The organism is Pedobacter sp. 22163 (assembly GCF_052045595.1).
In the GTDB taxonomy this organism is placed as follows: domain Bacteria; phylum Bacteroidota; class Bacteroidia; order Sphingobacteriales; family Sphingobacteriaceae; genus Pedobacter.
The window spans coordinates 1-57671 of sequence record NZ_JBQEPM010000015.1; the positions used below are offsets into that span (position 1 = coordinate 1).

The 57671-nt window shown below is 42.9% G+C and carries 47 protein-coding genes (1 of these 47 running past the window's edge); 18 read left to right on the plus strand and 29 right to left on the minus strand.

The genetic code is table 11. From position 1 onward, the window contains the following. The 3 genes from ACTJKN_RS26015 to ACTJKN_RS26025 all read right to left on the minus strand — a co-directional run. Positions 1-6631 (minus strand): beta strand repeat-containing protein (locus ACTJKN_RS26015; protein ID WP_440828536.1); only part of this gene is annotated, 6631 nt, incomplete at its 3' end. A gap of 254 nt (positions 6632-6885) precedes the next feature. Beyond that, positions 6886-7962: a helix-turn-helix transcriptional regulator gene (locus ACTJKN_RS26020; protein ID WP_440828537.1), complete on the minus strand. Its 1077-nt coding sequence runs from the start codon at positions 7960-7962 to the stop codon at positions 6886-6888. A gap of 4 nt (positions 7963-7966) precedes the next feature. After that, complete coding sequence (locus ACTJKN_RS26025) at positions 7967-8767, minus strand: helix-turn-helix domain-containing protein (RefSeq protein WP_440828538.1); 801 nt, start codon at positions 8765-8767, stop codon at positions 7967-7969. A 120-nt stretch (positions 8768-8887) separates the two neighbouring features. On the opposite strand from ACTJKN_RS26025, the gene ACTJKN_RS26030 reads away from it, so the two are divergent. Then, a complete protein-coding gene (locus tag ACTJKN_RS26030; RefSeq protein ID WP_440828539.1) occupies positions 8888-9064 on the plus strand; it encodes a hypothetical protein in 177 nt (58 codons plus the stop codon). Between the two features lie 255 nt (positions 9065-9319). Here ACTJKN_RS26030 and ACTJKN_RS26035 read toward each other — a convergent pair whose 3' ends face one another. After that, positions 9320-10696: a serine hydrolase gene (locus tag ACTJKN_RS26035; RefSeq protein ID WP_440828540.1), complete on the minus strand. Its 1377-nt coding sequence runs from the start codon at positions 10694-10696 to the stop codon at positions 9320-9322. Positions 10697-11013: 317 nt separating this feature from the next. On the opposite strand from ACTJKN_RS26035, the gene ACTJKN_RS26040 reads away from it, so the two are divergent. Then, on the plus strand, positions 11014-12495 hold the full coding sequence (locus ACTJKN_RS26040; RefSeq protein ID WP_440828541.1) for a histidine kinase: 1482 nt from the start codon (positions 11014-11016) through the stop codon (positions 12493-12495). After that, on the plus strand, positions 12492-13193 hold the full coding sequence (locus ACTJKN_RS26045; RefSeq protein ID WP_440828542.1) for a LytR/AlgR family response regulator transcription factor: 702 nt from the start codon (positions 12492-12494) through the stop codon (positions 13191-13193). The genes ACTJKN_RS26040 and ACTJKN_RS26045 overlap by 4 nt, the downstream gene beginning before the upstream one ends. Positions 13194-13343: 150 nt before the next feature. Here ACTJKN_RS26045 and ACTJKN_RS26050 read toward each other — a convergent pair whose 3' ends face one another. Both ACTJKN_RS26050 and ACTJKN_RS26055 read right to left on the minus strand, forming a co-directional pair. Beyond that, positions 13344-14036, minus strand: coding sequence for a response regulator transcription factor (locus tag ACTJKN_RS26050; RefSeq protein ID WP_440828543.1), 693 nt, complete (start codon positions 14034-14036; stop codon positions 13344-13346). Beyond that, a complete protein-coding gene (locus ACTJKN_RS26055; protein WP_440828544.1) occupies positions 14023-15477 on the minus strand; it encodes a sensor histidine kinase in 1455 nt (484 codons plus the stop codon). Before ACTJKN_RS26055 ends, ACTJKN_RS26050 begins: the two co-directional genes overlap by 14 nt. Positions 15478-15586: 109 nt before the next feature. On the opposite strand from ACTJKN_RS26055, the gene ACTJKN_RS26060 reads away from it, so the two are divergent. From ACTJKN_RS26060 to ACTJKN_RS26070, 3 genes are all read left to right on the plus strand, one after another. Continuing rightward, on the plus strand, positions 15587-17971 hold the full coding sequence (locus tag ACTJKN_RS26060; protein ID WP_440828545.1) for an outer membrane beta-barrel protein: 2385 nt from the start codon (positions 15587-15589) through the stop codon (positions 17969-17971). 724 nt (positions 17972-18695) lie between these two features. After that, a complete protein-coding gene (locus ACTJKN_RS26065; RefSeq protein ID WP_440828546.1) occupies positions 18696-19232 on the plus strand; it encodes a hypothetical protein in 537 nt (178 codons plus the stop codon). Positions 19233-19446: 214 nt separating this feature from the next. Further along, the gene (locus tag ACTJKN_RS26070; protein ID WP_440828547.1) at positions 19447-20085 is read left to right on the plus strand and encodes a hypothetical protein; all 639 of its coding nucleotides are present in this window, start codon (positions 19447-19449) and stop codon (positions 20083-20085) included. 237 nt (positions 20086-20322) lie between these two features. On the opposite strand, the gene ACTJKN_RS26075 is transcribed toward ACTJKN_RS26070, so the two are convergent. Beyond that, a complete protein-coding gene (locus ACTJKN_RS26075; RefSeq protein WP_440828548.1) occupies positions 20323-20595 on the minus strand; it encodes a hypothetical protein in 273 nt (90 codons plus the stop codon). A 282-nt stretch (positions 20596-20877) separates the two neighbouring features. Between ACTJKN_RS26075 and ACTJKN_RS26080 the strand changes: the two genes are divergently transcribed. Both ACTJKN_RS26080 and ACTJKN_RS26085 read left to right on the plus strand, forming a co-directional pair. Continuing rightward, complete coding sequence (locus ACTJKN_RS26080; protein WP_440828549.1) at positions 20878-21390, plus strand: alpha-ketoglutarate-dependent dioxygenase AlkB; 513 nt, start codon at positions 20878-20880, stop codon at positions 21388-21390. 31 nt (positions 21391-21421) lie between these two features. After that, positions 21422-21901, plus strand: coding sequence for a hypothetical protein (locus ACTJKN_RS26085; protein WP_440828550.1), 480 nt, complete (start codon positions 21422-21424; stop codon positions 21899-21901). 201 nt (positions 21902-22102) lie between these two features. Here ACTJKN_RS26085 and ACTJKN_RS26090 read toward each other — a convergent pair whose 3' ends face one another. From ACTJKN_RS26090 to ACTJKN_RS26105, 4 genes are all read right to left on the minus strand, one after another. Continuing rightward, a complete protein-coding gene (locus ACTJKN_RS26090) occupies positions 22103-22915 on the minus strand; it encodes a helix-turn-helix domain-containing protein (RefSeq protein ID WP_440828551.1) in 813 nt (270 codons plus the stop codon). After that, a complete protein-coding gene (locus ACTJKN_RS26095) occupies positions 22916-23887 on the minus strand; it encodes an aldo/keto reductase (RefSeq protein WP_440828552.1) in 972 nt (323 codons plus the stop codon). Between the two features lie 162 nt (positions 23888-24049). Continuing rightward, a complete protein-coding gene (locus ACTJKN_RS26100) occupies positions 24050-24892 on the minus strand; it encodes a helix-turn-helix domain-containing protein (protein WP_440828553.1) in 843 nt (280 codons plus the stop codon). A 117-nt stretch (positions 24893-25009) separates the two neighbouring features. Next, positions 25010-25498, minus strand: coding sequence for a hypothetical protein (locus ACTJKN_RS26105; protein ID WP_440828554.1), 489 nt, complete (start codon positions 25496-25498; stop codon positions 25010-25012). Between the two features lie 294 nt (positions 25499-25792). Here ACTJKN_RS26105 and ACTJKN_RS26110 point away from each other — a divergent pair, with 294 nt between their 5' ends. Then, positions 25793-26380, plus strand: coding sequence for a Crp/Fnr family transcriptional regulator (locus ACTJKN_RS26110; protein WP_440828555.1), 588 nt, complete (start codon positions 25793-25795; stop codon positions 26378-26380). Between the two features lie 90 nt (positions 26381-26470). Beyond that, positions 26471-27223, plus strand: a complete 753-nt coding sequence (locus tag ACTJKN_RS26115; protein ID WP_440828556.1) for an SDR family NAD(P)-dependent oxidoreductase — start codon at positions 26471-26473, stop codon at positions 27221-27223. Positions 27224-27423: 200 nt separating this feature from the next. Here the strand turns inward: ACTJKN_RS26115 and ACTJKN_RS26120 are convergent, their stop codons facing one another. The 16 genes from ACTJKN_RS26120 to ACTJKN_RS26195 form a co-directional block, all read right to left on the minus strand. Next, complete coding sequence (locus ACTJKN_RS26120; RefSeq protein WP_440828557.1) at positions 27424-27897, minus strand: hypothetical protein; 474 nt, start codon at positions 27895-27897, stop codon at positions 27424-27426. Between the two features lie 67 nt (positions 27898-27964). Further along, the gene (locus tag ACTJKN_RS26125; protein WP_440828558.1) at positions 27965-29149 is read right to left on the minus strand and encodes a chromate transporter; all 1185 of its coding nucleotides are present in this window, start codon (positions 29147-29149) and stop codon (positions 27965-27967) included. 285 nt (positions 29150-29434) lie between these two features. Continuing rightward, the gene (locus ACTJKN_RS26130) at positions 29435-30286 is read right to left on the minus strand and encodes a chromate resistance protein ChrB domain-containing protein (protein WP_440828559.1); all 852 of its coding nucleotides are present in this window, start codon (positions 30284-30286) and stop codon (positions 29435-29437) included. Positions 30287-30522: 236 nt separating this feature from the next. Further along, complete coding sequence (locus ACTJKN_RS26135; protein ID WP_440828560.1) at positions 30523-31641, minus strand: Gfo/Idh/MocA family protein; 1119 nt, start codon at positions 31639-31641, stop codon at positions 30523-30525. A 187-nt stretch (positions 31642-31828) separates the two neighbouring features. Beyond that, the gene (locus ACTJKN_RS26140) at positions 31829-33085 is read right to left on the minus strand and encodes a serine hydrolase domain-containing protein (RefSeq protein ID WP_440828561.1); all 1257 of its coding nucleotides are present in this window, start codon (positions 33083-33085) and stop codon (positions 31829-31831) included. Positions 33086-33122: 37 nt separating this feature from the next. Then, positions 33123-36002 carry a TonB-dependent receptor gene (locus ACTJKN_RS26145; protein ID WP_440828562.1) on the minus strand — a complete coding sequence of 960 codons (2880 nt, stop codon included), beginning with the start codon at positions 36000-36002 and terminating at the stop codon, positions 33123-33125. A 15-nt stretch (positions 36003-36017) separates the two neighbouring features. Beyond that, positions 36018-37046 carry an alpha/beta hydrolase fold domain-containing protein gene (locus ACTJKN_RS26150; protein WP_440828563.1) on the minus strand — a complete coding sequence of 343 codons (1029 nt, stop codon included), beginning with the start codon at positions 37044-37046 and terminating at the stop codon, positions 36018-36020. A 4-nt stretch (positions 37047-37050) separates the two neighbouring features. Then, on the minus strand, positions 37051-37902 hold the full coding sequence (locus tag ACTJKN_RS26155; RefSeq protein WP_440828564.1) for an alpha/beta hydrolase fold domain-containing protein: 852 nt from the start codon (positions 37900-37902) through the stop codon (positions 37051-37053). Then, positions 37902-39443, minus strand: a complete 1542-nt coding sequence (locus tag ACTJKN_RS26160; RefSeq protein WP_440828565.1) for a long-chain-fatty-acid--CoA ligase — start codon at positions 39441-39443, stop codon at positions 37902-37904. The genes ACTJKN_RS26155 and ACTJKN_RS26160 overlap by 1 nt, the downstream gene beginning before the upstream one ends. A gap of 106 nt (positions 39444-39549) precedes the next feature. After that, on the minus strand, positions 39550-40422 hold the full coding sequence (locus tag ACTJKN_RS26165; RefSeq protein WP_440828566.1) for a helix-turn-helix domain-containing protein: 873 nt from the start codon (positions 40420-40422) through the stop codon (positions 39550-39552). Between the two features lie 339 nt (positions 40423-40761). Then, positions 40762-43227 carry a TonB-dependent receptor domain-containing protein gene (locus ACTJKN_RS26170; protein WP_440828567.1) on the minus strand — a complete coding sequence of 822 codons (2466 nt, stop codon included), beginning with the start codon at positions 43225-43227 and terminating at the stop codon, positions 40762-40764. Between the two features lie 110 nt (positions 43228-43337). Then, complete coding sequence (locus ACTJKN_RS26175) at positions 43338-44159, minus strand: AraC family transcriptional regulator (RefSeq protein WP_440828568.1); 822 nt, start codon at positions 44157-44159, stop codon at positions 43338-43340. 226 nt (positions 44160-44385) lie between these two features. Beyond that, positions 44386-44601: a sugar phosphate isomerase/epimerase family protein gene (locus tag ACTJKN_RS26180; protein ID WP_440828569.1), complete on the minus strand. Its 216-nt coding sequence runs from the start codon at positions 44599-44601 to the stop codon at positions 44386-44388. A gap of 1 nt (position 44602) precedes the next feature. After that, the gene (locus ACTJKN_RS26185; RefSeq protein WP_440828570.1) at positions 44603-45229 is read right to left on the minus strand and encodes a sugar phosphate isomerase/epimerase family protein; all 627 of its coding nucleotides are present in this window, start codon (positions 45227-45229) and stop codon (positions 44603-44605) included. A gap of 125 nt (positions 45230-45354) precedes the next feature. Continuing rightward, a complete protein-coding gene (locus ACTJKN_RS26190) occupies positions 45355-46527 on the minus strand; it encodes an efflux RND transporter periplasmic adaptor subunit (protein ID WP_440828571.1) in 1173 nt (390 codons plus the stop codon). Positions 46528-46538: 11 nt separating this feature from the next. Continuing rightward, the gene (locus ACTJKN_RS26195; RefSeq protein ID WP_440828572.1) at positions 46539-50915 is read right to left on the minus strand and encodes a CusA/CzcA family heavy metal efflux RND transporter; all 4377 of its coding nucleotides are present in this window, start codon (positions 50913-50915) and stop codon (positions 46539-46541) included. 770 nt (positions 50916-51685) lie between these two features. On the opposite strand from ACTJKN_RS26195, the gene ACTJKN_RS26200 reads away from it, so the two are divergent. The 4 genes from ACTJKN_RS26200 (at position 51686) to ACTJKN_RS26215 (ending at position 54176) form a co-directional block, all read left to right on the plus strand. Further along, complete coding sequence (locus ACTJKN_RS26200; RefSeq protein WP_440828573.1) at positions 51686-52801, plus strand: acyltransferase family protein; 1116 nt, start codon at positions 51686-51688, stop codon at positions 52799-52801. Between the two features lie 313 nt (positions 52802-53114). Then, the gene (locus ACTJKN_RS26205) at positions 53115-53366 is read left to right on the plus strand and encodes a hypothetical protein (protein ID WP_440828574.1); all 252 of its coding nucleotides are present in this window, start codon (positions 53115-53117) and stop codon (positions 53364-53366) included. Positions 53367-53450: 84 nt separating this feature from the next. Continuing rightward, positions 53451-53942, plus strand: coding sequence for a cupin domain-containing protein (locus ACTJKN_RS26210; protein WP_440828575.1), 492 nt, complete (start codon positions 53451-53453; stop codon positions 53940-53942). 63 nt (positions 53943-54005) lie between these two features. Next, complete coding sequence (locus tag ACTJKN_RS26215) at positions 54006-54176, plus strand: hypothetical protein (RefSeq protein WP_167346147.1); 171 nt, start codon at positions 54006-54008, stop codon at positions 54174-54176. 51 nt (positions 54177-54227) lie between these two features. On the opposite strand, the gene ACTJKN_RS26220 is transcribed toward ACTJKN_RS26215, so the two are convergent. Then, complete coding sequence (locus tag ACTJKN_RS26220; protein WP_440828576.1) at positions 54228-54734, minus strand: hypothetical protein; 507 nt, start codon at positions 54732-54734, stop codon at positions 54228-54230. Positions 54735-54764: 30 nt separating this feature from the next. Next, positions 54765-55562, minus strand: a complete 798-nt coding sequence (locus ACTJKN_RS26225) for a DUF4382 domain-containing protein (protein WP_440828577.1) — start codon at positions 55560-55562, stop codon at positions 54765-54767. A 194-nt stretch (positions 55563-55756) separates the two neighbouring features. Between ACTJKN_RS26225 and ACTJKN_RS26230 the strand changes: the two genes are divergently transcribed. The 4 genes in view from ACTJKN_RS26230 to ACTJKN_RS26245 are tightly spaced (at most 5 nt apart) and all read left to right on the plus strand, a layout consistent with a single transcriptional unit that may run on beyond the window. Next, positions 55757-56041 (plus strand): hypothetical protein, encoded by a 285-nt coding sequence (locus ACTJKN_RS26230; protein ID WP_440828578.1) that lies wholly within the window; start codon positions 55757-55759, stop codon positions 56039-56041. A gap of 4 nt (positions 56042-56045) precedes the next feature. Then, complete coding sequence (locus ACTJKN_RS26235; RefSeq protein WP_440828579.1) at positions 56046-56897, plus strand: hypothetical protein; 852 nt, start codon at positions 56046-56048, stop codon at positions 56895-56897. A gap of 5 nt (positions 56898-56902) precedes the next feature. Further along, entirely contained in the window at positions 56903-57577 is a 675-nt protein-coding gene (locus ACTJKN_RS26240) for a response regulator transcription factor (protein WP_440828580.1), read from the plus strand. Beyond that, positions 57513-57671, plus strand: partial view of a sensor histidine kinase gene (locus ACTJKN_RS26245; protein ID WP_440828581.1) — the start only. Its footprint extends 1218 nt past the window's final position; only the first 159 of its 1377 coding nucleotides appear in the window; the start codon lies at positions 57513-57515; its stop codon lies off the right edge, out of view. The genes ACTJKN_RS26240 and ACTJKN_RS26245 overlap by 65 nt, the downstream gene beginning before the upstream one ends.

Below are 57671 nucleotides of genomic sequence, written 5' to 3' on the forward strand. Positions count from 1 at the left end.
CGTTTGCATCGGTAACCGTCACATTTGTTAAGGTTACGTTGCCTGTATTGGTCACCACGAAAGTGTAGTTGATACGGTCGCCCGCATCTACCTTACCGTTCGTGTTGAAGTCGTTATAGGTTCCGTCTTTGGCCAGGGTCATTGCACCTGTGTGTACGATCGGTGTAACCGTACAGCTTGGGCATGCAGGTGTTGGCGGTGTAACCGGATAGTTGGGATCGGTAGGCGACAATGGTGTCGGATCTACCGAAGTGGTCGTGATATTGTTATTTTTAGGGTCTTTTCCGGTCGCAGTGGCCACGTTGAACACACCTCCGTTATCAATCTCCGCCTGTGTAAGTGTATGGAAACCGGTAAAAGTGCTGTTGTCTGAAGCACCTACCGCAAGTGAAGCGATCGGACCGCCGGAAATCGTAGCGTTTGCATCGGTAACCGTCACATTTGTTAAGGTTACGTTGCCCGTATTGGTCACCACGAAAGTGTAGTTGATACGGTCGCCCGCATCTACTTTGCCATTTCCATTAAAGTCGTTGTAATGACCTTCTTTCGCTAATGAAATTTTTGGATTGTAAACAGTAATGTTAACAGTAATAGGATCAGATTTTACGCCATCTGGAGTTTCTAAAATATAAGTATAGGTATCATTACCCACATACCCATTGTTTGGGGTGTAGGTAATAGATTTGTCTGGATTAATGGTGATAGTTCCGTTGCCCGGGCTTGTACCTCCAGGGATAACGGAAGTGCCTACACCGCTCGGACCGTCGTTCGCAGTTACAATTGTAGTTGTAGCTGTATTAACCGGAGTAGTATCGGTATCAGTTGTACCAACAGGCTTAATGCTGATCACAAAGGTTTGTGTAGCAGATTGATCTACCCCGCCATTCGTTGTACCTCCGTTGTCTTGCACGTACACCGTAACTGTGGTTTTACCATACTGGCCGGCAGCTGGGGTGTAGGTTAAAACACCAGTTGAGCTTATTGCCGGCTGCGTAGTAAATAGACTGTTTTTATCATTGGTAACTACAAAACTCAAGGTTTGTGCACTCTCATCCGTTGGCCCGCTGCTAATCGCAGTAGCCCATGGTGTTATGGTTTGAGCTGGAGAATTGATCGCAATTGTTTGGTCAGCTCCCTTGGTAAATGAAGGAATGTCGTTCACTGGAGTTACGGTAATGGCAAGTGTGCTCGCAGCATTACCACCATTTCCATCACTAATGTTATAAGTAATTAAAGGAACAGTTCCGTTATAATTGGCTGCTGGTTGGAAGGCATAACTTCCGTTAGCATTGATGGTTATTGTGCCCACGCCGGTGATGACAACCGGAGTACCAATAGTCTGTGTACCTGTTACACCGAATATGCTGTAATTCGTTACAGTTAGGGTATTTCCTTCAACATCTGTATCATTTATTAAGATATCTCCTGTAACTCCTGTCGCACCGTCTGAAACATTTAAGTTAGTATCTTCTAGCGTCGTATTGGTATTGGCTACGGCAACCGGAACATCGTTTACCGGGGTAACCGTGATGTTTACAGGTGCGTTCGAAACAGCATATGCCGTACCGTCGCTACCGTTCCAGTTGAAACTGGTCGAACCGTTCCAGTCTGCATTGGGAACAAAAGTAATCTTGTCCAGATCCGCTGCGATGATCTCCTGGCCCGCTGTGATGGCAACACCGTTAAGCTGCAGGGTACCGTTCAACGGAAGATCAACAATACGGATCTTGGTTAACGGGTTGTTATCCTTGTCTGTGAATTTCGAGGTAAAATCTACAGCGGCAAAAGGTATCGGGGTATCTTCCGCTCCGCTTTTGCTGATCGCTGCAACAACTGGAACATCGTTTACCGGAGTAACCGTGATGTTTACAGGTGCGTTCGAAACAGCATATGCCGTACCATCGCTACCGTTCCAGTTGAAACTGGTCGAACCGTTCCAGTCTGCATTGGGAACAAAAGTAATCTTATCAAGATCCGCTGCGATGATCTCCTGACCCGCTGTGATGGCAACGCCGTTAAGCTGCAGGGTACCGTTCAACGGAAGATCAACAATACGGATCTTGGTTAACGGGTTGTTATCCTTGTCTGTGAATTTCGAGTTAAAGTCTACAGCGGCAAAAGGTATCGGGGTATCTTCAACACCGCTTTTGCTGATCGCTGCAACAACCGGAACATCGTTTACCGGAGTAACCGTGATATTCACTGGTGCGTTCGAAACAGCATATGCCGTACCGTCGCTACCGTTCCAGTTGAAACTGGTCGAGCCGTTCCAGTCTGCATTGGGAACAAAAGTAATCTTGTCCAGATCCGCTGCGATGATCTCCTGGCCTACCGTAATGGCAACGCCGTTAAGCTGCAGGGTACCGTTCAACGGAAGATCGACAATACGGATCTTTGTTAATGGGTTGTTATCCTTGTCTGTAAATTTCGAGGTAAAGTCTATAGCGGCAAAAGGTATCGGGATATCTTCCGCGCCGCTTTTGCTGATCGCTGCAACAACCGGAACATCGTTAACCGGGGTAACCGTGATGTTTACAGGTGCGTTCGAAACTGCATAAGCCGTACCGTCGCTGCCGTTCCAGTTGAAACTGGTCGAACCGTTCCAGTCTGCATTGGGAATAAAAGTGATCTTGTCCAGATCCGCTGCAATAATCTCCTGGCCCGCTGTGATGGCAACACCGTTAAGCTGCAGGGTACCGTTCAACGGAAGATCGACAATACGGATCTTTGTTAATGGGTTGTTATCCTTGTCTGTAAATTTCGAGGTAAAGTCTACAGCGGCAAAAGGTATCGGGGTATCTTCAACACCGCTTTTGCTGATTGCAGCAACAACCGGAACATCGTTTACCGGGGTAACCGTGATGTTTACAGGTGCGTTCGAAACTGCATACGCCGTACCGTCGCTGCCGTTCCAGTTGAAACTGGTCGAGCCGTTCCAGTCTGCATTGGGAACAAAAGTGATTTTATCCAGATCCGCTGCAATAATCTCCTGACCTACCGTAATGGCAACGCCGTTGAGCTGCAGGATACCGTTCAACGGAAGATCGACAATACGGATCTTGGTTAACGGGTTGTTGTCCTTATCTGTAAATTTCGAGGTAAAGTCTACAGCGGCAAAAGGTATCGGGGTATCTTCCGCTCCGCTTTTGCTGATCGCTGCAACAACAGGAACATCGTTTACAGGAGTAACCGTGATGTTTACAGGTGCGTTCGAAACTGCATAAGCCGTACCGTCGCTGCCGTTCCAGTTGAAACTGGTCGAACCGTTCCAGTCTGCATTGGGAACAAAAGTAATCTTGTCCAGATCCGCTGCAATAATCTCCTGACCTACCGTAATGGCAACGCCGTTGGCCTGCAGGGTACCGTTCAACGGAAGATCGACTATGCGGATCTTGGTTAACGGGTTGTTATCCTTGTCGATAAATTTCGAGGTAAAGTCTACAGCGGCAAAAGGTATCGGGGTATCTTCCGCTCCGCTCTTGCTGATCGCAGCAACAACAGGAACATCGTTTACAGGAGTAACCGTGATGTTTACAGGTGCGTTCGAAACTGCATATGCCGTACCGTCGCTGCCGTTCCAGTTGAAACTGGTCGAACCGTTCCAGTCTGCATTGGGAACAAAAGTGATCTTGTCCAGATCCGCTGCAATAATCTCCTGGCCTACCGTAATGGCAACACCGTTGAGCTGCAGGGTACCGTTCAACGGAAGATCAACAATACGGATCTTGGTTAAAGGGTTGTTATCCTTGTCTGTGAATTTCGAGGTAAAGTCTACAGCGGCAAAAGGTATCGGGGTATCTTCCGCTCCGCTCTTGCTGATCGCGGCAATAACCGGAACATCGTTTACCGGAGTAACCGTGATGTTTACAGGTGCGTTCGAAACTGCATACGCCGTACCGTCGCTGCCGTTCCAGTTGAAGCTGGTCGAACCGTTCCAGTCTGCATTGGGAACAAAAGTGATCTTGTCCAGATCCGCTGCAATAATCTCCTGGCCCACTGTGATGGCAACCCCGTTAAGCTGCAGGGTACCGTTCAACGGAAGATCGACAATACGGATCTTGGTTAACGGGTTGTTATCCTTGTCGGTAAATTTCGAGGTAAAGTCTACAGCGGCAAAAGGTATCGGGGTATCTTCCGCTCCGCTTTTGCTGATCGCTGCAACAACAGGTACATCGTTAACCGGGGTAACCGTGATTGAAAGGGTACTTGTGCTAATGCCACCATTACCATCAGTAATGCTGTAACTGATTACAGGCACTGCACCATTAAAGTCAGCTACTGGCTGAAAAATGTAGCTACCATTTCCATTTATAGTTATCGTTCCAACTCCAGGAATAACCGTAGCAGTATTTAACGGATAATCTGTAGCACCAATGGTGAACTTGGTGACTGCGAGGGTATTGCCATCAATATCAGTATCGTTTGACAGCAGTCCGCTTGCAGCAGGGACATTGAGCGTACCATCCTCAATAACAGTTCCCTGATCGGGAGATGCTACCGGAGGAGTATTAACTACCTGAACTGTAGTATTAGCTTTGATATTGTTACAAGCTCCGCCCTTTCCGTTATTGCTACATTCAAACTGCGGATCAGTTGGAGGTACATTGGCGAGCGTATTGGTCGCATCAGGGTCCGTTACGTCGTTCGGACGCAGAATCGTTGCACCGACATTCAGCACCGAGCCTGCAGCTACCGATGGTATGGCCTTCACCGTGACTACGTAACTGATCGAGCAGCCGTTTGCCAAGGTAAGGTTTGAGTTATATTTTAGTTTGTCGGCAGAAATCGTATTGGAAGATTCGGTTGCGCAAGCGCTTGACGGAACAACTCCTGTGATTTCATAGCCCGTAGGGACATTAAATGCGAACGGTGCACCGGTTACATCACTCGGCCCGTTGTTCCTGGCAACAACCGTATAATTGATCGTTCCATTAGCTGCAATGGTAGATGCAGATGGTGTGATGCCAACTACTTCAAGATCAGCAGTTTTTACCTCTACCTGAAGGTCGAGGGTTTCTTCAGCACCCAAAACGAACGTCCAGGTGTCCATTGACATATTGTCTCCAAATGTATTTGAAGTAGGGCTATTAACAGCGCCCCATTTATGGCCGTTGGTTGTACTGGAGGTTCCTGATGGAATAGCCGTTTGGCTGGCATTTATCGGATTCGAAGCAACATCCTTTACTGGAATATCGGCATCGTTCCAATAAACAATATTTGATTGAACTGATGAATTATCTGTCGCAAGCAAGTCTAAGATCAATCCATTAGGATTAACCTCCATATCAAAATAGGGGAAGTGAACTTCAGCTCCCTGTAACTGGACGGTCAGGGTTGCAGGAATTGAGCCATTGGGGAGTGCTACTCCAGCCCCATCCTTTCCATCCCATTCCACTGAGTTAGCGCCAGCTAATGCCGTCCCTGTCAGCGTTCTTGTAGGGAAGTACAAAGGATCTCCCACAGACTTTTTACTGATGATTTTAATACTGTACCGACCAGCAAGATTAGCGGTAAAAACCACTTTTCCACCTTTATTACTCACCTGTCCTACTGTTCCGTCTGTACCAATAATGTCCAGATCAGTTACCTCTGGATTTAGCCTTGCATTTTTCAGCCATGTCGATCCACCGGGCACCGCTCCTGGTGCAGAAACCGGAAGGTCGTTGGAAGGTAATTTATAGAACATCTTGTGGGTAATCGAAGATTGCGTGTCAGCAGTACGGGGATCCTGTATCTGGGATGCAATTCCGGTCGTTGTATTTACACTTTTATACTTAGGCTGATCGGAAGCATCTACCAAGCCTTTATTATTAACAAAAAATGTAAAACTAATGCCATTATTCCCGTTATTATTGGTTCGATAAGTGTAACCATCCTTGGTAAGAACATACATCACACCGAAAAAATTACGATTGGTGGGGAACGAATTTTCTACATTGATATCCAGGGTGAGAATATTGGCATACACCCTGCCAGGTATATAGGACGCTGTTGCACTATTAGATGAAAAAACGGATACGTCCCATGCCGAAATGAGGGGCGTATTCGTGCCATTATTTGCCCAAGCTGCAGTTGCTGCGATGTCTTGCCTCCCATTGGTAGTGCTGTTATTTACACCACCCCCAGCAATAAATTCTACTTTATAAACTCCTGTCCCACCATTTGGAACGGCGTAGTAAACAGGTGTATAAAAATTTCCTCCGGCCACTCCAGGCAACCTGGGCCCTGCAAGTTCAGCAGTCCTATTGGCAATTAGCCCGTTTGTATTGCCGGTAAAATTGCTTACTGTCCCATCAGGCGCGGTTAACCTGATCGCTGCACTTCCTGTACCCATCTCACTACTGGCCATGGTAATCAGTTCCCCTGCTTTCGCGTAGGTAAAATGAGCATTGAGTCCAGGAAATGGATAGGAAGCCGAAGACACCGTACTGGACCGCAGCTTTGCCCTACCTCCAGAAGCGTTTGAAGGATAAAGGTCTCTACTACCGTCTGCAAAAGTGTTTGAAATTGAAAAAGCGAACAGTATCAGGAGCATGGCCGTTTTCATCAGCGCCGAACGTTTAAAGTACGGCACAAAAAAGCATACCCAATCAATAGCTGCCGCTATCCTTTTTGGTAAATGTGTATTCATATAAGTAATATTTCGTTTGTCCGAACGGACAATAATGGAGGCCTTGAAAGCGTTAATTTTCAGAGAACATCATGATTGCCGCTCACTTTCATGGAACATCCTGATAAAAAAACGTTTTTCAGTATGTACCCGTAAGTGGCCGCAAATATGCGCTGAGATCACAGAAATCAAGTATCAATTCATTGGGATGTACTAGATTTATGAATTATGTATACTTAATACTACATTAAATCAACTTAAAGGTTTATCTCCTTTTAATTGTTCCGAAATTGAGAGGGGGTACAGCCTTTCAGATTTTTAAAGACGCGGTTGAAAGTTGCTTTCGATCCAAAACCACACTCGAATATAATCTCGTCAATGCTCTTTTGTTCATCATGCGTCAGTAAAAAACAGGCATGGTCGATGCGTAACTTATTAATATAATTGATAAAACTTTCGTTATGAATTCTGCTAAACAGCTGGCTGGTATAGTGGGCGGAAATTCCCAATAAGCCCGCTACTTTTTCGATCGAAAGCGAACTATCAAGGTGGATGTGGTTTTTGGAGATTAGGTTTTGTAACCGCAGGTTGTATTCGGCCAATAATTCTGTCGGAATGCCAGATTTTTCGTAAGCTGGTTCAGATTTCTGTAAAGCTATCTGCTCTGCTGAGTTGCCCTCAGCTTTTGCAATTCGTTTCATTCTTTTGTAAAGATACCTCGCAACTGACAGCTGAGCACTAAGCAAAAAGCCATATATAATGTAAAGGCCGATGGTGGGAGGCATAGACCTATGCGGTAGTACGCGCGAAAACATCACAACAACACCAAAAGAAGCCATAAACAGAATCAGTACAGAGGCAACATTGATCATCCTGCTCCTATCGCCTAATTGGGAAACTATTTTTTTAGAACCTGTCAAATAAATGGCCCAACCGCCATAACCCAAGAGGGAGACGCCCTGGCATATCCCAAGAACTAAATAGTATTTCCACCGAAACTGCTCCCTTAACAAGGGGTCAGACAACAATACAATGAATGCAATCCAGAAGATAGGGATAGGTATGACATGAAAAAGGATGCGGTTTCGCATTTCTTTATCCATCTCCTTTATAGAGGTGATAATCCCATGATAAAGCAACGGGCCGTAGCCCAGGGCAAATGGTGCACCCGCATCTACAAAACGGATATCGCCGAAAAAATTAATGGCTATCGCCGTATAGCAGACATGACCAATAGAGTAAAAATGGTAAGCTTGCATCACTTTTAGAAAACTCTCCTTTACACCCAACCTGTGGATCAGGATTAATGAAGCAACCGCAAGCAAAAATATAAGCAATAAAAGAATATTCATAATTTCAGCAGATGGCTACAGGCACATTTTGTTTAACCGAACTCCTATATTCTTTTGGGGTTAATCCTACAATCTCCTTAAAATATTTGTTAAATGCACTTTTCGACTTAAACCCGCATTCATAGCTGAGTGCTTCTATCTTTAAATCCAAATCTGCTTCTAGCTTTACTTTGGCATGTTGAATACGGAGCTCTGCCAATAACTGATAAAAATTCTTATCATAAAAAACCTTCAATGCATTGGTCAGCTGAAACCGAGCAATGCCAGTTTTAGCAGCCAATACAGCAAGTGAAAACTCTGGGTCACAAAAGAAATCGGCATTGGATAACACAGCATCAACTTTTTCAAAGTAGACATTCTTCCCACCGGTTTCATTACCGATAAGGTCAACCGGCGCAACCGTTTCGTGCAGTTTCAAATTCAAACCTCCATCCCTGATGTGCGTCCTGATGAAGTTGCCGATCATCAGCCAACCCATGAAAAGCAACAAATTGATAAGCAGATTTACATCAAATCCATTCAAAATCTTTGGAAATACAAACTGGCGGATTAAAATGAAAACAATCAATACTGATATAAAAATGCTGAAATAGAAGAAATTCATCAAAAACATCTCATCTCTGGCAACATTCTCCTTTTTCGTTAGCGTAATCAGGGGGAAAATACTATGCGCAGCCATCGAGATAATCATCGCCAAGAAATAAAACAGGTAATAATAATCGATATAATCTCTTTTCAGATTCAACATCGCCCATGGTGTCTTCAGATAAAGATATGTTAAACTCAATAGCGCAAAAAACACCATGTTTAACGCAAAAAAGACGGTGAATGTAGGCCTTTTTTGTAAACTGAGATAGGCTGAAAATGCCAACGGGCCATATAAAACCGCTATTGGTAGTCCCGAATCGAGTTGAATTAATACCAGATGAACAAGTACCACCAGGAAAATGGATATAACAAAATAGATAAATTTATCATTGGAAGTTTCCAGCCAATGGATTTTTTGCTTATTCCTTATAAACCACGGATCAGGGCTTTTATCAACGGACACAGTAAGTTAGAAATATTAGGAGACGACGATTATATAAGACTAAATTACTGACATTTATATATATTAACAATATTTAATTTAAAACAGGTAAAAATATGACAACAATAACGCTTTTATAATATGTGGTTTTGCTGAATATTCCCTGGTTTATAGCCATAAATTTTGACCTGGCGAACTTCAAATTCTTAAATACACCGTCGATCTTGATCTGACCATGTAAGGCTTCAGCTCCATCCATTTTAAGGCACTGGTTAATAATGTGCAGCAAGGAATCTACTATTGCTTAGCAATGCCACATCTATCTGGCTAAAGTGACGAAACCATGCCTTTCGCGTTAAGGTTATCGGGATCTATCTTTATTGCCTTTTGAAAACATTTGATGGCCTCAACCTTATCGCCCTTACCCAGATAACTGTTTCCCATCTGCTCATAGCCATAGGCAATATCGGCAGGTTTCCCATCGAGCTTGACAGCCAGTTCAAACATATAGATGGCATCCTCATAGTGTTTCCTGCGATGGAGGTACTTCCCGGTGCTAATCAGATCACCGATCTCGAATGAAAAATCATAGGTATCGCTGCGATCAGCCCGCAGTTGGTTGTAATAGGCGATCCCTTTGGTCCGGCTGGCCAATATTCTTTCCCTCACCTCAAGATACACCGATTTTTTGGGTACCTGAACAGGGTGGTTTTGTAGAACGCCCAATATGGCAGACTTAAGGCCATGAACCTTCATCTGCTGGTTATTGGTCATCATTACAATTAAAATATCCTGTTGCGGCAGGCTGTAGATGAGCGCCTCATAATTACTGTTGGAACCCTGATGCTGGTGGAAGTTTAATTCCCCGTTTACAAAGCCAGTAGACCCGAGACTACTCTCTCCACCAGGGAAATTCTCAGAAAGGCTCTTATACGAACTTTTCGAAATAATCCGATAATGGTCAAGCGCCTCTACCCATTTACCCAGGTCCTCTGCCGTCAACCGCACCCAACCGCTCATGCCCTGGGCATATGCTGCAGGCCTGAATTCATTATCGAAAGCCTTTGCCATCCTTGCCCCGTCAGTTGGGCTGTCCACGATTGAACCGTTCATTCCCAGGGGAACGAATATATTCTTCTCCAAGAAATCGGCATAACTTATCCCACTTACCTCCTCGATTATCCGCATCTGCAGGAATACATTATAGTGATTGTAAAGATAGGCACTGCCAGGCTCGAATTCAACATCCTTTAGGTTGCGCAGGTTCTCCCAAATGGTCTCATCTTTTTCTTCCGCCAATGGGTCGAACAACGGGATCCCGCTGGTATAGTTAATCAGGTGCTTTAGCTGTACCCGATCTGCCCATTTGCCCAAGCCCCGGATGTATTTTGACAGCGGATCTTTAAGGTTCAAGAGCCCTTTTTCCTGTAGCATCAGGATGCTTACACCATTAAATTCCTTGCTGACCGAACCGATATCGAACAGCAGATCCCTGCTGAGCATTGATTTTTTACCAGCCCCGGCATATCCCATGGATGCTTCGTACAGAATCTTGCCACCCTTTTTGATCAGGATGTTCCCATTAAAGATGCCCCTTTTATGGGCAAGAGAAAATACCGAGTCTATTCTCACTGCCATAGGTTGCTGGGCAATAGCACAGGTCGCCTGGATGATAAGGAACAAAAGGCAGTACATTTTTTTCATTGAAAGTATCATGGCTTCTTTTTCGCAATGATAGCAGCTTTCATTTGAAGCCAGACAAAAATCCCCGTGAACAGCATCAGAGACTCGTGAACGACACTCCATGATGTGCTGAAACTATCTATCTTTGGATAATGCTGAGATGTCGTATTCTTTTTTTTATTGCCACGGCATTTATACTGGGTGGATGCACAACCGGACCGACCCGGCCCAAGGAAGTTCGCCTTAAAATCGGAAGCGATCCAAAGTGGCTAACCCGCGGCTATAATGATACAGGCTGGAATACATCCAATGGGACCACCCATAAGGGCATATACACAATGCGCTTCCATTTCCAAGTGACGGACAGGGAAAAATCCGTTTCCCCTTTTGTTGTTCAGGTTATCGCCCTGGGATCTTATGATGCCTATTGGGATGGAAGATATATTGGTTCGAGTGGAAAGGTGGCAGGAACAAAGGATCTGGAGGTTCCAGGCTACCACCACTTAACGCTCAGCATCGGAGATACCATTTCCAAGCCAGGCCACCATGTTCTTGCCCTGAGGATCTCTAACTTTCACCACCAGCGAAAGTATACGTTCTTCAATGTGCATGCCGGCACCTATGAAGACCTGAACCGTATGCCACAGCTGATGCTTGTTCTGATGTCCATGCTGGGCGGAATATTCCTTATCGGAGCTATTTACTATCTCTTTCTCTACCGTGCACATCTATCCGAACCGCTGTTTCTGGTATTTGCCATTCTATGCCTGTTATTCCTTGTTCTGCTGGCCGCCGAATATATGCCAGCAACCAGCAACTATGCCTATCCGTTCCAGTTTATCCGTTTGGAAGCGATTGGTATACTTACCCTGGTCATCTCCATCCTCATTCCGTATTTCCTGAACCGGCAGTTCGGCACCTTCGGTCCTTATTTATTTAATTCGGGCTACATTCTTATCCTACTGACCGCATTTATTTTTTACCATGGGAGATACGACCTTAGCGCCAAGGTACTTGGGCTGCTTACAGGCATCGCCTGTCTGGTCGTGGTATTGAGGGCAGCACAGCTGAGGATCCAGGGATACCTGGGTGTACTGGCAGCGCTCTCAGCCAGCCTGATGACCGCTTTTTTCCTGAGTTTCGATTATAGTCTTTATATTAGCTTTGGCCTCCTCCTGGTCAGCATGCTCTATCTTTTAAGCAAGCGCTCTGAAAAAATGATGGGCGATATCCAGCAGAACATGCTATTGTCGGAACGCTTAAAGACCGAGTTGTTAAAAAAAAGCATCCAACCCCATTTTTTGATGAACAGCCTGACCGCATTGACCGAACTGGTTGAACAATCGCCCAATGAGGGTATATCCATGATTACCGCACTCGCAGGTGAATTTGAACTCCTTTCTGAAATGGCCGAAAAAAAATTGGTCCCGATTGAAGACGAAATAGCCCTCTGCAACTTCCACCTGGACATTATGCGGTACCGTAAGGACATCAACTATCTGTTCACCGTTGAGGGAATTGACCCGACTGAATCTATCCCTCCAGCCATCATCCATACCGCCCTTGAAAACGGGGTTACGCACAGCCGGCCACTTGAGGACGGGACCGTAAGACTCCACCTATGCTATTCGTCCGGTCACACGGCAAGGTCCTATACCCTTCGGGTTAGGGCAAATAATTCCAGATTAAAGGCACAGGGAACCGGGACGGGCTTCAAATATATCCGGGCGAGGCTGAATGAAAGCTATGGGAACAACTGGCATTTCGAATCACACGCCGTCGAAGATGGATGGGTTACCAAAGTTACCATTAACAGATGAAGATATTGATCGTCGAGGATGAAATCCTCATCGCCCGCCGGATCGGGCGCATGTGCAGCACAATCCTAGCTGGTTTGGCCGAAATCACACTTATTGGTGATCTGGCCGACGCAAACGCGTACCTTGAAACCAATAAGATTGACCTCATGATCCTGGACCTGAACCTAAATGGAGAAGATGGCCTACAAATCCTGCAGCGGTTTGCTGCAGAATCCTTTCATACCATCATCGTATCGGCACAGCGCGATAAGGCCATAGATGCCTTTGATTTTGGGGTCGTGGATTTTGTTTCCAAGCCCTTCGAAAAGGAAAGGTTAGCACTTGCCCTAGACCGGGCACGTGCAAGGATTACCATGGGAACACGGCAGCTCAAATTTCTCTCCGTTAAGTTTAAGGGTACACTGAAGATTGTTCCCATAGCTGATGTAGTTTTTTTCAAGGGCTCAGATATCTATTCTGAAATCCATCTTGAAAGCGGTGAACTTTTCCTTCACGATAAGAGTTTGGAGCAGTTGTCTCAGCTCTTGAGCCATTCCTTTCTCCGGATACATAAGTCATACCTGGTATCACAGTCGCAATTCGAGGCCTTGTTGCGAAAAGCCGGGGGCCGACACTTCTTAAGGCTAAAGAATGGAACTGAATTGCCAGTTGGAAGAACCAGGTATCCGGAACTCAAGGAAAAACTAAATTGGAAATAGGTTGCAGAGAACCATGTGATATTTATTTATTGACTAATTTGGACATCGCATATTATAATATGTTATTAACCTTATTTTTTTGTTATAAATTGATTTGCCTGGGTATAGTGAGACGCTACGACCAGAATGATAACTTTAATTAACACGTCATCAACAAATGAGCTTATACCCTACTCCACGCAAACTGATGATCTGTATTTCAGGTTCACTTTTTAAGAGTTTTCGCAGATGTGCCATAAACACATCCATACTGCGGCCATTGTAAAAACTGTCTTCTCCCCATATTTTGATCAGCGCATCCTCACGTTCCAAAATGTTATTGCGGTTTTTCAGTAATAATTCGAGCAGGATAGCTTCTTTATAAGAAAGTGAATATTCACCTATAGAAGTTTTTAGTTTTTGAGCTACAGGATCGAGTTCACAGTTCCTGAACCGGTATTTTCTATCGGTATCGTTTTCCCCGTTGTTCGCAGGGCCAAACCGCTTTAAAAGTGATTCCATCCGCACCAGCAGCTCATCAATACTAAAAGGCTTTTTAAGATAGTCGTTTCCACCGCTTTTAAATCCCATCACCACATCGTCGGTAAGGGCTTTTGCGCTCAAAAAGATGATCGGAATATTGGGATCTGATTTTCTAATTTCGGCCGCCAACGTATAACCATCCTTTTGAGGCATCATGATGTCGAGTATACAGATATCAGGCTTTTCTTCTTCAAATTGCGCCCAGGCAAGTGCGCCATTTAAAGCCAGGTTTACCTCGTAACCACTGCTGGTTAAGCCATCAAGTACGATGCGCGCCAAAAAAGGCTCATCTTCTGCATATAAAACCTTAGTTTTCTTCATACAATGGCAAAATGATCATAAAATTACTTCCTTTACCTATTTTACTCTGCAGCGCAACACGTCCGCCGTGGAGTTCTACCACCTGTTTTACATAATGAAGCCCCAGGCCGGATCCCTTCACATTGTGGATATTATCCTGACTAAAAATCCTGAAAAAGCGTTCGAAAACCTGCTGCTGATAGATTTCTTTAATCCCCGGACCGTTATCCTTAAAGCTAATGGTTAACTCATGATCAGCAATGCTGCAGGAGACCTCAATTTTGGAGTGCGCCGGCGAATATTTCAATGCATTATCAATAAGGTTATAACATACGTTAGCAATATGCATGGCTTCACCTTTGATAAAATAGGGCTCATCAGAAGGCACAAGTATAAGCTGCGTATTCTTCTCGCGTACCTGAATATCCATTGAAAAAATCACCTGTTTGAGTACGGATTGAATATCGAAGAGGGTAAATTGCAATTTTGTTTTTCCAAGGTCCATTTGTTCCTGCTTAAGCACCTTTTCGATCATCGCTTGCAAACGCTGTAATTCGTGACGGCTTATATTAATGTAATTCTGCAACTTTTCTGGCTCATCGATCAAATGATATTTACTGATCGATTCAAGGGCCACAGCAATCGTTGAGATTGGTGTTTGGAGTTCATGCGTCATGTTACTGGTAAAGCTCATTCTCGCCTGGGCATAAAGCTGTTGATTTTTCATCAGCCTGATGAGCAGGTAGAACGCGGCTGCTGTAAGCGCTAGCATAAGGAACGATGAAATGAGGTAATACCTCATCTGATAAATGATCAACCAGGTAATACTTGGCACCACTAGCTGATACTGTTTCTGAAACTTAAGGTTATAGGTATATTTCCCACTGATGAAAGAAGATGCATCTTTAGAAACCACTTTCCCTTTCACCAACTTCCCATCTGAATAGTTGTAAAGGGCATAGCTCCTATCGATAGCCACACCCAAGCCATCAAGCCGACGGTTTACCAAACTATCCATCTCCTTTAGGTCCCGCTGATCTTCCAGCGAAACTTCCCGTTGCGATTTGCCATCGATTACGGCTGTTGATTTGTTATCGGTCTGCTTTTTAGGATTGTTCGGGAACGACATTTTCATTTCTACCACCGAACTATCATTGGTAATTCCATAATGGAACCGGCTGCGCAGGTTATCCACTTTTAAATCATCAAAAGCATGCTTCAGCACCAGCCATTCTGGTGAGAGAAAAAACTGCTGAAAACGGATACTTTTCTCGTGCCCCTTCACGATAGTCTGATAGCTTATCTGCCTCGAAGCATCGCTAACAATAGATTCGAGTACTGCAACAACAGATTTCTTTTGCGCCAGATACAACTGCCGTATCCATGCACATTGCAGGCACAGGCTAATAATCAGTGTAATAACCGCCAGCGGAAGAACATATCTGGAGCGAAGCCATTTCATTCTCCTAAATTGAACAATTCATTTTATCAATGGAAGTCTGGGGTCAAGATTTAACCATATTTAACCGAGATTAACTCTGCTTAACATGCAAAGCATTTAGTTTTGAAACATGAAAAAGTTAACCCTACTCCTTATTTTCTGCTTCCCCTTGATCACTTTAGCGCAATTACGTAAAGGTTTGGTAACCGATAAAACCGGTGAACCGATTGACGGGGCAACTATTGGCTTGCGCCGTGGAGACTCGACCCTAGCCATTCAGACTTCAAAAAACGGATTGTTCAGCTTCCCGCAGCTTTTTAAAGGCAGTTACATGTTAAAGGTTAATGCTGTTGGATATAAAAATACGGTTCAGGCATTGAATCTTCCGATGGATTCGGTTGTGATCGTGATGATCGGTGACGATAGAACCCTGGAGCAGATAACGGTATCTGCTTCAAAACCACTTATTGTGAGAAAAATCGACAGGGTGATATTCAATGTCGAAAATAGCATTGTAGCAAGTGGTGCAACGGTTTGGGATGCATTGGGCAAAGCACCGGGCGTACAGACACGTTTTGACGGTGGGGTAACGGCGAATAACAAAGGTGTGGTGATTTACATGGATGATAAGCCCATCAGGTTATCGGGCGAAGATCTGGCTGCATATCTCCGGAGCCTTCCTTCGGATAATATTGCCAAAATAGAAATCATCGCCAATCCAACGGCCAGGTATGATGCCCAGGGCGGTGCAGTAATCAATATTATATCCAAAAAACCAAAAGGCGACGGCTTTAACATCGTACTTTCCAGCGGTTATACCCAATCAACCTATAGCAGCTATAACCCTAGTATGGTGTTCAATTATCGGAAAGACAAATTGAATGTATATGGCAGTTATGGCTACAGCAGACGTAAAAAGGACCATACAGAAAGTGAGTACATCATTTTCGATTCGCCAGGAAACTATGCCGACTGGAAGAATGATAAATCGGGAATACGTTCGGGAAAGGCCAATAGTTATAAAATCGGCGCAGACTACAACCTGACCGACAAACAGGTAATCGGGATTTTGGTAAATGGCTACAATGGTGTGAACAGCAGACCTAATAATACATTAACCACTATTGTTAACAACCACTCGGCAGTACCAGATTCTATTCTTCATACCCAAAACGTTTCTAATGGAAAAGCCTATCAATATAGTTTCAATGTCAACTACAAGATCAAACTGGATACCAATGGCCGGAATATTAATGTTGATTTAGATTATGTTACTTACCAGAACAAAAACAGCCAGCAGGTAGATACTTATGGCACATTGGCCAACGGCAATCTGCTTCCCGACAATTACCACATCTTTACCCCATCTGACCAGAATATCGATATCTATTCGGGAAAACTGGATTATTCGGATAAGTTATGGAAGAAATGGACGTTTGAATCGGGTGTAAAATATAGCAGTATCCGCACACGCAACAGTTTTGATTTTTATAATAATCCGGCAACCGGCCCTGAATTGGTACCTAACCGCAGCGACCGCTTTGAATATGCAGAAAACATATCGGCTATTTATGCCAGTATTAGCGGAGATGCCGGCAAATGGAGCTTTGAAGGCGGTCTACGTGGCGAATATACCCGGACAAACGGGAAATCGCTGGTATTAAATACCAACAACCGGAACCACTATTTTAAACTTTTCCCAACCCTTTTTGTAGCGTATAAAATGAATAAAGACAACGAAATAAAACTCGTTTACAATTCAAGGATCAACAGGCCTGAATACTGGAGGTTAAACCCTTTTAAATCTTATACCAGCCCTTACACTTACCTGGAAGGAAACCCTGCACTGCAACCTGCTTTTATTTACAATGGCGAACTGGGTTATACCTATAAACAGCAATATAACATTTCATTTTACCTACGCCGAGTGGTTGATTATTTTAGTAATATCTCGGTACAGGATAACACCTCAAAACTCTTTTATGATACCCAAAGGAACCTCGATTTAAGTCAGGAAATGGGTTTCTCGGCTTCCTTTCCTATTAAGGCAGCTACCTGGTGGGAAATCAACAATTATGCACAGGGCTCCTACCGCCAGGAAAAGTCGGGATATTTACAGGCCCGTTATGATTATCATGTTTGGGGTATTTACCTCAGCACCAATCATGCTTTTACATTGAACAAAACACAGGGATTGAAAGCGGAAATCAGTGCATGGTACTCTTCTCCTACCATACAGGGCATTTATAAACTTGCACAGCTTTATGATGTGAGCGCAGGTGTGAGCAAGAGTTTGTTAAAGGGCAAAGGTACTTTAAGGTTGGCTGTAAACGATATATTTTATGGAAATGCCTACCGTATTGATGTTGATTACGAGAATCAACATAATGGTTTTTATGAGAAGAACGATACACGCAGTGCTACTTTAAGCTTCTCGTACCGGTTGGGCGGTAATCCAACAGCTGCCAGGAAAAGAACCTCGGCCAGTGAGGAGGAAAAGAAACGTACGCAGTAAATTTTAACCACAGATGCATACAGATAAACACAGATTTTCATATCTGTGTGCATCCTTTTTATCTCCCGAAAATCGGGACAAGTCGTGGTTAAATTATTTTTGCTGCCTGGGTCATAGCGAGATGCTACAATCAGAATGGGGGATGCTATGTCGTTAAGTTAAGGGGATAAATCGCGAAAAGATGTTACCCTGAGCGTAGTCAAAGGGCATTTATTTGCGTTTCATCAATCTCAAGAAGTCTTCGACTACGCTACCATTAACAGAATCAAAAGAAAGGTCGTCATCTCGACCGAAGCAACGCGAAGTGGAGAGATCTTTGAACTATGTTACCGAAAAATTTAAAGATTTTGCTTCGCAAAGCCTTCGGGTTCTCCTCCAAAGGAGTTCCTCTGGAACATTACGCTACCGATGAAACCTGTGAAACAAGCAAGCATACCATCAGTAAATAAAAACAAATGCTTAAATCGGTAAGCTTCAGTCGAAATGACGATATTATCTCTCTTAAATCCGACTGTCATTTATATTGATTTTTCTAAAATAAATTATCCCTCAGGGTAACTACCTTAGTGCTTAACTTAAACATTGAGCGAGGGGCTAAAATCGCGCTTCAAATACGATTTACAATTTATTTACAAAATTTACATTTTTATTTACAATCAAAATCACTCCATCCAAAAAATATCAAACTAGATTCGCTGAATCAATTTGAAAGGATATAAAACATATGAAAAAAACCATTTATGTGCTGATCTTACCACTGGTTGTGGTAAGCGGATTAGTATTTGCCAATCGTGAAGTTAAGCCATCCCCAAAGCCCTTGTCTACCGCTGAGCGGAAAGCCCGAATGGTGAATGACAGAAAAAAATGGGAGGCCTCTCCTGATGGTATAAAGTTCAAAGAATGGGAGCTTTCTCCTGAAGGTAAAAAGGTACATGCCAGTCATGATAAAATAAGGAAGTACTTAAAGGATTTCAGCAATATGGAGGCTGTGGTCACCTCAGTTACTTTTCAGCGCGCAAATGCGAAATCAGGACCAAAATGGCTTATCGTCAGGATTGATGGCGAAGCATACATGATGCAATTCACGCTTAAGGAATTTCAGCAGTTTAATGACCTGAAAGTTAACGACAAAATAACAGTAAGAAGCCACAGCGCCGGCTATTCGCCCAATCACCCCTATTTGATTGTATCAGGTGATTATATTGAGCAGAATAATAAGGTACTCTTTAAACGTGACTTTAGTAAAAATAACGGTTGCTGACAAAAAGCTCGGTATTCTGCACTTTCCCGCTAAGATTAAAAGCGCATCGAAAGATGGGCTTTTTTTGTTTAGATCTATTTATAATTAGTTTGGCTTGGGTCTTAGCGAGACGCTAAGACTGGGGGCTCATCCGACATTTTTAGGCCTGTTTTTTGGGATTTGTTAAATACTCTGTATTTTCGGCCGACAATTTTCGCTCACCAAACATTTCTTTATGAAAACCAAATTTTTGCTCCAAGCCTTATTCCTGTTAATTATCAGTTCAAGCCTGTTCGCCCAAAAGCCCATTACCCCTGATGTTGACAGACTTAAACTGCATTTGAGCGATTATAAGGACTTTGATGCGCGTATTAAAGAGCTGCAGTATTTAGGTTACACCAAGATAGACTGGCCGATTGCTAAAAGTGATGACTGGTTGCAGAATACCACATATGAGTTAACCCGCGATACGATCCAGACCGTACTGGAAATCATCCATGGGAAAAACAAAGAAGTGTTTAAGGTAAACATGTACCAGGGATCTTCGCCGAAGAAATGGGCAACATTGACCGCTGCAAGGAAAATAGAGACTGTCGACCTCATTTTCTTTAATGTCTGGAGAATGATCAACAAACAATTTGAAGCAACCCAAAAACACCAGCGCATAGTTTTCGGAACTTACAAGGTAACAGATTACGATATTCCCGAAACCTTTCTAAAGGGGCTGGATGAAGGAAAGTTAGGCTATTTCTGCTACTGGGGTCCATTTATGAAACAGCCTATCGAGCTGCACAATCATAACGCCAGGCTGGTCAAAGTAACCGTTTCTGATCCGGAAGCAGCAACGGCATATTACAAGGCGACAAAAAAATAAATCCAGCATCGGCTGGCCTAACTATGGCCTGATCAACGCTAGCGCATCGAAAGATGGGCTTTTTTTTAAAATTGATTTTGCTTGGCTCTTAGCTAGACACTACGACCAAAATTAGCAAACCTTAGTTAGTTCAATTATTTTATAAATGCATAAGCCATCCAGGCTATGACCGTAGATAAGTAATGCCCTTAAGGTCAGCAGCTCAATCCTGCGCTATACTAAAAGAATCGGAGACGGCTATTCGTCAGGCAATATTAATTCTACTAGCTGACCTTTAACAAAATCACCAGCTTGCATCGGTTTTATGGGCCTAAATACGAATACATCTAAACGTGGTTCACCATTATTGTCAAGCATTCTTGGCATTTCAACATAGTTATAAATAGGTATACCACCGAATACTGCATCTTTAATTTCAAAATCTAACTTGCTATCTAATAGCTGAGCAAAGATAAATTGGCCGCGGTTATGATGATAAGATACGTATATAATTGCAAAGGTTAACATCATATTAAGTTGATTCCCGCTACAAAATAGTAAAAATTATCCCATAATCTAGCGCAAGTCTTGGCGCCGTGGCCTCAAAAAAGGCCAGACTTGTGCTTTCGTTGTGGATTATTTTTACTTATGCCGAATGGCTTAGCTTAATGACATTGAGAGCAGGCATGCCGCTTGCAAAAATTCTTCATATCGTCTAAGCAAAGGCTTGACTTGCTTTTTATTATCAAATACATTAATTTAAACCTTGCTACACCTAAATGTATTTAATAAACAATATATTTAGACTTATAAATGGACGGCATAACCTATATTGAAAATTTTATCGACAATCCCAGCCGATTACTTAACCTTTTAATATCAACGGTTAAATGGGATGAACGAATGACTGCCCGCAAAACTGCGAGTTTTGGTAAGGCTTATAATTATTCTCAAATCGAATATCCTTATCAAGAGTTTTTACCAGAACTTGAGGTCATCAATAAAAAACTGAAAACGGTAATTGGTTTCGAACCTAACAACTGTTTGATTAATTATTATTTAGACGGCAAATCTAAAATGGGCTACCATTCAGATCAAACCGACATCTTAGCTACTGGTACCGGCATTGCGATTGTTTCTGTCGGAGAAACAAGAACTTTAAAATTCAGGAACATCGAAAATCCAGATTTGTTTATAAATTATGAACTAACATCAGGTAGCTTGGTATATATGACACAAGAAATTCAAGTCCTCTGGCAGCATTCAATACCCAAATCAGACACCAAAAATGGCAGGATCAGCTTAACTTTCAGACAAATATTCTAAAAAAGAGAATTGACAAGAAATCTAAATTAGCATGCTTAAACTGTACAAATTAATAAATAATCAGCTTCATTATTGGGAGACTTCGGATGACGAAAAAACAGCAACAATACATTTGGGTATTGTTGGAGAACCTGGCGAGCAAAATAAAGTTACAGGTGGGCTTTTTTCAAATTTCCGCAAGAAAGTACAAAAGGAAATTGATGCTAAACTGAAAGAAGGTTATGCCGAATTTGATGATGATAAAATGGCTTTCCTGGAAGTTGAATATTTTATCGACGGCTTCGGTACAGATGAAGACCTTGATAAACGCCATAGACTTGAAAACCACTTAGACGAACTTTTAGGTTCAACTGGGCTTGGCTATGCTGATGGTGGTAGTATTGGAAGCGGAACAATGGAAGCCGGTTGTATAGTTGTGGACTTTGACATCGCAAAAAAAGTAATCGAAGAAAATTTGAAAAACACAGAATTTGGAGACTATTCGCGAATATTTAAAATGGGTGACGAATAGTAGTGACCATATTAAGACATACACCTACTAACGCTACGCTGAGCAAAGCAGAAGTGAATAACACATGTTTTTCATTTTCAATTATAGAAAGGTCTTCGACAAGCTCAGACTGACAACGGCATAATACTTAACTTAGTGAAATTAGTCTCAGTGCCCCAGCCCAAAACAACAACCAGAATATCCTTTCCTTAAATCCGCACCTTACGCATTTACCGCAGTAGGTGCCATACCAAACTTCTTTTTAAAAGCATGTGAGAAATGCGACAGGCTTTCGAAGCCCAGGTCGAGATAAATGGCAGAAGGTTTCTGGTGTTTGCTTTCGATCAGGTGTTTGGCTTCTGTTAGGCGTTTATCCTGCAGCCAATGGCGGGGTGGCGCACCAAATGTTTTCAGGAAATCGCGTTTAAAACCGGCCAGACTGCGCCCAGTAAGCTGCGCGAATTTTTCGATGGGCACATTAAAATGAAAATTGCTCAACATAAACTTTTCCAGGTCTATTTTATGGGGTTCTGAAAAGTCGAATAAAAAGTTACGCAGTGCCGGTAGGGCAAGTAATAGTAATTTAATCCCTTCTTTCACTTTCAAAATGCCCATTTCATTGGTCATGGTGGCACCCGAGCTTCGGGCATAGGGAACAATAGACTGGAAATATCCTTTGAGGAATTCGTTGGATGGAATCAGGACATTTGGCGGACCAATGTATTTATGGTCTGCGGTTAACTTTTCTTCCAATACGATCTTGCGCAAAAGCTCTTCCTGAAGGGATATGACGATGGTTTCATAGTTTCCTCCCGGTAGCGGTGTTTTGGTGAGCGTACCCAACTGGTTTTTGCCAATCAACAGCAGTTCTCCTCCGGTCATTGATATACTTTGCCCAGCGGTTTCTAAAGTGAACTGCCCTGAAACCTGCAATACCAGGGTATGGTGGTTCCAGAAACACACTTTCTCTTTCCGCTGGGCAGAGAGGTAAGAATAAAAGATCAGGCCTGGGAGGATTTCTGCTGGATTGGTCATTTAACGTTGTAAATAAGTACCGCCACGTATGGCACCTACTGCAAAAGTAGTATTTAAAGTGTTCATTTCTTGCGGTGTAAATACAATATCAAGCGCTTTAATATTTTCGGGCAAGCGCGATCTGCGGCTCATGCTTACTAAAGGCATAATATGATCGCCTTGCTCCTTTACCCAGGCAATAGCAAGCTGCGTTGGAGTACAGCCTTTGTTTTGCGCCAATTGTTTCAATACTTCAACTTTTTCGAGGTTATGAACCAGGTTTTCACCCTGGAAACGGGAGAAATGGTTATGGTAATCATTTTCTCCAAGTGGCGCTTTCATGTCGCCGGTTAATAAACCCTCTGCGGTGTTGGCGAAGGCCACTACGGCAATGCCCAATTCTTTTGCTGCAGGCAGCAGTTCGTTTTCGATCTGACGATCGGCCAGCGAATAGCCAATTTCCAGCGCACTTATGGGGTGGGTTTCATTTGCCTGACGGAGCTGATCAGCCGTAATTTCAGACACTCCAATGTGACGTACTTTACCTTCTTTAATCAGGTCGGCAACCGTTCCGATGATATCTGCTACCGGCACGCTGTCGTCCATTCGGCAAGGCTGGTAGAGGTCGATGGTTTCGATGCCTAAACGCGTTAGCGAGTAATTGATAAAGTTTTTGATCGCAATGGGCCGCAGGTCTAATCCGAGCCATTGGCCGTTGTGAAAGATGGCACCGAATTTTACGCTGATAAAAGCATCATCTCGCCTGCCTTTAATCGCTTTGCCAATTAACATTTCGTTATGACCGGCGCCGTAAAAGTCGCCTGTGTTTAAAAAATTAATGCCATTATCTAATGCTTCCTGAATGGTAGCAATACTTTCTGTTTCGCTGGGTGTTGCACTACCCCATACAGAAGACATGCGCATACAACCTAAACCAAGTTTAGATACGAATGGGCCATTTTGACCCAACTGAATTTTTGTGATGTTGTTCATGAAACAAAGATCAACATTCGGAACACCCAAGGCTTTCTTCTACGGCTCAAATATTTTGCCTGTACGGCTCAGCTGCAGGATTTAGTTATATATTATCCGGACGCCTTAATTGGTGATACATATTGATATGTCAGCCGTAATTTTTACGGATAGCTACCGCTTCTAACGTTCCCGAAAATCACTAGGTGTACACTTATACCTATCGCGAAAGCTTTTGGTAAAATTGGCCAAATCATTATAGCCACAATTAAAAGCAATGTCTTTAATCCTTTCGTTTGAAATTAACAGCATTTCGGCAGCTTTTTCGAGCCTTTTGGTTTTGATATAATTGGCCGGTGTATCGTTGTAATGTCTGGCAAATTCGCGTTTAAAAGACGATAAACTCAAATTATTCAATTGTGCCAGGGCTTCGATACTGAGCTGTTCAAACAGGTTGGCCTCAATAATTTGCTTAAAGGTATAGGTAGTAGGCGAAAAAAGCTGTGCAAATATGGTCTGTATGGCCCTGGCATTAGCAGTTTGGGCCAGCAACAGGATAATTTCTTTTAACTTTAAAACCAGCATATCTTCGTTAACCAGCGCCGGATGCTGAAAATAAAACAGCAAACCTTCGATATATTTTTCGATTAAAAAACTGTTGTTTAAAACTTCAATACTTTTGTTCGAAACCATCCGATCGGGTGCCTGAAGTATAACCGGCATCTCCCGGTCGTAGATCCGCTTTAAAATATCGGGATGAAAATTAACGACCATAATTTCGTTAATCCCCTCTTCATTTAAGTTACTGATGGTTTTGCTGCCCTGAATGCAATTTAAAAACAAGGCATGTTTATGCGGAATATTTACCCGGTCTTCGTCGCGGTGATATTGCATTTCACCCTGTAACATGTACAAAAAGCAGGCATTATCGGTAATGGGAAAATCGAAGGTAAAAGGCGCCTTTATCCTGATGTTCTGGATAGTGGATTTACCAAACAAATCGTATTTTTTATGGTCAATGATCATGTTAAAAAACCTTCAGCTATAAAAATAGAAAAACTAATGCATGGTTTGGCTTTTCTGCGTCCATACATTAGTCTATCCGGTATAAAAAGATCCTTTATCCCAAAATCGCATTTTGGTTTACCGTATTCTAAGCGCGTTACGTTGTTTAATGTACTGGTAAATGGCACCGGCAACAAATGCGATTAAGAGCACGAGCAAGGTTTGGGCAATTATAGGATCGGTAGGATTTTTAGCCAGTGGATGCCCCAGCGGAACCCGGGTAAAGGTTTCGTTAACGGTGGGAATGAGCGACAGAAAGAAGCTGAAAGAGAGTAAAAAATTCTCTATATAGCGGGCCTTATTATTGGTACTTCGCTTTACCGAAAGCCAAAAAGCCACCACCACTAAAATAAAAATGAATACCGAAAAAATATGCCCGGCATTAAAGCCTCCATGTTTGGAGATTCCTAATGCAGTTAAAGCCGTAACAGCAGTAGTATAAAAGTATATTTTCCCACTAAGCTGCGTTAAATCAATTTTGCCAAAGCGTATAAATGAAATGATTGCCGCTCCAATGGCAACGATACCAATGATGGTATGAAAAATTCCTAAACCTGATAGTCCCATAGTCTTTTTTGTTGTTATGTAATTGTTGTTTACAAAAGTGGCTATAGTAAGGTCAAGGCATTTTGCATATTCGTTCAATTAATTGGCAATCTCGTTCAAAAATGATCAGGTGTGCTGCTTCCAGCCTAATTAATGGACGGGGTTGTAATTTTCGTTATGCAGGCAGGCATTATTCGACGATTGGATGAAAGTACCTTTTCCTGCAACTGAGCAGAACAGGTTTGAATAATTAAAAAGGCTGCATAAAATAGGCTGAAAGTTTTATTTTTGAAGATTCTCCTTAAGAAACTAAAGATGGATAATTTTCAAGCGCTGTTCGATTACGTTCAAAAACTTTCTGGCAAAACGCTTTCAGCGGAAGAAAAGCAAATATTTATCGCACATTTCAAACCCAAAAAAATCCGTAAGCGACAGTACTTTTTACAGGAAGGGGATGTATGTAAATATACCGGTTTCATTGTAAAAGGGGCTGCCAAGACGTTTACGGTGGATGAAAAAGGACATGAACATATACTAAAATTAAGTATTGAAAACTGGTGGTTAGCCGATTTTGAAAGTTTTTACAAGCTGACACCAAGCCGCTTTAATATAGAAGCGCTGGAAGATATGGAGATCTTACAAATCACCCATAACCTGGTAGAAGAATTCATAAAGCCTATTCCTGCCTTTTCAGCGATGCAGAACGTGCTGAGTCAAAACAACACCATAGCTACCCAAAAAAGAATGCAGTCTTCCATCAGTCAAACTGGCGAAGAACGGTTTCAAGAACTCGTTAACGATTATCCTCACTTTATACAGCGGTTCCCGCAAAATTTAATTGCTTCCTACCTGGGTTTAACACCAGAAACCTTAAGCCGGATCAGGAAGAACGCCTTAAAATAGCTTGATCTTTATCAAGCCTATTTAATGACTTTTGATAAGATTCAGCTCGTTGCAGAGGTGCATCTTTGAATCAACATTAAATAGTAAATCATGAGTAAATTAAAAAACAAAGTAGCCGTAGTTACGGGCGGGAATAGCGGTATTGGATTTGGTATTGCTGAAGCATTTAAAAGTGAAGGCGCTGCCGGAGCTATTGTAGGTAGGAATCACCTAACTTTAGAACTTGCTGCGGCTCAACTGGGCAATGATTTTATAGCCATCAATGCGGATGTAACTAACCTTGCCGATTTAGAGCGGGTTTTTAAAGATACAGCCGAAAAATTCGGCAAAATAGATGTACTGGTAGCCAACGCAGGTGCAGGAACAACCGGAACAGTGGCAGATGTGAGCGAAGCGGATTATAACAAAACCATGGACCTTAACCTGAAAAGCGTTTATTTCACAGTACAAAAAGCCTTACCATATATGAATGATGGTGGGTCTATAATTCTTATCGGGTCAAATGCCGCACATCGGGCATACCCCTCATTCGGGCTTTACGGTGCTGCAAAAGCTGCAGTGATCTTTTTGGCGAAAAGCTTTTCGAACGACTTGTTAGCCAGAAAGATCAGGGTAAATGTAATCACACCGGGTACTACAGATACACCTGCATTTGATAAGTTCGTTCCTGCAGAACACATTGATGCCGTGAAAACACAATTTGCAAGTGCAATGCCGATAGGCAGGATCGGGCAACCCTCAGACATTGGTAAAACAGCGGTTTTCCTTGCTTCTGAAGAATCTTCGTTTTTGCTTGGCACCGAAATCCTTGTTGATGGTGGCATGACCTACTTAGCCCAGTAATTTCTTATTCACTGGTATGTGTGCAAATGCATACCAGTGATTACCAGATGTTAAGGAATCGACAATAAATGGAGGATGGTGTTCATCTGGCTTTCCTTTCATAACCACAAAAGCTCATCGAAAGATGGACTTTTGTGGTTTATAGCTATCTATAATCAGTTTGAACCGGTATTAGCGAGATGCTAAAACTAGAAGAGTGATCAGAAACCAACCCCAAGCTGGATCCCCGCCCCCAGAGATGCAGGCTGATCGTTCCCAAACCTCACCGGAACGGGAACTGCTGCATAGAAACTGACACTTTTACCCTTTAAAAGTACCTGATTTAAAACAGGTGTAAAACCAAACCTGCCGCTGGTTTCAAATGCTGCCCTGCCGATAAAAGTAAAGCCGTGTTTGAAACGGAACATCGCGCCAGGGTGAAAAAGAACAGCATTTACCTTCGAAATGCCATGCTCGGTCCTGATTGAAGGTACCAGCTCAAAGCTGACTCCGAAACGGTCATTTTTCAGGATATTGATCCCGAAAGGAAAACCAATGGTATATACACTTGAGAAATTATCGGTAAAACCGTTCTTGTTCCAACTGCCTATAGGATTTAGTATCGCAAAATAGCCTGTTACTTTTGGGTAAGATGGGGGCTGTTGGGCACCTGCGGAAAATATTCCTGCCGCCATGAGGCAAATCGTTAGTATGACTGTTCTGATAATTGAAAAGGGGGTTCTTGTTAACATTTTAAATGATTTATATAAATTTGATGAGTAAACCGATAATCGCAGCAGCACCAATAAGGTATGGCTCCTGAAGTTTTTTGATGTAAATAAGCGCAAGTACTGCTGCTATCGCAATAAGCGCCGTTGGAATATCTTTAATGGAACGTAATCCGATCACAATCACCGATCCCACTAGCGCGCCAATAACTGCTGCCGTAATTCCATCAACAAATGCCTTGATGCTGGTATTCCTGGCGATCTTCTTAAACGATGGGGCCAGGGCAACCGTAAAAATATAACAGGGAAGAAAAGTTGCAAGGGCTGCTACACAGGCTCCCGGAAAACCTGCTACCAGGTAGCCGATAAAACCAACTGTAATCACTACCGGCCCGGGGGTAATCATGGCCACCGCAACCGAATCTACAAACTGGTGTTCGGTTAGCCAGCCGAATTCTTTCACCACTCCGCCATGTAGGAAAGGCACAATAGCGAGTCCGCTGCCGAAAACAAAAGCACCCGCTTTGGCAAAGAACCAGCCGATTTCCTGAAGGGTTTTGCTGTCATAGTTCCAGAATCCTGTACTGATCAGAATGCCGGCAGGTAACGTTGTCGGTTTTTTGATCCATTGCGGCGGAGCTTTGATCAGCATATACAGTATGCCACAACCCAGAAAAAGCAATACCTCTTCTCTTTCGGTAATTACCGTAATGATGATCCCAATGACGTAAAAAAGCCATAACAGCCATTTGGATTTCATGGCCGCAAGCTCAAACTTACTGATGGACTTGATGGTGAGTTTATAGGCGCTCATGGCTATAATACCGATTACCGCAGCACCAACCCCGTAAAAAACGGCCTGCATCCAGGTTAAGCCTCCGTATAACTGGTAAGCCATACCCAATAACACCACCATAATAAAAGATGGCAATACAAAAGCCAGCCCGGTAAGGGTAGCCCCTAACAATCCGTAATGCACAAAGCCAATATAGATCCCCAGTTGTGCCGCTAAAGGCCCGGGGGCCAGTTGTGCCAATGCAAGCCCCTCTTTATACTCTTCTTCACTAAGCCAGCCTTTTTGCTCTACCAAATCCCTTTGCATGTAACCAACCAATGCCACCGGCCCTCCGAATCCCCAGGTGCCGAGTTTGAGAAAATATTTGGCAATCTCTGCCAGACTATAAGCTGGTCTTTCCTTTATTATTGGTTGCTTTTCCATCTGTGTTTTTCTGTTTGTACCTATTTCTCCCAGCTGTACAGGGCATCATAAAGCACCATTCCCTGTGCAGGCATTCATAATCATTATTGAAATTGTAAGATAGCCCTGTATTTACGGGCAAGGGAATAGCGCTCGCTTTTCGATGAGTAAGAACATCACTGTTCCCAGTAATGTTCCGTCCTGAATCAGCTGCATGCGGGATATATGATGATCTTCCATGATTCTATATGTACTTGACAACACAATATTAGACAATGGAAAACCCCAAAAATTGTATGGATTTGACTATTTTGTATCCTTTTTACCTTTAAGCAAATTTTTTCGGAACGCGGATGGATTTTCGCCAGTCTGCTTCTTAAAAATCCGGTTAAAGTGGCTCTGATCGGAAAACCCGGTCAGGTAGGCAATTTCGGTAAGGCTATAAGAAGGCGTCTGCATCAGGGCGACTGCTTTTTCAATGCGCATTTTACGGATGTAGTCGCCAAAAGAAAGGTTATCAAAATACCGGGAAAATTCCCTGGAGAGATAGGCCGGATTGATTTCCAACTCATCTGATACCTGCTGCAGGCTCATGCTCATATTGGTATCCATCTGGTCCTGAATCATTTCTTTGAGCTCCCTGGTCCATTCGGGGGCTTTTTTAGAACTGGATTTCAGGTATCGGTTGTAAACATCAAGTAAAAGATGCTCAACAGGCGACTGGGTATGTTTTTGGTCATGCAGGTGTTTTGCCCAGGTGTAAAGGCCGTCATATACCTTTATCCCAAGTTCGAGCAGCTCCTGATCATCGGTGATGTTACGGGAAAGACCGAGAAAAATGGCAGAGAGACCGGCCGCCTGTGGCGCAAAATCTAGCCTATCGGTATCTGCTCCGCGGATAATTGCGGCCATACGGTCGAGGGCTACATCTTTTAACCCATGCTTTTTTAAAAAATAATCAAAGGTACATTGGTCATTATAATGGCTATATTCTACACCTGGTAGATCAAAGGGAATCGCTCCAAGTTCGCTTGCGGTAATGATTACTTTTTCAAACGGCACATAGATAATCTCTGCTTCAGGGTCTATAAACCTTTTGATCAGCCATGGGCAGGCAATGCGGTCTATTTTTGGTCTTTCTCTTGTGATCCACTTCATGTCTGGAACGATATGGGTATGCTTGCAAAGTTAATTGGTAGTAACCAGAATATCTGTTCATTATTTCATGAATGCCAATAATTATTTGTCTGAAGTTTGGCAACTGTGGGATCTACAAATTAGCTTTTCTTACAGGCTTGCTTTTTCATAATGGCCGTACTGTGGTTGCACTAAACCAGGCCTTGAAGCTATTTCGCTGGGACTTTATTGAGCAAAAAAGCACTAACAGCCCAAAGCTAAGCAGTAAGTTTGACCTGTTTTCCTGTTTTTACGGCCTGGTAGATGGCATCAATAATTTTAAGATCTTTCAAACCTTCTTCACCGTTTACAGGAACTACCGGCTTTTTATCTTCAAAAATAATAGTGGCCATTTCATCCATCTGTACAGTTTGGTGCGTAGTTATGGGCTGCGTGAGTTCACCCAGATGTGTTCTTCCCTTGATGGGACCATAACCCGTAGAAGGTTGCATTTCTGCAAATCCTTTGTCGCCACTCATAAAAAATCTATCCAGGTGATTGATGTTATAACTAGACAAGCAGGACGCTACCGCACCGCTCGGAAACCCCAATTGAAATTGTATGGTTTCATCTACACCTTCTTTAAACTTTACAGGATCAGTCTTGGTTTCCTGAGCCGTTACCCAGATCGGCTCTTCGCCCACCATATACCTGGCCCCGTTAATCGCATAGATTCCAATATCCATCATTGATCCACCACCGGCAAGTGCTTTGTTTAGTCGCCATTGCGTAGGATCGCCTGCTTTAAAACCACATTGTCCCTGGAAAAACCTGATTTTACCGAAGTCGCCCGCATTTCTCATTCGGATTACCTCCAGTGTACGGGGTTCAAAATGCAATCTATAGCCAACCAGTAACTTTACATTTGCTTTTTTACAAGCATCAAGCATTTCTTGCCCCTCTTTGGCATTCAATGCCATCGGTTTCTCGCATATGGCATGTTTTCCGGCTTTTGCTACGCGGATAACCTGACTATGGTGCAGCGCATTTGGCGTAATCACATAAATTGCATCTATATCCGGATTGTTTTTTACCTGATCGAAGTTGTCGTAGTTATAACAATTTTTCTCCGGGATGTTGTACTTCGTTTGCCATTCCTTAATTTTTGAAGGCGTACCGCTAATTACACCTACCAGTTTTGCCTTGGTACAGGCCTTCATCGCGTCTGCTACACGGGTGCCATATCCACCTAAACCCATGATGGCTACTCTGAGTACCCTACCCTGGTAAGGCTGTTCGATCTGATCAAAAGCGTTCGCAAATGTCGATATTGATCCCAATTGCAGCATCAACGCTGATGCACCCATTTTTTGTAGAAAATCTCTTCTGGTATTCATAATTTTCCTGTGGCTATGTACCTATTCAGCAAAAATTTAAGCAATATGCACAATTGCCCCGTTTTGCCGCTTAATTATCTGATTTACTTCATGATACCTAACACCAACCGATTACATTTAGTTTTTAAGATTTGCTAATTAGTAAGTTTAATAAGGATACCGACAAGCGTTTTTACTTGGCAGGTTATTATTTCAGTGCCTGATAAACCAGTACTTTATATTTGTCGCTGAGTTCACTATGTTTAAAGGGCCACTGCTGGAGGAATAAAAGTCCTGAAAGTTTTTCTTTTGGATCGGCCCAGTAGGAGGTTGCGAAAAAACCTCCCCAGGAAATGCTTCCTTCAGATAAGCCTAATTTGCCACTTCCCTTAGCTGTTGTGAGTTGAAAGCCAATTCCGAACTTATCGTCACCCAATGAAATATCCCCGATCTGGTTCCTGGTCATCACATCAACAGTATGCCTTGCCAGCAATTGCTTACCTTGATAGTTCCCTTTATTGATAAACAGTTGCAGGAAAGCAGCGTAATCCGTTATGGTAGATACCAATCCCGCCCCACCAGCAAGATAACCATTGTTATTTACAGGGTAATTTATCGAACTACCCGGAAATGTACCATCAACCCATTTAATGGGCTTACGGTTCTTCACATCTTCGGTATAGGCAGTTACCAATCTACTCCTTTTGGTTTCAGGCAGATGAAAATAGGTATCGTTCATCCCCAGGGGAGCAAAAATTCTTTCGGCAAAAAACCTGTCTAAGCTCATGCCTGATGCGACCTCCACCAGCCTTCCCAGCACATCAATACTTAAACTATAGTTAAAACGTTCGCCAGGGTTATATTCAAGAGGCAAAGTGCCCAGTTTATTCACAGCATCAGCCAAAAGCTGCTTATGGTCCGAAAATCCAGCCTGTATACCAGCCTTGGCATAGATAGCCTGCATTTTGGCCGAACCGATCTGTGCGTAACCCAATCCGGAAGTATGTGTGAGCAGATCTCTGATGGTAATTTCGCGTTTAGCGGGCAGGGAGGTATAACTACTGTCCTTTTCGTTAAACTTATCGAGTACTTTAGGCCTGGCAAATGAGGGAATATATTTAGATACCGGATCATCAAGCAGAAACTTTCCCTCCTCCCATAACATCATTACCGCCGTGCTGGTAATGGCTTTGGTTTGGGATGCAATACGGAATATGGCATCTTTATGCATCGGCCTGGCTTTTTCTTTATCGTCCATACCAAATGCTTTAAAATAGGCTGGCTTCCCATCCTTCGTTACCAGGCATACTGCCCCCACAATCCAATTGCTATCGATGTAACTTTGAACCACCCGGTCTATCCGGGCTAAACGCTCAGGATGAAAGGCACCGGAATGTACCGTTTGCTGTGCGTGCAGCGACAAACACATGGTGGTAATGGAGAGGAACAGGATTATACGTTTCATAAGACCGGTATTGTTAATATCAAATATAGCTAAGAAATTAAAACTTGTACGAAGCAGTTAAGTAATAGGCCCTTGGTGGGTTGGAAATGGTAAAATAAGGGGTATTATTGGCCACTGCAGCATCAAACTGTGCCTTGTTAAAGCTTCCTGCCCCACTTAACTGCGTTAACAGGTTTCCGGGCCGGGCCCAGCTCATTACCTGATAATTATTGAACAGGTTATTGATATTTGCGCTCAAAGTTATTTTATGCGTGAGATTGTACCCTGCGCCGATATCAAAATTGGAGAAGGAAGGCAGGTAAAACACGTTAGGGGCATTGGCCTGTCTTTTGCCAAGATAAGACCAGGTGAGAAAAAGATAGAGTTTTTCATTGTGATAAGTGGGTGTAATGCGTGATATGATCCGCGCATTGTTATCTGTTTCGTTACCGGAATAAGATATTTTAGTGTCGTCTGCCATTCCAGGACCGTTGGCTACCCAATATTCTGCCTCCACAATTTTGGAACGCTGAAAGGTTGCAACAGCCCTCAGGCTAAAGGTTTTGGTTAGGTTATAATCGCCTTCTATCTCTATCCCAAATGTGCGGTATTTGCTATACAGGGAAGGCGTGGTATAAAGTGTTGCATCTGCGTTGGTAAAAATCGAACCGTTTGGCACTCCGCTTAACATGCTGTAAAAAGGCGTAATAAATAAATCAAGATCTTTCCTCCGGGCTTTCAGGCCAAGTTCTACCTGTTCGGTGGTACGTACTTCAGGATTTAGCAAGGCCACTGTTTCGGGCCTGTTGGCAGCAAAATATACATCCATATCCGGCGATTTTTTACCTCTTGAGTAACGGGTATACACGGCTGTATTGTCATCGAACTTATAATTGAGTGCACCTGAAAAAGAGAAAGTATTTAATCTTTTTTCAAATTCTACCGAGCTGATACGATCGAGGGTATTGTTATTGAAGAATGTTTTCGGATCATTATCTGTTCCGCCCTGTAAACCGGTTTTAAAGTAAGTGCGCTGGTTATGCGCCTCTACTTTGGCCGTTTCGTACCTTCCTCCCCAATCAAAGGTCAGTTTATCGGTCATGTTCCAGGTTTGGCTGAAGAAAAAGGCGTATTGTGCCTGCGTTACGTTAAAATCAAGGAAGCCGCCTGTATCACCGTTAGCCTGTGCAATTCCTTCAGCATTGGTTACCTGATGCACCCCGGTAGTGCCCCCCAGGGTAATGCCCGTAAAGGTGAGGTTTACAAGTTTTGGCCGGTTTTCAATGGTACCCAAAGCAACTCCATTAATTCCGGAGAAACGGTGAGCTTTCGATCTTCCATAGTACATCCCTGCGTTAAAGCTCATATTTTTAAGCTTTTTATTAACAGCAAACTGGTTAATAAGCTCATTCACCTGGTTCTCATAACTGCCCAATACAGAAAAATAAAGGGAATGTGGGCTTACGCCTTGTCCTGGCAATACATCCTTAACGATCGTATATGCCGGCAGCCCCCCCGGTCCGGGTGCTGCATTGATGCTCATCAGTTCTGCTCCGGTTTTGGCATCCTTGAAAGAATAGTTTCCAAATCCAAGTCCGGTCATCCCTGAAAGCAGAAAGTAACTGCTAAAATCGGTGCCACTCATAATCGAGCCGTTTGTGGTATTGTAATTGATATCATTCCGGGAGTAGCGGAAAGCATTGCTGAGCGACCAACCTTTGCCCAACTGCTGTTCCCACAAGGCTCCTATCGATTTATATTTGCTTTCTACCACATTAGCCGGATTTAACGAGATATCGCCCCCTCCGATATACCGTGGGGAGGTAAAATCAAATTTGGGCATTAGGATGGTTGAAAATATATCGAATCCTTCACTTGGTTTTGGATCTGAGAAACTGTTGGTCGGCAGTAACTGGGCGTATCCATTTTTATCATGGAGGTATTTCCCGATTATTTTAAGGGAACCGGTTTTATATTTTTTTAAAAGGTTTGCCTTGATCTGTCCACCCTTATTAATGGGATAGCCCGGATAGCGGCCAGTTTGATCATACCGGTAAAAACCACCGATATTGTAAAACCAGTTATCCTTGATGGGCCCGCCCAGGTCCAGATCAACGCGTGCGAGCGGATTACCGCCATCACTTCCCTGAAAGCCATATTTGGTTCTGAGTTCGCCCTCAAAGGTATTACCTCCGGTTTTAGAAACGTAATTAAAGATTCCCCCGGGCGCATTTGCCGCTGTAACAGAGGCCGTTCCGCCCCGTACGGCTTCTAACCGGGCCAGGGTTGCATCTGGCCTGAGGAAGAAATCGGGCCCATAACTGAAATAGGTAATATTGGTTACCGGAATTCCATCTTCCTGCATCGAAACATATTCATAGCCAAAACTGCCGTCTTGCGAACCTGCGGTGATGCCACGTGAGGCAACACTGTTCCTGATCTCACCATTTGATGAATTTACAAATACGCCTGGTGCATTTTTTAAAAGGTCGGCAGCACTTGCTGGTACAGTGCGTTCAATTTGTGCACTGTTTAAGGTGGTAATGGCGACCGAAGCATCAATACGTTTCCGCTTATCGAACATCCCCGTAACCACCACTTCATCCATCGTGTTCACCGCTGTTGTCATCCTGATCACCGCTTTAGCGTTGGCTAACAAAGCTATTTCCCGGGTGATGAAACCCAAAAAAGAAACGGTTGCAGTTTCCTTTTGGGTACTGATATTGGTAAAAACAAACTCACCGTTCTGGTCGGTAGTTGTGCTTCGTCCGGTTATTTTCAGTTTAACACTTGCACCGGGAACAGCATTTCCCTGCTCGTCGGTAACTATACCTGAAAAAGTATTGGTTTGAGCGGTACATATACCCGCAAACAGTAACATGGCCAAAAGCATAAAAAGCTTTCCGTAATTTAGATTTTTGTGTAATTTTCTTTTCATAACCGATAGCTTATATTATTGGTTCAGTAGTTTTTTTGCCATGTAGTAGAGTTCTGTATTTGCCCGCTCAGGAACAAAGCCATGAGGGTACCCGGCGTAATTGTGCAACTCTGTAAATATTCCTGCATTGATAAGTCTTTGCGCATATAAGAGTGCACCATCCCTCAAAGGGTCGACGCCGCAGGTTAAAATATAGGTTGGCGGCAGGCCCTTTAAATTTTGGGTCAGCCCTGGCAGTGCATGCTCAGGAACATTTTTATATTGTTTCTCCCCAAGATAATATTTTAGGTAGCGGGTCATGTCGGCCCCCTTAACACCGGGAATATTCCATAACTCCACTACCGATACATGGGTTGTATCCATATCTGCGGGAGGAAAAACCAGCAGTTGTGCCTTTATTTTCGGCCCTTTTTCTGCCCTGGCCTTAAGTACGATGCTTCCTGCAACTGCTGCTCCGGCACTTCCGCCGCCCACACCAACTTTAGCGGTGTCTATCCCATAAGTTTTTGCATTGGAAATACCCCAGAGCAGGGTGGAATAACCATCGTTTACCCCGGCCGGAAATACATGTTCTGGGGCAAGCCTGTAATCGACCGATATCACCACAACCTGGGAGCGGATGCTCATCGTAGCGCAAGCCTGGTGATCACTGGTCAGATTCCCTGCAATGAAACCGCCACCATGGAACCATACCAGTAAAGGAACATTCCCGTTGGCGTACTTTGGCCTGTAAACCCGAATGGGCACCAGCGGATCGCCTTTTTCCAGCCCCGGGATACTTAAGTCTGAGACTTCTACACTATCTGCGTTTTTAAGCTTAGGCGTTGGACGTGCCTTATCCGCTTTTCTGGCATTGGTGATAAACGTACTATCAAGTTTTGAGACCGGCCCGAAGGCAAGTAATTTGATTTCCGGCGATAAGCGGGTACTCACCTCTGCTGCAGTAAGTGGCCTAACTGTGTTTTTCTGTTTTTTAGTCTGCTGTGCGAAAACGGCCGTACATGCCATAAGCATGGCCAGGCACAATGTGCTTAGTCTGTTCATAATTTTATCTTTTTTGTCCGTATTTTTTGAGCCATGCAACAGCTGCCTGGTATAGTTTCAATTTTTCCTGCGGTTTTTTATCCAGATCATGCGCCAGGCCTTGCACTTCAATAAATTTCACAGGAACATGCATGCGCTGAAGTTTTTCGGCCAGCTGCCTTGATTGAATAACCTTTACTACCGGATCGATGGTTCCATGCCCAATGAAAGTAGGGATGTTTTTAACATGGGTATATGGACTTGCCAACGAAAAACTTGCCGGGACATGGCTAACACCTGTAAAGCGGTCGCCGGTAATTTTTTCTACCAATCCGATCAGTCCTGCCTTTACACAATAATTGAGTGTGGCGGTATCGGTAAAGTTATTAGGGCCACTGAAATCTACTATGGCATTAATTTTCCTCGGTGCGGTATACCCATACAAAAGTGCCAGATGTGCCCCTGAGCTAAAACCCGCAGTACTAAAACCATCTGAACGGGTATTCCATTCATCAGCATGGTCTGCGCAGTACTTTACCGCGTTATCTACATCGTCCATAATCTGTTTATAGTGGATAGTAGAATCATTGGCATACCTGTGGTTGATATTAACCGAAGCAATACCTTCGCTGAGCAGGTATTGCTGAAAATCTCTGACATATTCTTTGCCGGCCTGCACCCATGCACCGCCATGGATCAGGATCACAAAAGGAGTTTTAGGCGTCCGGCCCGGTGGAAGGTAAACATCCATGAGGTTACGTTCAAAACTTCCATATTTTACATCATTGAGCCTTACGGTATCTTGCTGTGCCATGGCATCCATTGATCCCAGCAGCAAGAAAATAAGCACTTTTATCAAAATGGTCTTTTTCATCATTATAAATTATTTTTCAATTCTTTTTTAAACAGTTTTCCGGTAGCGGTTAAAGGCAATGCCGCTCTGAATTCCACATAGCGGGGACACTTATAAGAGGCCAGCATCGCCCTGCACCAGTCGATAATCTCCCTATCAGCGACCTGCTGGTTTTCTTTTAATACAATGAATGCTTTTACTTCTTCACCTAGCTTGTCATCCGGCACACCCACAACAGCGGCAAGCGAGACTGCCGGATGCTTCATCATCACCTCTTCTACTTCTCTTGGGTAAACATTCATCCCACCCCTGATGATCATATCTTTTAGTCTGTCAACAATGAAATAAAAGCCATCGTCATCTTTTATGGCAATATCACCAGAATGCAGCCAGCCGTTGCGCAGTACTTCCCGTGTTTCATCCGGTCTGCGGAAATAGCCTTTCATCACATTGTGTCCTTTATAGATCAGCTCTCCTTTTTCGCCGTTTGCAACCTCACGACCGACCGGATCAATTATTTTAACGGAGACACCCCAAACCGGGGTACCGATAGATCCGGGTTTGCGCCCGATCTTTGGATCGTTGAAGGTGACTACCGGAGAGCCTTCGCTCATTCCATATCCTTCCTGCACCTGAACACCGAACCTTTGCTCAAAGCCCTCCAGTACAGCCAATGGCAGAGAAGCGCCGCCAGAAATGCAGATCCGCAAAGCATTACTCACCTGCTGGTCAGCAATTTCGGGATGAATATAGCTGGCCATTACCCAATACATTGTGGGTACGCCTGCAAAGATGCTTACTTTGTATTTATTGATATTTTCGATAACATCTTTCGCATCAAACCGTGGCAAAAGGATACCATGAGCTGCCCTGTAAAGCCCTGCGTTCATCAACACCGTCATGCCAAATACATGGAATAACGGAAGAACAATCAATTGAACATCTGTTTGAGAAAGGGAAAACAGTTCAGCCGAGAGAACGGCATTGCAATAAAGATTGATATGGGTAAGTTCTGCGCCTTTTGGCTTTCCTGTAGTTCCAGATGTATAAATAATCACAGCCGTATCTTCTGCATCAGTAACGCAGCTATCAAAGGCTTCATCTTCCCCGGCCATCAGTTCAGCCAACGTATAACTTCTTTCCCCAACAGGTTTGTCAGCACCGATCAAAATAAAATTCCTGCAGCCAGACACCTGATCAAAAGCATTCCAGCCTAATTTCCCAACTGGCATTTCTGGAGTTCCTTCAAAACAAAAATAAAACGCTGCCTGCGAGTCCTGAAGGTGGTATTTTATTTCATCAGACTTAAGGAGGATATTCAGTGGAACCATTACAGCGCCAGTTTTTAGCACTGCATAATAAATAATGGGGAACCAGATGCAGTTTGGGCAAGTCATGGCTACCTTTTCACCTTCGCGGATGCCTAATTTTTTAAGTGCATTGGCCAACTGGTTAGCCATAAGATTTACCTGGTGAAAAGTAAAATCAGTGCTGCCGGAGCTGAAAGCCGGGCGGGTTCCGAATCTTGAGGCACTATCCTCCAAAAGCACAGATAAATTCAGCATAAAAATAGTTGGTTAGCGGCAAGTTTTGCTTGCTGATATGAAACTAATTATTATGCATGCATTATAAAAATCGAAACGGGAATTAATTCAGTCGAAACGGGAATTTCTATATTTTACCGTAATAACGCTTAAAAAGCATTTCGAAATACCTGATGTTGGTATAGCCCAAACTCCTTGCTGCCTCGGCAAGATCAACATGGTTTTCGGCAACCAATAGGTTTGCCATCTGGATTTTTTGTTGAATAATATATTGCCGGATCGGGAGTCCGTATACTTTTTTAAAATCCCTTTTAAGATCACACTCATTCAGGCCAACCCAACGGCTCAACTGTAAAACGCTTATTTCTGTGTCCATGTTAGACATGATCCGGGTATGTGCTTCTCTTATACTATCCAAACGTCTTTGGGTAAGGCCATCGCCATCAGCAGGTTCTATTTCCTTCTGACTTAAATGGCGGATCAGGTAATATATAAATTCCGTCAACTTGGCGTCCAGAAGCATGGTATTGGAAAAGTCGCGGGCGGAAATTTCAAAGAGCTGCTTGATGAGCTGTTTAACCTGAGGATGATGTGCACAGCTTTGAAACCGCCTGCTTAACTCCGTTATACTTCCTATAAAGTATGCTTCCGGGATAAAAAACCGTATTCCATCAACACGGGTAATTTCCCAGCTAAATTTCTTAGCGCCTTCCAGCGCAGCGGAATGTAAGAGCTGATCTTCATTGCTGATCCGAAAATCGATCAACCCCCGCTGTCCGACCGGGTCGGGAGAATAAAATTGTGTAGGTTCATTAAAATCCCAGATGCCGCGAAAAAAATGGATATCGTTTTTAATAAAAACCTGAACAAATCCAGTCCCCATATGCTCTGGAAGGATAATGCTCTTGGACGACCAGGTATCTCTTGAGGAAAAACCGTACTTCGTGGTCAGTTCCTGTAGATATTTCGTTGGGTCTGCGTAGGGCAATAACAACTGCATGCTAGTATATTTGGTCTACTGCAAGTTACGATTTTTCTTATCAAAACAGAACGGGAAAGCTGTCTGATATTCGCATGTTATGGTTGTATTCTTAATGCGATAATAGCGTATTGATTTAAGACATATTGTGTTGTTTCCCCCAGAAGTGTATGCGTGCAGTAAATTTTGTAGCGAACTTAAATAGCGTGACAAAAAACAGGAATGCTAAAATATATATCGTAAAAATCAGGGTTTTGACCATGTAAGCGCAGCGCCAACGAATCGTCATCCCGACCGCAGTTGCTCCGGTTTAGATGACGCCGATTTTTAGAATATGTCATTATAGAGGTTACTGCCATCTTAAAATTCCTTATCACCAAATTCGCTGGTAGGGAGCTTGGATTTACCGATAAGTTTGTTCAGGTTAAAGCTGAAATTCAGGATGAACACATCGGTTTCATAAATATAGTTGGTGGTGGTATAAAAATCTTTTCCAAATGTTGTTATCCGTTGTCTGTTTGATTGATTCATGCCAAGATCCATATTCTGCCACTGTAGGGTTGCAGAAAAACGTCCATCCATAAATGTTTTCTTAACAGCGGTATTGGGAACCAGGAATTTTGAATCTTCGCCCTGTGCTGTTGGCCGCTTTGATAAATAATTAACATTTCCCTGCACACTCCAGGTTTTATTCAGTTTAAAACTGGTATTGGCATTTATTGAGTATACCCAGTTTGCATTATCTACTACCGAATTGCTGCCCAGTACATTTAAATTTCCCGATACCTTATAATTATAAACATTGGCACCAAGATACAAGCTCCACCACTTAACAGGTTGGAGATTGGCTCCCATTTCAAAGCCAAAAGAACGTGCTTTTTCTGCATTCGTAAATACCCGGTTCAAGATCGTATCTGCATAAACGCTGTTTACACGCTGTATTGGATTTTTAATGTTCTGATAATACAGGGTTGTAAAAAACGAGCCCTTTTTGAAGGTTCTGGTCAGTCCGAGTTCTACAAGATCGATAAAAGATGGTTTTAGGTCTGGGTCGCCCTGTTCCAATGTTTCTGAGTGCTCTCTTTCAGGTATAGGGTTAAGCTCATAATTATTGGTACGCTGAATCCTTCTTGAATAACCAGCCTTTAACTTCAACCCATCGTTAACATTGTAAAGCAGGTTCAGGGAAGGGAAAAGGTTAGAAAGGTCTAGCTCATGAACTGCAGGATCGTAAGAAAGATTTAACCTTCTGGCGGCATATTCGTAACGCATTCCTCCAATATATTCCAGTTTATCCAGTTTACCTGAATACTGTGAATAAACCGAATGGATCTGGTTTTTTGCTTTGGCACTCCCTCTAAACCTGTTGGCATCCGGCTGCGAAATGGCAGGGCTTACAAAATAATCAAATTGCCCATCCTGGGTATCATACCTGAACTGATAACCGCTTTCGAGTTTCCCTTTACCAACATTAATGGCATAATCTAACTTAAACCTATAGCCATTTATCGGGTTCCTATATGGATTAAAAACGTACTGTATCGTATCGGCTGTATTGGGGTAACCAAGGTTTCTATTTTTGGTATTCCCATAAAGATTTGCATTTTCATATAACAACGAGGCTGTCAATGAGGATTTATCCGCAAAAGTATGGGTATAATCCAAATTGCCCAGTGTAAAAGTACCTTCCTTTGTTTGCAGGTTGGAGTTATAATAAGTGGTCGACCTAATGGGCAGCCCTGTTGAAAGATCTGAGGTGCTATTGGTGTAAACCAGATCTGCCAAACGTGCCTGATAACGCTTTCCACTAAAAAAACCAACAGAAATGGAGTTGTTTTTATCCAGAGTATAAACTGCAGATAATCTACCTGCGTAATTATATTTATCAAAACTACGTTCACCATTCGAGGGAAAACGTGTAATGGTATTATTGGTAAAATTCTTGGTCAACACATCTCCTTCACGGTAGCCCGCATTATCATTTCTAAGATAATTTCCACCTACAGAGATATCCCATTTATCTTTTCTGAAGTTCAGCGTAACATCGCCACCAAAGCGCTTGGGCTTTTCCTTGTTGTCATAGTCAGTTGTGCTTGGAAGTCCGGCCTGGGCATTGGCCGTCAATGTAAATCCGTCGTTAGCACCCTTTTTGGTAACGATATTGATAATACCGGCCTTTCCATCAGGATCATATTTAGCAGAAGGGGAAGTAATCAGTTCTATATTCTCCAGGCTGTTGGCAGGCAACTGGCTTAAAACAGTCTGTGCATCGGTAAGTACGGGCTTGCCATTTACGAGCACAAGAAATCCAGTCGATCCCCGAACACTGATCTGCCCTTCTCCGTTAACCGCAACGGAAGGCAGGTTCTTTAATACATCAATAGCGGTTCCACCTTTTGCACTTTCAAACTGGTCTGCGCGGTAAGATTGTTTATCGATCTTATTGGAGGCATTAACTTTTCCACTGCTAATGTTCACCTGGTTTAACAACTCGCTGGTTGGTGTGAGCGTGACCGAACCCAGGTTAACTATTCTTGTATCATTAATGTTTACGGGAATAAACCTGTTCTTATAACCGATGTAAGCTACTTTCAGTACGTATTCACCAATCTGAAGCTTACTGATCTCAAATGCCCCGTTAGGCCTGGTTAATACACCCCCAACTACTGTCGAATCTGTTTTTTTTAAGAGCGCCATACTGGCGTATTCGAGGGGCTGTTTGGTCTGCTGATCGATAAGAATGCCTTTAATGGTAACATTTTGAGCGTTGACGGTTTGGCTAAAAAAAATAAGCAAAAGAAGCGCGATGGATCTGGGGAGTTGCATAAACGGTATAAAAAATGATTAAAGATCTTCTATTGTTAAATGGATATTAAATACCGCAAAGAAGCAGGTAAAATTCCTTTTCTCACGGTACATTTGAAAATAGTATGGTATTAAACAAGGCTTGCCCGATAATTTTGGGGCGTAAAACCGGTAAAGCGCTTAAAATACTTTACAAAATGTGATGTATCATTGAAACTGAGGTTATAGCTTATTTCGGCAACCGTGTTATCGGTATAGATCAACAAACGTTTAGCTTCATTGATAATGAATTCCGAAAGTACCACCGAAGCAGAGATATTCATTTCTTTCTTACATGCCAGATTAAGGTTCTGTGGAGAGGTATTCAATTTGTCGGCATAATGGGCAACACTGTTTTTTAACTGTTTTTCCTGGCTCAGAATTTCACGGAACTGATAACACAGGCCATTGCCATCCTGCTTTTTACCTGCAGGCAATAGTTCGCCTTCCGATTGGATTTTCCCCAACAATGCCTTTAACAACCCTTCTACAACGGTATGAGATGACTGATCCAATACATCAACTTCATCTACAAGCAATTGAAAGATTTTATCAATAGCTGCTGCATTTTTCAATTGTAGAACTGCATTCCTGCTCAATTGCAGCAATAACCTGCTAATCTCCCTGTCAATACTCTGATCAATAAAGCCCTTTTTAATGATGGCAACATAGCCCTCCGGTTCGGATGTAAGCGCCCAATAGTGCATTTGTTCCTTCCTTATAAAAAAAACACTGTTGGGAAAGATTTCAAAACCCTGCGAATCTATATAATGAAAACCGCTGCCGCTGGAAAGATAGATAATTTCGAAATAGCTATTGTGCTTATGCGGTGCGGTGATGCGTACGCCTTTTCTAAATGGCGACACCTTGAGCATCCTATTTTCCTGAATCTTGTTTTTAACGATAATCGGCATGCTTATGTGCTAAATTTAGACTTCTGCAGAATCCGCTGCAAAATCTTGAATTGCCTGTATTGAATTGTTCGCATTAATTGTTTTCACAAATATAGTATCATTAGTGTATAGTCTCTTGGTAAGATTAAGCGCGCAGATCAATTCCAAACAGGAGGTATAAATTGATATGCGGTCGAAGGAAAGGACCACATATCAATTATGAATTTATCATTAATTGCAAACAGAACTAGCGGGTGCCATCACAAACACCCCTAAAATAGCCAACAGATTCAGCTATTCCTGCCAGGGGATCTTTCATGTCTTTTTCATACTCTAAACTACAGCAGCCCTGGTAATTAACCTTTCTCAGCATTTTTACGAATGCGGGAATATCAATTACGCCACGGCCGAGTTCGCAAGTGGTACCTTCATTTGCCGCTACCGTTACATTCTTTAAATGCATATCAAAAATCCGTTTCGAGAATTTCTGAAGGTCTGCAACTGAATCCCGCCCATCTTTTGTTATGCCCCATATCAAAGCATATCCCAACACGTTGATCCAGGTTTTTAATGAGATTATAGATGCTTTCTGCATTTGGATATAGTTTATCCTGCGGGCCATGATTATGAATGGCATAACGAATATTATATTCTTTTGTCTTTTGGGCAACGTATTCCAGGTCTGCATGCGCCGGAATTCCGATCAACAGATCAACACCAACCCTTTTTGCATAATCAAATGCATTGTCGATCTCTTCTTTATTTTTGGTGTATATTGGTCCTACGGCATATCCCACTACGTTATTATCCTTTAATTTAGCATGAAAGGCAGTAATTTCTGCTGCTGTACTTTTAAAAGGCAAATGAAAGTCTTTAATACAGAGGTAATGTACATCAACCCTTTTCATCATTTTAAGTGATTCGTCGAGGTTAAAGTTAAGGAAGCTATAACCGGCAATCGCTAATTTAAAAGCGTCTTTACCCGGGGCATTACCTTTAGCAGGCGCTGCAAAAACTGACGGGACATTGATTAGCGTTGTGGCAGTCAGCCCCAATATCCCTGTTTGCAAAAAATTTCTTCTTGTAGTCATCTTAATTTATCTGGCGACTAAAGTTAATATTTAAATTGGTGCAGTTCAAACGCGTAGACAGATCTTTAAAAAAAACAGATGTTATTTATGACATCAATATTCTACCAGCTACAGCGCTTAAACACTTAATGCTCCTCACCTTCTTCTTCAGCATTCTTTACCTTGCTTAACAGATCGTAGGCACCTTTTGTCACCACCTTTACATCACTGATCTGCCCGGCGAAAGAAACCTGGGTGTAACCATTTTCGGCAACACCTGTTTTTACTTCCATCATCCTGTACCGGTAAGTGTTACTGCCCTTATCAACAGGCTGGTCTATAAATACGAACTTTTTGCCTTCAAACTCAACAATAGCCGCATTGGGTAGTGCTTCAACCTTGTTCATGCCGCTTTCTACATAAGCCTTAAGGTACATGCCCGGAAGCAGCTGTGTATCCTCCTTATCCAGGTGGCAGTGAATCTGCACGGTACGTTCTTTGCTAATTTCCCTGCCGATGAGATAAACCGTAGCCATGCGCTCCTTTTCTTCATTGGCCAATACAAAGCGGACTTTCTGCCCAAGTTTAAGCTTGGGTACATCCTTTTCAAATACTGTAAGTTCTGCATGCAGGTGCTCGGTATCGGCAATTTTGAAGAGCACATCGGTAGTGCTGGCAAAGGCACCTATATTGGTGTTAACCTGCGTAACATAACCCGCCATTGGGGTATAGAGGTTAAAGGTTTTCTGGATCTGTCCTTTTTCCAGTACCGCAAAACTGATGTTCATAATGGAAAGTTTAGAACGTTGTCCAAGCAATCTTGCACTCATACTCTGGTATTCGCTCCTTGCTTTCTGAAGTGCTTTTTTGGAATTTACGTTTTCTTTTGCCAATTCTTCCTGGCGGTCGAGCTCCTGCTTTAAAAACTGTAGCTGGCTTTTATAGTCCAGGTAGTCTTGTTGCATCTGAATGAATTCCGGATTCTGCATTACGGCTACGAGCGCCCCTTTGGCTACACGTTTTCCCTGTAGCATATCGGTACTTTTTACAATACCTTCCAGCGGTGTAGAAATAGATACCAGGCTCTGCGGAGGAAGATCGAGCATACCGTTTACTTTCGTCGTTCCGCTTAATTCCTTCAACTCAATATCTCCAAGCGTAATTTCTGATAGTTTGTACTGCTCTGGGGTAAGTGTTACAATATCGCGCTCTTCGTGAACGATCTCTTTTTCGGGCTCCTTTTCTGTATTGGGGCTGCTACAGCCAGCCAGATAAAATGGAAAGGACAGCAGGGTAAGATATTTATATATGGATCTCATGAGATTTATGCTTAAAATGATTTGTTGTTACCGGTTAAAAATTCAATCTGGTTAATGCTCTGGCTTAACTGGAGCAGGGCCATCAGGCGCCCTTCGTAAATACCATTTGCCTGTTTAAGGTTTAACAGGTATTCGGAATAGCCTATTTCTCCGTTCTGGTAGGCAATGCGACTGTTCTTTAATATCAGTGCCGCATTGCTTAGGGCAGAAGTAATAAAATAGTCGTAACGTTTCCTGTTTTTCAGGTATTCGCCCAGGGCCTGCTGGTACTGACCTGTTAGTTTTCGCTGATGGAGTTCCAGGTCGTTCGAGGCAATATCCCTGTTAATGGATGCGGCCTTTGCTTTAGCAGCATAGGCGCTGTAAAATAACGGAACGCTAAGCCCCACCTGAAAGCCCTGAAAACGTTTATCGCGGCCAAAGAAAACATCACTGCCGTTAACATTTTGAAAACCGGTTAGCGACTGGTTAAAATAACTCAGGGTAAAATCGGGCATTGCTTTCGCGAGTTCTACTTTGCGCTGTTTTTCGGCAATCACAATCTGTTGCCTGAAATAGGCAATGGCTGGATTTTCATTTAGAAGAGCCGTATCTCCAATCGAAATTTCGGGTGTTTCCTTTAAAAACTTGTCGGCGATTAGGGGTAGCTCACCTCTGCCAAGAAGCGTAGCCAGTTGCGTTTTATAAATTTCGATATCAGACCGGTCTTGATGGAGCAGGTTTTGTACATCCTTAAGCTGTGTCTCTGCGGCTACCTTTTCAAGCAGGTTACCCTCACCTGTTTTGTATTTTAGCGAAGCTGATTTTACAAAACCCTTATAAATACTGTCTTGCTCGAGCAGCAGTTTTTCCTTCGAATAAAGGTATTGAAGATTGGTGTAAACCGTTTTCACCTGAAAAATGAGTTCGTTTTTACTTGAAGCCACCTGAAGCTGGCCTAATTTGATACGTTCATCCCCTAATGCCGCATTTGCAGCGAAAAGTGTTGGAAAGGGAATGCTTTGCGAAACGGTAAAGTTGTTGTCGTTTTTGATCAGACTGTTATATTGCCCATAAAGCATAGACACTTCAGTTTTGGGCATTTCGAAGGCGCTTTTCCTGAGTGCCTGTTGCAGCCCTACACCAAGGTTAGCCCCGCTAATCGCCCTGTTGTTTTCCAGTGCCGAAGATATCGCCTGTTTTAGGGTCAACGGCGTCTGAGCTTTAGCAGGCTGAAATCCAAACAACGTAACAAACACTACAATTATTCCCGCTATAGGAGCGATTCTTAGTTTTTTGCGGCCCATTTTTTCTACCCAGATATAAAGCACTGGAAGTACCAAAAGGGTCAGTAATGTGGCAGAGATTAATCCACCGATAACAACCGTTGCCAATGGACGCTGTACTTCAGCACCGCTTCCGCCAGAGATCGCCATTGGAAGAAAGCCCAAAGAGGCTACAAGGGCCGTCATAATAACCGGGCGAAGCCTAACTGAAGTTCCTGTTCTGATAATTTCGAGCATATCGTTCATTTCTTCTTTTTTTAACCTGTTAAATTCACTGATCAGTACAATGCCATTCAATACCGCTACACCAAAAAGCGCAATAAAGCCGATGCCTGCAGAGATGCTAAACGGCATACCCCGCGCCCAAAGGGCAAATACGCCACCAATGGCCGACAATGGAATTGCGGTAAAAATTAAAAGCGCATGTTTAATCGATGAAAAAGTAAGGTAAAGCAACAGTAAAATGAGTAATAAGGCCAGTGGTACGGCAATACCCAATCTTTTGGTGGCTGCCTGCAGGTTCTCAAAAGTGCCACCAAAGGTTGGATAATATCCTGGTAAAAACTTAACCTCTCTATCAATCTTCTGCTGGATTTCCTTTACAGTACTTTCCACATCTCTTCCCCTCACATTAAAACCAACGGTAATCCGTCGCTTTGCATCATCACGCTGGATCTGGTTTGGCCCTTCCCTGTACTGGATATCAGCCAGTTGCTCCAGCGGGATCTGGTTGCCATTGGGTGCAGTTACAAACAGGTTCTTCACATCCTCAAGCGATTGCCTGTTTTCTTTTTCCAGGCGGACAACCATATCGAACCGTTTTTCGCCCTCGAACACCAGGCCAGCCACCTCTCCGGCAAATCCCGAGCGGATAGCCGTATTCACATCTTCGATGTTCAGTCCGAACTGCGCAATCTTTTCCCTATGAAATTTAATGATCACCTGTGGAAGTCCTGAAGCCTGTTCTACATAGATATCCTGAGCCCCTTCGATTTTTCTGGCTATAGCCCCAATCTTAGCTGCATAAGTACTCAGTTTCGAAAAATCCTCTCCATAAACCTTGATAACCACATCCTGTCTGGCGCCAGTCATGAGTTCATTAAAGCGCATCTGGATGGGCTGCTGGAACCCGAAAGTAACCCCAGGAATATACTGTTCAAGCTTTGCCTGCATCTTTCCTGCAAGCTCGTCTCTCGTCGAAGCATTTGTCCAGTCGCCCTTATCCTTTAAGATAATAATCAAGTCACAGGCTTCTACCGGCATGGGGTCGGTTGGAATCTCACTAGAGCCAATCTTTCCGATTACCTCTTTTACTTCAGGGAAATTTGCCTTTAATACCTTTGCAGCGCGTGTAGCAGCCTCAATGGTCTGAGAAAGACTGCTTCCGGTAAGCACCCTGGTTTCTACCGCAAAGTCGCCCTCCTCTAGCGTGGGAATAAATTCGGCGCCCAGGTAATTGAAAATAATAAGGCAAATGGCAAATAATCCTATGGCAATGCCCACAACAGCCACCCTTGCCCGGAGTGCAAAATTGAGCATTGGGGTATACATCCTTTGAAAAAAAGACATGATCCTGTCTGAGGTATTTCTTTTGGTGCTGATGGTTTTGTTTAGAAACAGCGCACTCATCATCGGCACATAAGTTAACGACAAGATAAAAGCGCCAAGGATAGCAAAAGCCACCGTTTGAGCCATCGGCCTGAACATCTTACCTTCTATACCAACCAGGGCTAGAATCGGCAGGTAAACGATGAGGATAATGATTTCGCCAAAAGCGGCGCTGTTACGGATCTTGGAAGCAGATTCAAAAATTTCGGCATCCATCTCCTGCTGGCTTAATCTGTTCTTGTTTTTCCGGATACCTAGATGGTGGAGAGATGCCTCCACTATAATTACCGCTCCGTCTACGATTAGCCCAAAGTCTATAGCGCCGAGGCTCATCAGGTTTCCGCTGACGCCAAAAAGGTTCATCAGGCATATGGCAAAAAGCATGGCAAGTGGAATAACCGAGGCCACAATCAATCCGGCACGGAAATTCCCCAAAAGCAATACCAGTACAAAGATCACAATCAATGCGCCTTCTGCCAGGTTTTTGGTCACCGTACCAATGGCACTGTCTACCAGTTTTGTGCGGTCGAGAAATGGCTCGATCACCACGCCCTCTGGAAGATTCTTTGCAATCTGATCCATCCGTGTTTTTACATTTGCGATAACCTTGGAAGAGTTGGCGCCCTTTAGCATCATTACTACAGCCCCTACTACCTCGCCTTGATCGTTTCTGGTCATGGCACCGTACCTGGTGGCTGCACCGATCCGCACTTCAGCTACATTTCGGATCAGCACGGGAATGCTATTCTCATTGGTCCGCACAACGATGTTCTCAATGTCTTCAATGCTATTAATAAGTCCCTCACTCCTGATAAAATAGGCATTGGGCTTTTTATCAATGTAAGATCCGCCAGTGTTTTGGTTATTTTTTTCAAGTGCCTTAAAAATGTCGCTGATGGATATATCCATACTCCTGAGCTTATCGGGATTAAGGGCAATCTCATACTGTTTGAGGTATCCCCCAAAGCTGCTCACATCCGCTATGCCCTCTACGCCCAGAAGCTGGCGGCGAACAATCCAGTCTTGAATGGTACGGAGCTTGGTGGCATCATATTTTTTTTCATATCCCTTTTTGGGATGGATAACGTACTGGTAAATCTCTCCTAGTCCAGTTGTTAATGGTGCGATCTCAGGCGTGCCGATCCCCTTCGGAATGGCTCTTTCTACTTCGGCAAGCCTTTCGCTCACTTGTTGGCGGGCCCAGTAAATCTCTATATTTTCCTTAAACACTACTGTTACAACTGAAAGGCCGAATCTGCTAAAGGAACGAATTTCTTCTATTCCGGGAATAGTGGCCATGGTCTGTTCTACCGGGTAGGTTACAAAGCGCTCAATATCTTCTGCACCGTTGCTTGGTGAGGAGGTAATAATCTGGACCTGATTATTGGTAATATCGGGAAGGGCATCTATGGGCAGCTGCCTAAGGGAGTATATGCCCCAGGCAATCAGCGCCAGTATCATAATTCCCACCAGCAGTTTCTGCCTGATGGAGAATTGTATTATTCTGTTCAGCATTCTCGTTTAATTCAAAAATCAATAAATAGCAGGGCATCATTGCACCTCATGGTGCAAAATTGTGCATGTAAAAAAGCATGCTTTCATGGACAGCTCCATGAGATAAAAAAATTGATTAAACGAGTTTAGGTGGTTGCCAGATATCGAGTGGTTGTTTTTTCAATGCCGAGCACTGGAAAACCGGGTATGGTTTACAGAATACAGGAACAATCAGATCTGCTAACTTTTCAGTTGGAAAGTGCTGACCGACCGAGCAGCAGGCACAGCTGCAGAATGGCGGGCAGGATTCTCCATGCATATGCTCAGCTTTTGATTGATCGCTGTGCACAGTGCTTTCTGTGTGAGACTTGGAAACCATATCTTCCTTGTCCTGGCAGGGCATTAGGCCCAGAAGGATCAGATAAAGAGAAAAAAGGAATACAAAGTTTTTCACCAAGGGCAAATGTAATGATTAATGTTTTTAATTCATAAAGCCAGGTGCACGACAAATTGCATATTTCAAGTCCATCACGTCCTGCTGAACTCGTTTCAGCATCTTTTGTAGCAGGAAAGATCCTGATCCCGAAGTTTCGGGACAGGATGACGATCGGATATGCAATTGGTCGTACACCCCATAAAGCCGTTTTTATTTTAATTCCGGTTTTGATTGATGGTTAAAAAACAATTTATCTCTTCAGCAGCCTTAATACGTTACGTATCATTATAGATGCAAAGTTATGGGGTAAAGAATGTTGGTTATTTTTACGGCTTGCAATTTTACAAGCCCTTACATGCGTACTAACCTGAATAATGAACTGGCCACCAAGCCACATTACCCTATATTAGATGGCCTTCGCGGTGTCGCCGCTATAATTGTTGTTACCTTTCACTTAACCGAGCCCTTAGGCACCGGGCACCTCGATATCCTGGTGAATCATGGTTATCTGGCTGTAGATTTTTTCTTTCTATTGTCGGGTTTTGTAATGGGCTACGCTTATGACGACAGATGGAATAAAATGAGTGTAGGCAGTTTTTTCAAACGCCGTATTGTACGTTTGCAACCCATGGTAATTTTGGGGATGACCCTTGGTGCCATCGGATTCTATTTTACAGATTCTACCATATGGCCGCTCATCCATACCATTCCACTCTGGAAGATGCTGCTGGTATTGCTTATTGGCTATACCATCCTGCCTATACCACTATCGCTTGATATACGTGGCTGGCAAGAAATGCATCCCATGAATAGTGTGGGCTGGTCATTGTTTTTTGAATACATTGCCAACATTCTTTATGCGGTGTGGATCAGGAAGTTTTCTAAAACGGCATCAAGTATCTTAGTCGTTATCGCTGCTATTGCATTGGCACAGCTGGCCATTACAAACGGCGATGTAAGTGGCGGCTGGACACTGAATGTAGAACAGGTACGTATTGGCTTTACCCGTACCTTATACCCCTTCTTTGCAGGTTTGTTACTTTCGCGCATCGCCAATCCCATCCAAATTAAAAATGCCTTTTTATGGTGCAGCCTTTTAGTGGCTTTGGTCCTTTATATGCCGCGCATTGGAGGAGCGGAGCACCTTTGGATGAACGGGGTTTATGAATCTGTCTGCATCATCATCATATTCCCACTTATCGTATACCTTGGAGCCAGTAGTGTGCTGCAAACGCAAAGAGAGCAAAGGATATGCAAGTTTTTAGGCGACATATCGTATCCACTTTACCTGGTACATTATCCACTGGTTTATTTTTACGTGGCCTGGATCAGCAACCATAAAGGCACAACAATTGTGCAGGCCTGGCCTTATGCCCTGCTCATTTTAGTCGGCGGGATTATTTTGGCATATGCCGCATTAAAGTGGTATGATGAACCGGTACGTAAATGGTTGCAGAAAAAGTTTGCATAAGACTGAGTTAGGCTTAAAAGAGGCTGTGAGGAATCGTCATTGCGAGAAGGCTTTTTTAGCCGCCGAAGCAATCTTTATGGTAAGGATCACTAGTATGAAAGATTGCTTCGTCGTTCCTCCTCGCAATGACGACCTTTCTTTTTGAATCTTTCATTGATAGCTTATTCGAACGGCTTTCTTAAATAACCTTTTGATTAAGCTCATCGAAAGATGGGCTTTTTTAATTAAACCTGATCTATCGCTTTCAGTAGTTGTGTCTATCGCGTATATTTGAGAATTACCCACAAGAGATTACGCTCAAAAACCACGGAAAATGGAACAAAAAAATCTATCGGAACTAACAGATGAAGAATTGCTGCAGGAAGCAAAAAAAAGGAAATCGGCAGCTATAACCAATGCAATATTAATCGGATTTTTGATCGGTGTTGTATTTTTCAGCGTGATGAAAAACAGTTTAGGTTTTTTAACACTCATCCCCTTATTTTTCATTTATAAGCTGACCAACAACTCAAAATATAACAATCAGGAATTAGAGAACCTTTTAAAAGAAAGGGGATTAAAATAGGAAGATCGCTGATGATCAGATCATGGTAATGACCTTAGCCAATGGATTGAAGCGTAAAAATATACATCGAAAAATCTAAGAGAGATGGAATCCAATATCAAAATCATTAATAAAAATGAAGGCGAATATTTAGGTATAGCAGGCGGTAATTACAGGATCATCATTTCTGGTGAGCAAACCAATGGCAACTATGCGGTTATTGAAATGACTGTTCCTCCAGGAGGTGGCCCACCACCACACGCCCACCCCGATACACAGGAAATGTTCCATGTATTGGAGGGAGAAGTGGAGTTTAAAACAGAAAATGGCAAACAAATCGTTTCAAAAGATGGCTTTGTAAATATCCCCCTTGGTGGAGCCATTCACTGCTTTAAGAACATTTCAGAAAAACCTGCTCGGTTGCTCTGCACGGTAGTACCCGCCGGATTGGAAAGTCTATTCCAGGAAATAGGTATACCTGTTCTTCCTGGGCAAACGCTGCCGATTCCTGAACTAACAGCGGAGCGAAAAGCGTTTTTAAAAGAGATGGATTTAAAATACAATCAACAAACCTATCCCAAAGATTTTCTGGGATAGTAAATTCATGACTTGATTAAAAGAGAGAACAGCAATTGGCACAGTTATCGCTACATCATTATTATGAAACAGATATATCTTATTGTAGCGTTATCGGCAATGCTGCTTACCAGTGCTTGTTATAGTACCAGAACTGCTGGTAATAGCGGAAAAGTTCCTCCGGGGCAAGCTAAAAAAGGAACAGGTTCAAAATCTGCCAGACCTTTTGCGCCAGGCCAACAAAAAAGAAATTAAAAAAGAAAACCCTCCAAATTTGGAGGGTTTCTTTCTTTATTACACAAACAACTAATGTTTTCCCTTACCGTTTCCATGGCCTTTGCCATTTCCGTTTCCTTTATTAAAATGCAGTGAGGGTTTTCCTTTATCGCCTTTATAAACCTTGGCATTACCCTTTGCAGGTGAATATTTCTGTCCTTTGCTCTTCCCTATTGCCGATTGCCCATGGTTACCTTTAAATTTGGCATATTTTACTTTGTGGGTCTCGAAATAACGGTAAGGCTGACGTGAGTTAATTACTACCTTGTAGCCGTTATATAAATCATATCCGCTATATCTCGGTGGAAGCGATGTGGTAAAAACCCAGCCTCCTGCACCCATATAAATAAACTGTTTTTTAGGCACATAATAATAACTCTCAATATCTGGCAGGTAGTAATAATCTACATAATCGTAACCAGCCGGACCCCATGCAGGCTGTGCACCAAGGTTTATATTTACACTTACCTGGGCCTGAGCTTTAAAAGTAAGGCTGCCGCTTACCACGAGTAACAACAGCAAGAATAGCTTTTTCATCGTTTTAAATTTAGATATGAATAATGGGTTTTACTGTTTTAAAGTAACCGTGCCCAATGAAGTGTTTTGCCCTAAAGCCACTTTAACAGCAGTAATGGTACTATCTTTATAACCAACAACCGGTGCAAATTTAACCGAGTAGGTACCTGAAGATAAGCCACCAACTGTAAATTTACCTGTTAAAGGGTCGGCAACGGTACCCACAGTATCTGTACCAGCAATAACCAATACTTCTGGATGGCTTGCTAAAGGCAAAACAGTTCCCGAAATTAATCCGGTAGTTGCTGATGCAATGCCACGTACCACTGGTTTTAATAAATATTTTCCGTTCCCGGTGCTTACAATAGATTTCGCTGCATCAAAGTCTAATAGTAATGTATAAGCAGCACCTTCAACCAGTTCAGGATTAGCGGTTAATTTCACCTTCCAGCCTGATGTTTGTGCGCTTGGCGTTTTAAGTTCCTGCTGAACCCCATTTACTACAATTGTATTTCCGGTTTCGTTAAGTACCAGTCTGATTTCGGTAATTTCACCTGAAGGCATTTCACCTGAAGCAACCAAAATATCAGGATTACTGGTGCCGATCCTAAAATCAAGAATATCGAATATACCTGCACTGGCTGCAAATACATAAGGTTTATCGCCCGATACCAATACAATCTCTTTTACACTTAAATTAATCTTATCGAAGTTACCCGGGGCATCGGTCATTTTAATCTGAACTTTAGTTGTTCCCTGGCTTGATTCATTTTTTTTACATCCATAAAAGGCAGTCATCCCGATTACAACGAAGACGGCTAAAATGGTATTTACAAAATTTGTTTTCATAACTGTAGATTTTATTTAAAGTTTTACGCTTCAAAGTTGAGGGGCCAAGATGAAACCAACATGAAATTTAAATTTTATTTTTTTCATCTTAATTTCATGTTGCCATTCTACTTTTGAAATGTGAGCGCACCATGTATGGTGGTTTTTAGGTAGGGTTTACCTCTTAGGGGGTAAACTTTTTTTATATTTATAAAATGATCCGATTCGCCGTTATTTTTTGCCTGGCAATTGCCCCGTTATCGGGCGTTTTTGCCGTGCAACAAGATTCTACCGCTTTAACTGTTTCAAATCAGCAGGAAGAACTGATTAAGAAACAGGATAAGGCAAAAAAAGACAAGCAGCCCGAAAATCAAAAACCAGAGCCAATTCAGATCAAAGAAGTACCAAAAGCCAAGAAACAGCTAAAACCCATGGCGGTAAAGCCCAATGTAAAGGTAAAGCCCATCAAAATTATTAAACCTAAGATTAAAAGGCCATAAATATATGCGCATCCGTCTCTTAATTTTCTTCTCATTTTTGGTGATATCAAATGTAAAGGCACAGCAAGATTCGACCAAAGCTACGCTTACACTTGCGGCCATGTACAACAGTAACATTAATTATTACGGGCAGGTTACCCCTGAAAAATACCCCTATGTACTCTTTAACGCTACCTTACGGTTTCCAGGCGGTTTATATTTTTCTGGCGGTGGTTATAAGCTCTTAAACTATGGCTCAACCATTTCGGAAACAGATTTGGGCGTAGGTTACGATTATGATTTTAATGAAAAATTTACCGCCGGATTAGCCTATACCCATTCTTTTTTCCCTGCTAATTCTCCTTTGCTTCAGGCATCCAACAACAATAACATCAATGCATCGGCTGCCTACCAGTGGCCTTGGTTTAAAACGGATCTTAGTCTCGATTTGGCCTTCGGAAAGCAAACCGATGGATTTATCAGTTTCGGAAATTCAAAAGAAATTGAACTGGGAACGGTGTTCAACGAAAAGAATCTTATTTCAATTACGCCTGCTGTAGAGATTACAGCAGGCACCACCCGCTTTTACGAAACCTATATCATCGAAAAAAACAAAAGGCAGAACCCGAATGGGAATGGAAAGGGAAAAAGTGATACCGCTCCCGGAATTGTTAACGGGAGCACAACCGAGGTAGTTGAAAACACCGTTAATCAGTTTAAACTATTGTCTTACAATTTTAAGTTACCTTTAAACTGGAGTAATGGAAATTTCCTTGCAGAGGCCAGTTATCAATTCTCCATACTTGGAAACAGAAAAGAAGAAAATGTAAAACACCAGCAGTCTTTCTTTGGTTTAGCAGTTTACTACCAATTTTAATCCGCATGAAGGTACTGATCATTGAAGATGAAAAAACACTTGCCTTTGAAATGGAAAAGTTTCTTAAAAAGGCTTTCTTCTTGTGCGATCTGGCCCATAGTTTTAAACAGGGTTCTAATAAGCTAGCGCTAAACCAATATGATTATGTGCTGATTGATTTAGGTTTGCCAGATGGCGATGGCTTCGAACTGCTCAGCAAGGCGAAGAAAAGTAACCCGGATGCGGCCTATATTATTCTTACGGCCAGAGGAAAATTAGAAGACCGGGTGGCGGGCTTAGATATGGGTGCAGATGATTATTTAGCGAAGCCTTTCTTTCTGCCCGAACTTCAATCGCGGATGCAGGCCATTGCCAGGCGAAAATTTAAAGTGGCCGAAGCGTTAATTCCGCTCGGAAACTTTAACATCGATCTGCAAAAACGTTTTGTATTTTTTGAGGAAGAGCAGATTGAACTTTCGCGCAAAGAATTTGATCTTCTAAGCTACCTTTTACTGCATAAAAACAGGGTGCTTACCCGGATGCAGTTAAGCGAACATATTTGGGGCAACTTTGTTGATGATGATTACGACTCGAACTACATTGATGCACACATTAAAAATATCAGGAAGAAATTAAATGTTTACGCCCCTACCGAATGGCTGGAAACTGTTAGAGGCGTTGGTTATAGAATTAAGAAGTAATTTGAAACTATCTACTAAACTTACTTTATTTATTACCGGATCTAAACTCGCTATTGTAGGTCTGTTTATTTTATTGCTTCCTTTTCTGATCGGG

Excerpts from the sequence above, each read along its gene's own strand:
- ACTJKN_RS26020 (WP_440828537.1), bottom strand. The coding sequence starts at position 7,962 with ATGAATATTCTTTTATTGCTTATATTTTTGCTTGCGGTTGCTTCATTA.
- ACTJKN_RS26025 (WP_440828538.1), bottom strand. The coding sequence starts at position 8,767 with ATGGTGTTTTTTGCGCTATTGAGTTTAACATATCTTTATCTGAAGACA.
- ACTJKN_RS26030 (WP_440828539.1), top strand. The coding sequence starts at position 8,888 with ATGAACAAGTACCACCAGGAAAATGGATATAACAAAATAGATAAATTT.
- ACTJKN_RS26035 (WP_440828540.1), bottom strand. The coding sequence starts at position 10,696 with ATGAAAAAAATGTACTGCCTTTTGTTCCTTATCATCCAGGCGACCTGT.
- ACTJKN_RS26040 (WP_440828541.1), top strand. The coding sequence starts at position 11,014 with ATGCGCTTCCATTTCCAAGTGACGGACAGGGAAAAATCCGTTTCCCCT.
- ACTJKN_RS26045 (WP_440828542.1), top strand. The coding sequence starts at position 12,492 with ATGAAGATATTGATCGTCGAGGATGAAATCCTCATCGCCCGCCGGATC.
- ACTJKN_RS26050 (WP_440828543.1), bottom strand. The coding sequence starts at position 14,036 with ATGAAGAAAACTAAGGTTTTATATGCAGAAGATGAGCCTTTTTTGGCG.
- ACTJKN_RS26055 (WP_440828544.1), bottom strand. The coding sequence starts at position 15,477 with ATGAAATGGCTTCGCTCCAGATATGTTCTTCCGCTGGCGGTTATTACA.
- ACTJKN_RS26060 (WP_440828545.1), top strand. The coding sequence starts at position 15,587 with ATGAAAAAGTTAACCCTACTCCTTATTTTCTGCTTCCCCTTGATCACT.
- ACTJKN_RS26065 (WP_440828546.1), top strand. The coding sequence starts at position 18,696 with ATGAAAAAAACCATTTATGTGCTGATCTTACCACTGGTTGTGGTAAGC.
- ACTJKN_RS26070 (WP_440828547.1), top strand. The coding sequence starts at position 19,447 with ATGAAAACCAAATTTTTGCTCCAAGCCTTATTCCTGTTAATTATCAGT.
- ACTJKN_RS26075 (WP_440828548.1), bottom strand. The coding sequence starts at position 20,595 with ATGATGTTAACCTTTGCAATTATATACGTATCTTATCATCATAACCGC.
- ACTJKN_RS26080 (WP_440828549.1), top strand. The coding sequence starts at position 20,878 with ATGGACGGCATAACCTATATTGAAAATTTTATCGACAATCCCAGCCGA.
- ACTJKN_RS26085 (WP_440828550.1), top strand. The coding sequence starts at position 21,422 with ATGCTTAAACTGTACAAATTAATAAATAATCAGCTTCATTATTGGGAG.
- ACTJKN_RS26090 (WP_440828551.1), bottom strand. The coding sequence starts at position 22,915 with ATGACCAATCCAGCAGAAATCCTCCCAGGCCTGATCTTTTATTCTTAC.
- ACTJKN_RS26095 (WP_440828552.1), bottom strand. The coding sequence starts at position 23,887 with ATGAACAACATCACAAAAATTCAGTTGGGTCAAAATGGCCCATTCGTA.
- ACTJKN_RS26100 (WP_440828553.1), bottom strand. The coding sequence starts at position 24,892 with ATGATCATTGACCATAAAAAATACGATTTGTTTGGTAAATCCACTATC.
- ACTJKN_RS26105 (WP_440828554.1), bottom strand. The coding sequence starts at position 25,498 with ATGGGACTATCAGGTTTAGGAATTTTTCATACCATCATTGGTATCGTT.
- ACTJKN_RS26110 (WP_440828555.1), top strand. The coding sequence starts at position 25,793 with ATGGATAATTTTCAAGCGCTGTTCGATTACGTTCAAAAACTTTCTGGC.
- ACTJKN_RS26115 (WP_440828556.1), top strand. The coding sequence starts at position 26,471 with ATGAGTAAATTAAAAAACAAAGTAGCCGTAGTTACGGGCGGGAATAGC.
- ACTJKN_RS26120 (WP_440828557.1), bottom strand. The coding sequence starts at position 27,897 with ATGGCGGCAGGAATATTTTCCGCAGGTGCCCAACAGCCCCCATCTTAC.
- ACTJKN_RS26125 (WP_440828558.1), bottom strand. The coding sequence starts at position 29,149 with ATGGAAAAGCAACCAATAATAAAGGAAAGACCAGCTTATAGTCTGGCA.
- ACTJKN_RS26130 (WP_440828559.1), bottom strand. The coding sequence starts at position 30,286 with ATGAAGTGGATCACAAGAGAAAGACCAAAAATAGACCGCATTGCCTGC.
- ACTJKN_RS26135 (WP_440828560.1), bottom strand. The coding sequence starts at position 31,641 with ATGAATACCAGAAGAGATTTTCTACAAAAAATGGGTGCATCAGCGTTG.
- ACTJKN_RS26140 (WP_440828561.1), bottom strand. The coding sequence starts at position 33,085 with ATGAAACGTATAATCCTGTTCCTCTCCATTACCACCATGTGTTTGTCG.
- ACTJKN_RS26145 (WP_440828562.1), bottom strand. The coding sequence starts at position 36,002 with ATGAAAAGAAAATTACACAAAAATCTAAATTACGGAAAGCTTTTTATG.
- ACTJKN_RS26150 (WP_440828563.1), bottom strand. The coding sequence starts at position 37,046 with ATGAACAGACTAAGCACATTGTGCCTGGCCATGCTTATGGCATGTACG.
- ACTJKN_RS26155 (WP_440828564.1), bottom strand. The coding sequence starts at position 37,902 with ATGATGAAAAAGACCATTTTGATAAAAGTGCTTATTTTCTTGCTGCTG.
- ACTJKN_RS26160 (WP_440828565.1), bottom strand. The coding sequence starts at position 39,443 with ATGCTGAATTTATCTGTGCTTTTGGAGGATAGTGCCTCAAGATTCGGA.
- ACTJKN_RS26165 (WP_440828566.1), bottom strand. The coding sequence starts at position 40,422 with ATGCAGTTGTTATTGCCCTACGCAGACCCAACGAAATATCTACAGGAA.
- ACTJKN_RS26170 (WP_440828567.1), bottom strand. The coding sequence starts at position 43,227 with ATGCAACTCCCCAGATCCATCGCGCTTCTTTTGCTTATTTTTTTTAGC.
- ACTJKN_RS26175 (WP_440828568.1), bottom strand. The coding sequence starts at position 44,159 with ATGCCGATTATCGTTAAAAACAAGATTCAGGAAAATAGGATGCTCAAG.
- ACTJKN_RS26180 (WP_440828569.1), bottom strand. The coding sequence starts at position 44,601 with ATGCATTTAAAGAATGTAACGGTAGCGGCAAATGAAGGTACCACTTGC.
- ACTJKN_RS26185 (WP_440828570.1), bottom strand. The coding sequence starts at position 45,229 with ATGACTACAAGAAGAAATTTTTTGCAAACAGGGATATTGGGGCTGACT.
- ACTJKN_RS26190 (WP_440828571.1), bottom strand. The coding sequence starts at position 46,527 with ATGAGATCCATATATAAATATCTTACCCTGCTGTCCTTTCCATTTTAT.
- ACTJKN_RS26195 (WP_440828572.1), bottom strand. The coding sequence starts at position 50,915 with ATGCTGAACAGAATAATACAATTCTCCATCAGGCAGAAACTGCTGGTG.
- ACTJKN_RS26200 (WP_440828573.1), top strand. The coding sequence starts at position 51,686 with ATGCGTACTAACCTGAATAATGAACTGGCCACCAAGCCACATTACCCT.
- ACTJKN_RS26205 (WP_440828574.1), top strand. The coding sequence starts at position 53,115 with ATGGAACAAAAAAATCTATCGGAACTAACAGATGAAGAATTGCTGCAG.
- ACTJKN_RS26210 (WP_440828575.1), top strand. The coding sequence starts at position 53,451 with ATGGAATCCAATATCAAAATCATTAATAAAAATGAAGGCGAATATTTA.
- ACTJKN_RS26215 (WP_167346147.1), top strand. The coding sequence starts at position 54,006 with ATGAAACAGATATATCTTATTGTAGCGTTATCGGCAATGCTGCTTACC.
- ACTJKN_RS26220 (WP_440828576.1), bottom strand. The coding sequence starts at position 54,734 with ATGAAAAAGCTATTCTTGCTGTTGTTACTCGTGGTAAGCGGCAGCCTT.
- ACTJKN_RS26225 (WP_440828577.1), bottom strand. The coding sequence starts at position 55,562 with ATGAAAACAAATTTTGTAAATACCATTTTAGCCGTCTTCGTTGTAATC.
- ACTJKN_RS26230 (WP_440828578.1), top strand. The coding sequence starts at position 55,757 with ATGATCCGATTCGCCGTTATTTTTTGCCTGGCAATTGCCCCGTTATCG.
- ACTJKN_RS26235 (WP_440828579.1), top strand. The coding sequence starts at position 56,046 with ATGCGCATCCGTCTCTTAATTTTCTTCTCATTTTTGGTGATATCAAAT.
- ACTJKN_RS26240 (WP_440828580.1), top strand. The coding sequence starts at position 56,903 with ATGAAGGTACTGATCATTGAAGATGAAAAAACACTTGCCTTTGAAATG.